The organism is Alistipes montrealensis, from assembly GCF_018362775.1.
Taxonomy (GTDB): Bacteria; Bacteroidota; Bacteroidia; order Bacteroidales; family Rikenellaceae; genus Alistipes; species Alistipes montrealensis.
In genome coordinates, this window is the sequence record NZ_JAGYXY010000006.1 from 115,343 (window position 1) to 158,348 (window position 43,006).

Sequence of the window (43,006 nt, forward strand, 5' to 3'; positions counted from 1 at the left end):
GCACATTCACATAATCGATATCCTCGGGTTTGATGCCCGCGTCCTTGATGGCGTCGCGCATCGCCTTCATAGCGCCCTTGCCCTCGGGGTGGGGAGCCGTGAAGTGGTAAGCGTCGGCCGAAGCGCCGCCGCCGATAACCTCGCAATAGATTTTCGCACCGCGAGCCTTGGCATGCTCGTACTCCTCCAGAATCAGCGCTCCGGCGCCCTCGCCCATCACGAAACCGTCGCGGTCCTTATCGAAAGGACGCGAAGCGTGCTGGGGATCGTCGTTGCGCGTCGAAAGCGCCTGCATGGAGTTGAATCCGCCGACCGAAGGTTCGTTGACCGCAGCCTCCGAACCGCCCGTAACCATAATATCGGCCTTGCCGTAGCGGATAGCCTCCATGGCGGCGGTGATGCCGTGGTTCGACGAAGCGCAGGCCGACACGGTGCAGTAGTTCGGTCCCATGAAGCCATACTTGATGGAGATGAAACCTGCTGCGATGTCGGAAATCATGCGGGGAATAAAAAACGGGCTAAACCGCGGGGTTCCATCCCCTGCGGCCCAGCCCAGACATTCATCGAAGAAAGATTTGATTCCTCCGATGCCCGAACTCCAGATAACGCCTACCTGCTCCTTGTCGATCGTCTCGAGATCGAGAGCCGAATCTTCCACGGCCTGTGTGGCCGCGATCAGAGCGTACTGCGTGAAAAGGTCGTATTTTCGAACCTCCTTACGGTCGAAATACTGGTTCGGGTCGTAATTTTTTACTTCACAAGCGAACTTGGTCTTAAATTTTTCGGCATCGAAATGAGTAATGGGTGCGGCTCCGCTGACTCCCTTCTCCAGATTCGAAAAATACTCCTCTATATTATTACCGAGCGGGTTAATCGTACCGATGCCCGTAACAACTACTCTTCTTCCTGTCATAAATTTAAGGCTTTATTAGCCGTGAAACGTTGTTAAAAGAAAATTATTTCTTGTGTTCCTCGATGTAGGTGATCGCGTCGCCGACGGTAGCGATCTTCTCAGCGTCCTCATCCGGGATCTGGATATCGAAAGCCTTCTCGAACTCCATGATCAGCTCTACAGTGTCGAGCGAGTCTGCGCCCAGGTGGTTGGTGAAGCTTGCTTCGGGGACTACCTCCGACTCCTTAACACCCAGCTTGTCGACGATGATCTCGACAACTTTTGATTGAACTTCTGACATAATTTTAATTTTTTAGTTAAACAATTATTTGGAAATAGTTCTTTTACATTTCCAGAGCAATTTTGCGCAAAAGTAACACTTTTTTTATTACTTTTGACAAAACGGCGTGATTTTTTATTCACAACTTTTTCGACATTTAGCACAAAATTTAAATTAATACATTCAAAACCATAGCCTTATGAAATTGCTTCTGATCTCGAATTCTACCAATGCCGGCGAGGAATACCTGCGTTATCCGCTGCCTGAGATAGGGAATTTCCTCGGCGGGGTGCGGGAAATCGTCTTTGTTCCCTATGCCGCCGTCACGTTCTCCTATGCCGACTACGAGAAGAAGGTACAGGCGCGTTTCGCAGAACTGGGCATCCGCGTGCGTTCGGTACACCGGGCCAAAGACCCTGCTGCCCTGATCCGCGGGGCGGAGGCGATCTGCGTCGGAGGCGGCAATACGTTCGCGCTGGCCAAAAAGATGCAGCAGCAAGGGCTGATGACGGCTATCCTGCGCAAAATCAAGGCCGGAACGCCCTACGTAGGATGGTCGGCAGGCAGCAACGTCTGCTGCCCGACGATCTGCACAACAAATGACATGCCCATCGTGGAACCCGAATCGTTCAAGGCCATCGGAGCGGTCAAATTCCAGATCAATCCCCACTACCTCGACGCCAACCCCGAGGGACACGCCGGGGAGACCCGCGAGCAGCGCATTCTCGAATATATCGAGGCCAATCCGCGCCGTTGGGTGGCCGGCCTGCGCGAGGGGTGCATGCTGCGCTGCGAAAACGGGAAACTGGAGCTGATCGGCCGGCGTCCGATGCGGATGTTCCGCAAAGGTGTCGAAACGTTCGAGGTCGAACCGGGCGGCGACCTGTCGTTTCTGTTGTAACGCTTTTTTATTATATAAATAGGTATGAAAGTATTGATTGCGGGTCTGGGCCTCATCGGAGGCTCATTCGCTTTAGCCCTGCGCGACCACGGCATCGCGGAGGAGATACTCGGGGTCGAAGGCTCTGAAGAACACGCCGCCGAAGCGTTGCAACTGGGCCTTGCGGACCGGATCGTGACGTTCGAAGAGGGCATCGCCGAAGCCGACCTCGTAGTGCTGGCAACCCCTGTCGACACCATTCCGCTGATGGCCGTCAAGGCGCTGAACCGCGTGAAAGACAACCAGGTCGTGATGGACATGGGTTCGATCAAGGGCGAGTTGTGCGAGGTGGTCTCGATGCATGCACGCCGCGGACGCTTCGTCGCCGCACACCCCATGTGGGGAACCGAATACAGCGGACCGAAGGCCGCCCAGCGGGGCGCGTTCACGGGCCGCAGCGTCGTGCTGTGCGATACGGTGCGCAGCGACAAGGACGCCCTGGCCACGGTCGAAGGCATCTTCCGCACGCTGGGCAGTCCGGCCGTCTACATGGACCCCGAGGAACACGACCTGCATGCCGCTTACGTCTCGCACATCTCCCACGTCACCTCGTTCGCACTGGCGCTTACGGTGCTCGAAAAGGAGCGCGAGGAACGCCACATCTTCGACCTGGCGGGCGGCGGTTTCGAAAGCACGGTGCGCCTGGCCAAGAGTTCGGCGGCGACATGGGTTCCGATCCTGCTGCGCAACAAATACAACGTGTTGGACGTACTGCGCGAGCACATCCACCAGTTGCAGATCATGCGCCGGATGCTCGAACGCGACGACGCCGAGGGGCTGAAAAACGCTATGGAGCGCGCCAACACCATCCAACGCATCATCCACTGATGACCGCGGCAGCCGAAACGGGCCGGGCCGGCGAGCGCGCCGCGGCGGAATACCTCCGCCGTGCAGGGTATGAAATCTGCGCCCTCAACTGGCGTCAGGGCCGTTACGAGCTGGACATCGTAGCCCGCAGGGAGGAGGTGCTGCACTTCGTGGAGGTCAAGACCCGGAGCACCGGATCGCTCACGCCGCCCGAAGCGGCAGCCACACAGCGCAAGTTCCGGGCCTTGTCCCGGGCTGCGGCCTGTTACCTGCGCGCAGTGGGCTGGGAAGGCGAAGTGCAGTTTGACCTGGCGGCCGCCGAAGCCGCTCCCGACGGTAGCGTACGCGTGGAGTTGATTGAAAATGCGCTGGAATACAACTGGTAATTTTGCAGTTCCGACAAATTGTACTATCTTTGCCGGACTGAAAAAGAACTGCCTGACGCTGGGTTAGCGGGCGCAGGCGTTAAAACTGAAAAACTCAACACCGTTAAATACCGATGTGGTTCTATAATTTCGGTCTGATTCTTTACGTTTGGGCCATCCGTCTCGTGGCTCCGCGCCATCCGAAGGCCCGCCTCTGGATCGAAGGCCGCAAAGACCTCTTCCGCCGCATGCGCGAGGCTATCGATCCCTCGGACAGGATCATCTGGATACACGTCGCATCGCTCGGGGAGTTCGAACAGGGCCGTCCCATCATCGAACAGCTCCGCAAGACGCACCCCGAATACAAAATCCTCCTGACCTTCTTCTCGCCTTCGGGCTACGAGATCCGCAAGGATTACAAGGGCGTCGACTACATCTTCTACCTTCCGATCGACACGCCGCGCAACGCCCGTCGTTTCCTCGACGCCGCGCATCCCGAAATCGCGATCTTCGTCAAATACGAATACTGGCTCAACCTGCTCCGCGAACTGCGGCGCCGGAAAATCCGCACCTACGTCGTGTCGGCTATCTTCCGCCGCAACTCGGTCTTCTTCCGCCCCTACGGCGGCATGTGGCGGCAGGCGCTGGAGTCGTTCGACGTGATGTTCGTGCAGAACGAGGAGTCGAAGAAACTATTGGCGACACTGGGCTTCGACAACGTGCTGGTAGCCGGAGATACGCGTTTCGACCGCGTGGCGGAAATCGCCCGTGCGGCCAAGCACATCGACATTATCGACCGTTTCAAGGGCGACAGCCGCCTGTTCGTCGCCGGTTCGACCTGGGGACCCGACGAAGACCTGCTGATCCGGCTGATCAACGACAACCCCGACGTAAAATTCGTCGTCGCACCCCACGAAATGGACGAATCCCGCATCGCACGGCTGATGAACGAAACCAAGGGCGGTGCACTTCGTTATACGCAATGCACCCCCCGCACGACATACGGTTCGCGGCAACTGCTGATCCTCGACACGGTCGGCATTCTCGCCTCGGTCTACGGTTATGCGACGTGGAGCTACATCGGCGGCGGATTCGGCGTCGGCATCCACAACACGCTCGAAGCGGCAACGTTCGGGCTTCCGGTGGCCTTCGGCCCCAACTACCAGAAATTCAAGGAGGCCCGCGACCTGGTAACGCTCGGCGCAGCCCGTTCGGTGGCCGACTACGAACAACTGCGCGCATGGTTCGTTCCCCTGCGCGACAACGAGGAGTTCCTCCTGAAAACCAGCCGCATCGCCAAGGACTACACCACCCGCCATCAGGGAGCCACGGGAATCATCGTCAAGACGATCTTTCACTAAACCCGAAAACCATATTCTGAAAAATCCCCTCTTCCGAGGGGATTTTTTCGTTATCGAACAACCGGCAGATTAGGGAACGAAGGATAGTCCCCGCCCTGTTATTCGTACAGCGATTCGCAGTATTGCTCCAGGTCCTTCCACGGATAGTACGGACCTCCGGCGACGGGCAGGCGCGCGTCGCGCTCGTTGAGCAGCACACGGACACGCACATCGCCCGTTTTGGCGTTGCGGAAAAAGACGAACTGGACGTTAGCAGCCATCGGGGAAACCTTCTCGACGCTCCACGCCGAAGCAACGTCATCGAGCGACTCCACCCGGGCCGAAGCACCTTCGACGCCCAGCAAAGCCACCAGCGGAATGACAAAAACATCGTGGCCGAAACGAAGTGACGCCGCGAGGTCGGACCGCCCCTCGACGACCTCCCGGGCCGTTTCGACAATATTGCGCAGCAACGATTTGGCATCGGCGACAATCGGGTCGCCGAAGCGCGCCGAAGGCCCCATCTGGAGGTAACGGCGGACATTCTCACACGCCCACAGGTCGTAGAGTTCCCGGTCGGTAAAGATGTCGTAGAAAGGCTCTATCCCCAGATGATCGGCATCCTGGATGACCGAAGTGAGGATATATAGCTGCCGCATCAGTTTCACCGGATCGCCGATGCCTGCGGGATCGGTAAAGAGCGATTTCATCACCCGCCCGGGATTCATGCGCGCCCCGAAAAGACTGTCGGCCACCTTCAGGGCCGCAGCGCTGGAGGCCGACATCGAAGGCCCGTAAGCCATGTAACTGAAATCGCGGACGCTTGCGTCGCGGGTAATCCGAATCGCCGGGTTCAGTTCCTTGAGGCGTTCGTTGAAAGCCGCCATGCTCAGCATGCAGCGCGGAACCTGCGTCGAACGGCTCTCGATGCGGCACAAACGGCCCTTCCGGGTCGAGAACACCGCAGAATAAGCGGCATACATGCGTCCGGCAATGGCACGGTGTTCCGCAACGCCGCGAGGCGAAAGGTCGCCGTAACGGCCCTCGGCGCCTGCGGCCAGCGATTCGGCTTTGGCCAGCACTTCGCGGCCCTTCGGGGTCAGAATACCTTCCCCGGCGGCTTTGCGAAGTATTTCGAGGGGTTCGGTATAGGTCGATGCAGAAGCGTGGTAGCGGCTCCCGTGACGGCTGTAATGGCTGATATAGAAAGGCGTATAACCGGCCGGGACCGGAGCGGCCGGACCGGGCAGGTACTCGTAGGAGTGGTAAATGCCGGCCGCACGTTCGGAATTTTCAGCGATTTCGGCAGGCGTGGTCTGCGCGGCGGCACAGGCGGCAGTCAGCAGCAGGAGCGCCAGCAAGCGGACTTTCAAGGTAAAGCGGTTCGTCATATGGAATACGGTAGTTGCCGGGACACGGGCGGCCGCGTACCGCAGGCGTGGTTTATCGAAAAAAATGCGCACCGGCCAGGCCAATGCCTGCCCCGATGCACATTTTCAATCCTGAATCCGTCGGATTATCGGTAGCGGGATTCGCAGTATTTTTTCAGTTCCTTCCACGGATAATAAGGGCCTCCGGCAACAGGCAGGTTGGCGTCGCGCTCGTTGTGCATCACACGAACACGCACGTCGCCCGTTTTGGCGTTGCGGAAGAAGATGAACTGAACATTGGTTCCCATCGGCGTCACCGTCTGGGCATTCCACGCCGCGGCAATGTCGTCGAGCGACTCCACCCGGTTTGCGGTCCCTTCGGCACGCAGCAGGGCCAGCAAGGGAACCACATAGGTATCGTGCCCGAAACGCAGCGAGGCCGAAAGGTCGGATTTCCCCTCGACAACCTTGTCGGCCGTCTCAACGATGTTGCGCAGCAAGGGTCCGGCGTCAGCGACGATCGGATCGCCGAAGCGCGCCGACGGGCCCATGATCAGGTAGCGGCGGGCATTCTCGCACTCCCAGAGCTTATAGAGTTCCTCCTCGGTAAAGATTTCATAGAACGGCTCGATGCCCAGATGGCTGACATCCTGCGTAATAGCGGCCAGCATGAAGAGCTCGTTCATCAGTTCGAGCGGCTCGTCGATGCACGAAGGATCGGTAACGAGCGATTTCATCAGCCTGTCGGGATTCACCCGCATCCGGGTAAGGCTGTCGGCGACCTCTCCGGCCGCCTTGCGGCTCGCCTTGAGCGAAGGACCGTTGGCCAGATAACCCATATCGCGGGCACTCGCGTCACGCGTAGCGCTGATCGCCGGATTCAGTTCCTTGAGGCGCTCGTTGAATGCCGCCATACTCAGGATACAGCGCGGAACCTGCGTCGAGCGGCTCTCGATGCGGCACACGCGGCCTTTGGCCGTCGAGAAAACTTCGGGATAAGCCGCATACATACGCTCGGCGATACCCCGGTGTTCCTGCACGCCGCGGGGCGAAAGGTCGCCGTAACGTTTTTCGGCATCCGCGGCCAACGCCTCGACTTTGGCCAGTACCTCGCGGCCCTTAGGGGTCAGCTTACCGGCCTCGGCGGCTTTGCGCAACGCGGCGAGCGGCTCGGCATACGCGGCCTCGGTGGAATGGTAACGGCTGCCGTGACGGCCGTAATGGCTGATGTAAAACGGTTTGTAACCGGCGGGAACCGGAGCGGCCGGACCGGGCAAAAACTCGTAGGAGTGGTAAATACTCGCGGAACGCTCGGGACGAGCCGCAAGTTCGGCAGGGGTGGGCTGCGCAACGGCGCAGGTCGCGGCCAGCAGCAGGAGCGCCAGCAGGCGGGTTTTCAGTGTAAAGTATCTCATAGTCAGCATTTGTTGGTCATTATTCGGAGTACGAGTCGGTCGGTTTCATTCATACCGTCGCGGCCTATGGACGTGAGGTTGCGGATACATTTGTCGACATCCTCCTCGATAATGCCCTCGACAGGGCTAACGCAATGGCCGTCCATGGCCATCATCGCCGACAGGACGGCCGTCGAAACGCCGCTCGTAAGTTTCATCGCACAACTGGGCTTCGCCCCGTCGCAGATCATGCCAGTCAGGTTGGCTATCATGTTCTTCACCGCAGCAGCAGCCTGGTCGTAGCCGCCGCCCATCAGGTAGGTAATACCGCAGCTCGATCCCGTCGCCGCAACCACACAGCCGCACAGCGCCGAAAGGCGGCCGAGGCTCTGCTTGATGTAGATGACCGTAAGGTGGCTCAGAGCGAGCGCCCGGATCGTCTGCTCCTCCGAAGCGTGTGTTTCGTCGGCATAGACCACCACGGGCAGCGTCGCGGCGATACCCTGGTTGCCGCTTCCCGAATTGCTCATCACAGGGATCATCGCCCCGGCCATGCGGGCGTCGCAGGCGGCCGAAGTGTAGGAAAGTATCCGGGTGAAGATGCTGTCGCCCATCACCTGCCGTTCGCGGTCGCAGCACAGCGTGCGGCCCACGCAATGACCGAACTCACCGGCAAAGGAGCGTTCGGCGGCAGCCTTGTTCAGGCGGCGGGTTTCGAGAATGAAACGCAGTTCGTCCAGGGGTGAAGTCGTAGCGAAGTCCCACACGCGGCCGAGGGTCAGGGGCACGTCGCCCTCCTGGCAGTCGCCGGCTGCGGGAGTACGCTTGTCGAGCAGCACTTCGCCGTCGCGGCTGACGAAGACAAACGAAGTGTGTCCTCCCGCGATGACGGCCACGGCCTTGCGGCCGGCAGCTTCCGCCTCCACTTCGATATAGAGCTTGTCGTCGATGTCTTCTTTCAGGCAGATTGCGATCCGCCGCTCGTCGATCATGCGGCGGCCGCGCTCAACAGCCTCCGGCGTCACGTCGCGCAGCACCTCCAACCGGTACTCCGAACGCCCGACCAGCGCCCCGAGGGCTACGGCGATCGGCAGGCCGATCATCCCCGTACCGGGGATTCCGACGCCCATGGCATTCTTGAGGATGTTGGCGCTCAGGCGCACCGTGATTTTCCCGGGCTCCGCGCCCAGCGTCTCCGCCGCACGCGCCGTACAGAGGGCCACGGCTATCGGCTCGGTACATCCGATAGCAGGGACCACCTCCCGGTTGATAAGGTCAATGATTCGTTTGCGTTCCGTTTGGGATATCATGCGGTTCCAGGTTGAGAGGCAAAGATATAAATTTTTTCGCTATTTTTGCAGCATTAAAACAGACTCCCGCCATGGAAAACCCCAAAAACCGCAAGTGGAAAGTCCTCACGAGCGAATACCTGGCCCGCAAACCGTGGTTCACGGTACGCCACGAAAGCCTCGAACTGCCCGACGGGCGCCGTGTTCCGGACTACTACGTGCTCGAATACCCCGACTGGATCAACGTGATCGCCATCACCCGCGACGGGCGGTTCGTCCTGGTCGACCAGTACCGCCACGCACTGGGTGAAACGTCGTACGAGATTCCCGCCGGCGTGACGGAACCGTCCGACGAGTCGATGGTTGCCGCAGCGCAGCGCGAACTGGCCGAGGAGACGGGTTACGGCGGCGGCGAGTGGCGTCTGCTGACGACGCTTTCGCCCAACCCGGCCACACACACCAACCTCACCTACTGCTTCCTTGCAACAGGCGTCGAAAAGCTCGGTGAACAACACCTCGACCCGACGGAAGACCTGCGCGTGCATCTGATGACGCGCGAAGAGGTGTTCGAACTGCTCCGCACCGACCGCATCCGGCAGGCCCTGATGGCCGCACCGCTGTGGCGTTATTTCTCGGAAAAAAACGAATAGAAAGCCCGCGCTACCAACTCCGTATCTGGGCATCGAGCCAGGCCAGGCGCATCGAATAGCTGGCCTTCAGGCGGTCGACGGCCTCGTCGAACGCGAGCAGTTCATCGCCGTTGGGCATCAGGACCTCCTCGCCGGAGATGTCGATCTCGGGCCAGCGGTCCTGGTTGCGCCGGGCCGAATCAGAGATATAGTCGCGCTGCGCCTCAATGTAGTCGGGCACGGTCGCTAAGAACGGGTAGAGCGCTTCCCAGCGTTCGCGCGCCTGCTTGCGGACCGCACGGCTCAGGAACAGCCGCGAATACCACATGCTGGTCTCCCTGACCATCCACCGCTCGGCGTCGGCCAGCGTCAGCGTGCCGTAGTCGAAATCCCAGACGGGACCCGCCGTCAGTTTACCCCCGCGGGGCTTGTGGATATAGAAACTCTTGGGATGCTTGATCTCCTGGTTGCCCATCAGTTCGTTGACGATCCAGTAATCGACGAACGAGGTGATGTCGAACATCGCCGCCGGATCGCGGTAATCCTTGTCGAAGAGCAGGTTGTCCGCTTCGTTGAAATAGTTCCGGATATACTGGAACTGCGCCCCGGTAATCGACTCATCGGGCGACTTGATGTTGACCGGCATGTCGGAATACGACGACCGGAATTTATTCATTTCGTCGAAGTAGGTGTCCATTTCGAGCAGGTAGCCGCCCGTCAGGGCGTCGCCCGCGTTGTCGTCGGTGGTCAGTTCGTCGATGTCGAGGCGGTTTTCATCGATCTTGATCTGCTCGACGACGAGGTAATTGCCCAGGTATTCGCCGTTGAACCAGACCTCCGCATAGCGCGTGCGGGGCGTCCATTGCAGCGAAGTGTGCGAAGCCACGTAATGGGCGATGCGGTTGCGCATCAGCGTCCGGTCCATGTAATTGGCGATCAGACACCAGCGTTTGTGCTTCGGCATACCCAGTATCCCGGTCTTCTTCGAGAGTTTCAGCGCATAGGGCTTCTTCTCCCATTTCCACGTCGAGTTGCCGCGCCCCTTGACTTCGGTCGCCATCGTCGGCAGGTCGTCGAAACCGCCGTTGCCTTCGATGCGGATCGTCCCGGCGACCCACGTATCGGTATCCACGACCGGGGACGACGCCGTAACGTAGACCACGGGCAGGCCCGCAGCCGACGCTGCCGAACTCCTGAGCGTAAACGGCTCGGAGGTCATCCGCTGTCCCCCGACTTCCACCGAGAGGCAAACCTGCTCGTCGTAGGCCCGCCCCGCAGCCGGATCGGTGATATAAATCGAGAACACGCCGTTTACCGGGCCGCTCCAGCCCGTCACCGTGCACCCCGACGAGAACGATCCGCCGGGCGCAGCCGTGAGTTCGGCGCGGGAGAGAGTCCACGCCGGTTTCCAGGGCGAGAGCGAAAAGCGCAAACAGCCCGTCTCGCTGCGCTCCAATTCGAGCGTCTGCGATGCGAGCGTGATTTCGAGCGGCTTGCCGGGACCCTCGTCCGAGTCCGAACAGCCGGCGGCAAACAGCGGCAGCAGAACCGCTAAAATCCGGAATATCCTATTGACGTGCATCTTCATAACTTCCATCGACATAATAACCTTTTTCCGACTCTTTACCGTCGACCAGCTCCTTCACGATGCCGTTCCGAAGGTTGTATTCGCGGAAGAGTTCCTCGTAATCGCGTGTATAGGCCGCATCGGGCACGACATTGACATCGAAGCGGAGTTTCAGCACCCCCGCCGGGAGGATGTTGCCGTAAACCCAGACGGTGTGGTCGACCGCGCCGACGTTCTTATTGCTATTGTAGGTCAGGCGGATGTGCTGCGTACGTCCCGGGGGTACGATGATGCGCGACTTGCGGTCGGCGATGATACATCCGCACGAAGTCTGTATCTCGTGGATCACCAGCGGGTTGTCGCCCGTATTGGTCACCGGGAATACCAGGTCGAGCGTCTGCCCCTGCAAAATCGGGAAATAGTGCCGTACGGGGTCCTTGGCCTCGACGGAGGTCGGCCGCACGCGCTTGCTGCAGGAGGAAAATAACACGGCTGCAACGAGCAGCACGGCGTATGTCAATCCGCTTTTTCGCATAAACTACGGAATTAAGTAAATTTCATCGGCAGCAAGCTGCACGCGGCCGCCTTCGGGACGCAGCGCTTTGACCGTAATCCGTTCCGCTCCCGAAAGGTCCACGGGACCGGAAACCGTAAAAATTCGTCCTTCGGCATCGGACGCCGGTTCGAACGTTTTGTACAACACGCCGTCCTTGTAAATCGCTACGCTCTGCGGCGCACGGAGGCGGTGGCGAGGCAGGTCGAGGAACGACATTTCGAACCGGTGCGCCCGGGAAGCCGCCCCGGCAGGGATTCCGACCTCCAGGTCGGCCGAACTGATGTGCCAGCCGTAGTGGTATCCGGCGGAAAGTCCGCGCACGCCGTCGGTCAGCACCCCGAGGTCCGCATAGCGTTCATCGGGCTTCGACACGGCTTTCAGTCCGGCGTCCAGCAACAGGTCCGAAACCGTTTCGGCCCGGGCAATGCGGCTGCGCCATGCGTCGAGGTACTCCCCGACGGGAAGCCCCGATTCGCTGATGTGTTTCATCGCGGCGAAGGAGGCGGACTCTTCCAATGCCGCGAGCCATTTTTCGGCCTGCGGCTTCACCCGGAGCCGGTCGCCCATCCGCTCCGCAAATCCGAACGGATCGGCGGCATGGCGGCGGGCCACTTCGAGCCGCGTATAGCTCAGGGCCGTCAGCAGTTCGTGCAGGCGCCGGCGTTCGGCATCCTTCGCCGTGGGCAGTACGCGCCCCAATGCGTCGTAGAAGGCGACGAACTCCCCGGCGTCGAGCCACGAGGCCTCTGCATCGCGGATACTGCCGTAGAGGTTCAGCCCCGTTCCGGAAGCTGCGGCCCGCCGTTCGGCCTGCACACAGAAATCGGCCAGCAAATCGCCCGACTTCGGATAATTCGCCGCAAAATAACGTCGTATCAGCCCCTCGACGGGCTGGGCGGGATCGCGCATCAACGACGCCAGCACATAGGTCCGCATGTCGTCGAAAGGCACGTAGTCGTAGCCGCTGCCGTTGAGAAAAACTCCTTCCACTCCCTTGTCACGGTAGAAGCGCAGCCGCTCGCCCATTCGTTCCAACACGGGAAACGGCGTCAGGTAATCGTCGTAATTCTGGATATAGTCCCAGATGTAAACCTTGCCGGTGACGTTCTTCCAGCGGTCGAGCCGCGCGGCGAACTTCTTCCCCCGGGCGGATTTCAGCGCATCGGCCGACAAGGGCAGTTCCATGGCGCTGACGATAACTCCCGCATTGGCAGGCATCTCCACGGCGGGAGGTTCCTGCACCGAGAGGTAACCCAGCGTGAAGAACGTGTGGCGGGGGAAACGCCCGGCGAGCCGCCCGATCATCTGCATCACGGCCGGAGTCGCGCTCTTCGGCGTATTGCCTACGGCCGAACAGGCTTTGCAGGTACAGACGGCATCGTCGTCGGCCGGGGCGATCACGAACCGCTCCGGAATGGAGTCGCCCTCGCCGAAGTTATCCACGACGTATGCTTCGATGCGGCGGAACGTCTCGTCGGACGAAAAACAGAACTGCCCGTCGTAGGCCTCGCCGCCGACCGTAGCGAAGACCTCCTGCGGAGCATCCCCGGCCAGCACACGATCCAGTTGGTGGCCCCAAAGCCCCCACCCTGTTTCGACGTTGTCCGTCGAGAGGATTCCCGCGAGGTCCACATCCTGCGCCGCAGGGGTGTAGAGGCCCCGGTAGCCGAACGCAAAGCGTCCCACCGTATCGCGCAGGCCGACTGCCGCAAGCGGCAGGTCGGCAGCCTCGATGCGCGCATCCTCCCCGGAAAGCGACTTCATCAACTGATATTGCAGCCAGAGCATCGTCCGCCCGTCGCGGGCTGTAATGCGTATGCCCCGGCGGTCGCGTTGCACGCAGAAATCGCCCTTCAGCAGCGAGTCGACGCGTACCGTAAGCCCGAACAGCTTCCGGTCGCCTGCGGCTTCGTCCGGAACTGTCCGGCTGCCGCCGTCAGCGCGCCGGCGCAGGTGGTCGCGCAGGTAATCGGCCCAGCGGACATCTTCCCGCGAACCGTCGTCGGCCGGCGCGACCGCATAACCCGCACAGTCGGCGGGCGACAGGCCCGCAGCGGAGCAGCCCGCCCCGGCAAGAAGCAGGCACAGGGTCGCGCAAAGGAGCGCCGGAATCCGCTTAGAACGAGATATACAACTGGACATAAATATTGTACATATTTCTGTATCGGGTCTGGACCGCATCGTATCCCATGCGTTTCTCCGTATAATAAGTGTACCACGTGCCGAGCAGGCCCATCGTGATATTGGGCGCAAACATATACTGTCCGCCCATGCCCACCATCGTATTGGCATGGTCGAAGGCTCCCGGCAACGCCCGGTCGAGCACCGACAGTTCAGGAGCCGAACCGATGCCCGCCATGCCAACCACGTACGAACGCCCGTCGTCCACCGGATAATAGCGCACCTGGGCCATTGCGTTGTAGTAGAATTTCGAGTCGATGACAAAGAAATCGCATTTGCCGTTCAGCCACACCGGACCGATGAACTTCGCGACACCCGGACCTGCGGACCAGAGGTTGCGGCCTTCGAGCCGGCGATAGCCGACGCGGGCTTCGGCTTCCCAGTCGCGGCGGAAGAACTTGGTCACCGAGGCATTGCCCATCCACCTGGGGAAATACTGGTCGGCCCAGGCGAAATTCACCATCGTCTGCCAGTCGCGCGGGAATTTGTGAATCCATTCGCCCTGCAACTGGACGCCCACGCCGCCGCCGTCGAACGACGTGGCGTTGGCATTGATATCCTCCTCGCGCTCGCCGTTGCGGCCCGCATAGTTGACCCGGCCCGTATAGGTATTCTTCGGCTGTTTGCGCGTATACTGGAGCGTGGCGACGGACTGGATGGCGTAATCGTCGCCGTAGCGCGACTGCAGGTATTCCAGCCCGATTTCGTTTTGGAGCATCCCGTAACGCAGCCCCTTGAGGTGGCGGTTGAAAGAGTAGAACTCGGCAGCCGAAGGCTCGTAGTTCTGCTGGTAGAAATAAGCCAGCCCGTACTCCTTTTTCTTCTCGTAGGCGAGGCCCTTGGCATAGAGCAGCGACTTGTTTTTGGCGTCGTAGTAGAGCGCCGTATCGAGGACCGCCAACGCCTCGTCGGCACGCCCCCGGCGGGTCAGGTCCAGCGCCCGGTACTCGCTGCTCTGCGAGAGCGCCCCCGTCAGCTGGCGGTTGCCGGGATAGTCCCACAGCACGGGCCGGACCAGTTCGATCGAAGCCTCGTACTGCCCTTCGGCATCGAGCGAGGCGGCCTTCTTGGCCAGGTAGAACGGTTCGCGGGGATGGCGCGCCAGTCCCCGATCGGTATATTCGCGGAAAACGTCGTCGCGTCCCATCTGCGAAGCGGCATTGATGGCGTAGCGCAACGCCTGATCGTTAGACGGGTCCAGCGTCAGCAGTTGGTCGGCCTCGGCGAAGGCGTGGGCCATGGCTCCCTCCTCCAGGCACTGCTTGATGTAGGGAATAGCGATGTCGGCATAACCCGCCACATAAAAATCGCGCATCTGGGGATCGGCCCGTTCGATAGCGCCCAGGTAGAGATACATCGCCTCGGACGTGCGGCCCATGCGGTCGAGCACGAGGGCCCGTTTGCCGATCAGGTTTTCCGTATCCGGGAAACGCGTCGCCAAGGTATCGAGCGTAGCCATGGCATCGGCGTAACGCTTCATCCGGATGCGGCACGAGAACACCTTCTCCCAGGCGGCACGGAGCGTCTCCGCGTCGGTCGGCTGCCGGGTGACGAACATCGCGGCAGGCAGCGCTTCGGTGAAGAGTTCCTGTTCCATCAGGCGGTCGGCACGCTGCAACTGCATGCGGCAGAGCGCATCGGTCAGCTCCTCATCGCCGGGATAGCGTTCGCACAACTGCATCAGCCGGTTGAAGGCCTGGCGCTCCTCGCCCATGTTGCGGTAAATCAGGTATTCCTTGTAAAGCACCGATTTATCGTCGCCGTAGTAACGTTTCGTCTCGCGCAGGTAGAAGAGCGCGTCGTCGTTATAACCACGCATCATCGAAGTGTTGAGCAGGTAGTCGAGCACTTCGCGGCTGTGGTCGCCGCGTTCGAAAGCCGTGCCGTAGAGCACATACGGGTCACGCTGGCGCTCGGCGCGCGCGGCATCGAGCACCAAGGTGTTATAAAGCCGCTGCAATTCGGGCGTAGTCCGCCCCCGCATGCGGTCGCGCATGAAGGCCAGCGCCTCGGGGTGGCGGTTCATCTCGCTCAGGATGCCCACCTTTTTATACACCAGCGTCACGCTGCCCGGCAGGGCGGCCAGTCCGCGCGAGGTCCAGGCCAGCGCCTGCTCCTGCTCGCCCTCCTGCAAATGCAGGTTGATGATGTCGAGGTAATACTGTTCGTTGTCGGGAACGCTTTTCAGCAGTTCTTCGAGCGTCAGGATGGCTGTTTTTCGGTCCCCGGCGCGTTTCTGTCGCTGGTAGTTCAGCTCCATCGAGTAGACCATGTCCTTGTGCAATACGGTGTCCTGCGGATAGATCTGGTTGATGCGTTTCAGCAGGCGGTCGGCTTCGACGTGGTTGCCCTGCTTGCGGTAGAGATCGATCTTACGCCGCCACAGCCCCCGCCAGTAGGGATTCACCTCCAGCAGTTCGTTGACGAAACAGATGGCACTGGAGTAGTTCTGCGTGATGTCCTCGACATCGACCAGCAGTTGTTTGGCCTCAACGTTGTCGTAATTGATATCGACGGCCTTGAGCAGGTAGTAGCGCGACTTGTCGTAGTCCTTCGCATTGAACCAGTATTTTCCCAGCAGGAATTGCAGGTTCGAGGCAAACGAATACTTCTCCACGCCTTCGTCGAGCAGCCGCTTGCCCTCTTCCCACTGTTCTTCGGCGAAATAGCCCTGCACCTTCTCGGCATACTCCTCCGGCGTCATGTCCCGCGCGGAAACGTGCAGGGGAGCCAGGACTGAGAAAAGAAGACCGGCCGTAAACAGGAGCCTTGCGAGAATTCGTATCGGATTTTTCATACTGCTTACAGGATTTAATGATCATTACCAGGAGTAGTCCCACCAACCGAGGGGGGGGGAACGTTCGGCCTGTCCACCGCTACGGCCGCATCACGCTGGCTGAAACCCTTGCGCGTCATCTGGCCCCACTTGTAGTCGCGGGACATGAGGTGGTTGAGATACCCCTTCAGCGAAAAAAAGGTGATCAGCGGATGGTAGATAAACGGTTCGAGGATGGATGCTGCAATGATCCATATGTATTCATAGCCCCGCCGGTAGAGCGTGCCCAGGTAATAGTCGTAGGCGACGACGACCAGCGAAAGGAACTGACAGAAAAGGTAAATGGCCAGGAAAATCACCCACATCGTACTCCAGTTGACGGCCCCGGTGATAGCCAGGAAGAGGAACACGAGAAATCCCGTGGCCTCGATGATCGGGGCCAGGAATTCGAAGATGACCATGTAGGGCAGCGTGATGAGGCCCGTCTGGCGGTAGGTCTTGTTGAAAATCATCTTGCGGTGGATCATCAGCGCCTGCATCAGTCCGCGGCCCCAGCGCGTACGCTGGCGGTAGAGCACCACGAGGTTCGGGGGTCCCTCCGTCCAGCAGCAGGTCTCGGGGACCTGCACGACCTTGTAGGGACGCGAGAAGTCGCACATGTAGCCCACCATGCGGGCCAGCAGGTCCATGTCCTCGGCGAAGGACATCGGGTCGTAACCGCCCGCCGCAATGGCCACCTGGCGGTCGAAAAGCCCGAAGCCGCCCGAGACGTTGGGCATGGCGTTGATCGCCGACCAGCCCATCTTGCCCACCAGGTAGGAACGCATGTACTCCAGGTTCTGGAACAGCGGAATCGGCGTATGGGGCGGCCGGACCTCGACCACCTGCCCGTCCTTGATCCGGCAGCCGTTGGCCATGCGCATCGTGCCGCTCACGGCAATCACATGCTTCGACGACGAGAGCACGGGCCAGATGCAGCGGTAGAGGGCGTCGCGGCGCAAGATGCAGTCCACGTCGGTACAGATGAAATAGGGATACGATGCGGCGTTGATGCCCGCATTCGAAGCGTCGGCCTTCGTACCGCCGTTTTCCTTGTCGACGACGATCAGCCGGTGATACTCGGGGTTCGTCGACTTGAGCACGCGCCGGAACGGCTGGGTCTTGATGCGCTCGATATAGGCGAAGGGGACCTCGATCAGTTCATAGTGCTCGATCAGCTTGTCGAGCGTCGAATCCTTGCTGCCGTCGTTCACGATGATCACCTCGAAAAGCGGATAGTCCAGGCCGAGCATCGAGTCGACGTTGTCGATGATGGTCTTCTCCTCGTTGTAGGCCGGCGCGATCACCGACACGCCGGGCGTATAGGGCGATTCGCTCAGCACCTTGCGCACGTAGTTGTCGTCGTAATAGCTCTTGCGGAGTTTCAGCGAGATGAACGACAGGAACATCATGACGATAAAGCTGATCGCCAGGAAACTCGTATAGAAGAATACGAAATAATTGAAAAAATCGAACAAAAACTCTTTCATGCCCGGTTCGTTAAGGGGTTCTTGACGTGGGCGAAAAGTTGCGAGGCATACCCCGTCGTCAGGGCTTCGAGCTGCCCGAAAAGGCTGCGGCCCGACTCTCCGTAATCGTAGAGGCAGGTCAGCGCACAGAGTTTCGTACCCTGGTCGTCGGCACGCTCAAAGGCTTCGTGAAGGAATCCGAGCGCCCGCCCGGTCCGCAAACCGGCCACGGAGGCCAGGATGTTCCGCTTGATGTATTCGGGCTGCACGTCGTAGATTTCGACCATCTTCGGCTCGGACTCGACGTATTGCATGCCGCCGAGCGTGCGGATGATCTCGTTGCGCAGCGTCCAGGTTTTCGTGTTGAGCATGTCGAGCAGCGGCGGGCAGTTGTCGGTCTGTTCGAAGAGCTTGATCTCGCTCACGAAGAATGCCTTCACATTGTCCTCGACCGAACTGTTAACCCACTTGAGGAAACTCGGAACCACGAATCCCATCTTCTGGCGGTGCTGCACGATCATATGGATTTCGGCCATGTCCCACTTGCTGAGTTTCATCGTGGTATCCTCGTCGAAGAAACGGAACGGGTTGCTCTGGCTCAGCCACATGTAGGCGAAACGCGCAGCGTGGCGCAATTCGATGCGGCGGTGGTAGAGGAAACGCACCAGCACGGCCTCGGAGACGTATCCGTTGACCGACTGGATCGACAGCAGGGCCTGAATCTTATGCCGCGGCCGCCCGAACTGGATTTCGCGCTCGAAGAAACTGCCTACCTTGAATACGCCCTGCACGTTCTGCATGTTGTAGTTGTTGAGCGCCTTGTCGCCCAGCTCGCTCTTGATCTTGATGAGCACCTGGACCAAAAAACGCATCTCCTGGCGCTTGAGGCTCTTTTTGATGTCATGATTCACCAGGTCGGCGATCTCGCCGATGGTGCGGTTCTCGCGGTCGGCCAAGACCGATTTCAGGGGATCATAAAACCGCTTGTAGATGCGGGCGAAAAGATTCTTTTCCCGCTGGCGGCGGTAGATGCCATAGGCCAGGTAGAGAGCGAGGAACAGGTAGAAAACCACGCACAACGTAACGACAGCGATACAGATACGCAGCACGACCGGATAGCCGATAAACTTATAGTACAGCAGGTAAAAATAATATGTCAGGTAATCAAACCCGGACAAAACTTCATCCATCGGCTCTCGTTCAAATCGTCCTTTCCGCCGCACAACCGCGGATTAGACCCGTACAGGTCACAAAGTTAGGGATTTTTTGGAAAAACCGAACAACAATGTGCACTTTTTTATTTACCACATCATTCATAATAACACACAACACCCTGAAAACACCCTGCAAAAACCAAACATATCCGCCTAAAAACAAACCAATAACGCCCGAACAGACATTCAGAATCGCCGGCAGCGGCCTGCGGCACGGCGATTCTTTTGCCCGTAATTTGCAATTCCACCTCAAAAACTCCGTCTATGTACCTTTCGATCACCGTCAAACTGCTCGTCGGCATGCTGGGAATCATCTTCTTCCTGCGCGTCTCGGGCAAAACCCAAATGGCGCAACTCACGCCGCTCGATTCGGTCAACGCTTTCGTACTCGGCGCCCTGGTCGGCGGGGTCATCTACAATCCCGACACCTCGGTCTGGCAGTTGGTCTTCACGTTCGTCGTCTGGACCGCCGTGAACGTCGCCCTGCGCTACCTGATGCGCTTCCGCCGCATCCGCAAAGCGATCAAGGGCGACACAGCGATGCTCGTCCGCGACCGCAAGTTGGTGCTGCGCGAGTTCCGCCGCAACGGCCTCGAAATGGAACAGTTCCGGACCCTGCTGCGCGAAAACGGCATTTTTTCGATGTTCGACGTGGACGACGTGCGTTTCGAGACCAACGGCCGCATCACCGTCTCGCGGCGCAACGAACCGCCCGAGTCCTACCTGCTGGTCAACGGCGGCAAAATCCTCGACGACTCGCTCCTGCGCTGCGGCAAAACCCGACACTGGCTCACACGCCGCCTCCGGGAGGAGGGCTGCCCCGATGTGGAAAAACTGTTCTGCGTCGAATGGACGCCCGGCAAGGGGTTCTACATCGCCCCGATGGAGGAACGCGGGCGGGGCTCCCGATCCGGGCAGGACACTCCGTCGGCCGACTGACGGCACAAAAAAGGGCGGCCCACGAATGGGTCGCCCGGATCATCGGCCGATACGGTTATTTGCCGACGGTCTGCGCCAGCGCCACGAAATAACGCGCAGGCTCCAGCCCGAGGGCTGCCAGCAGTTCGGCCTCGGGAGCGCTGCCGCGTGTGATCGAACGCAGGCCGTGACCCGCCGTATAGATATTCACGTTTTCGGCATAACCCGCGGCGTCCTGCCCGCAGAGGTAACGGACATGCTCCGCCGGGATGTTCTTACCTTCGTAAGCCGTCAGGTCGGCCAGGTAAACCAGGTTCAGCGGAGCGGTATAGACAAAGTCCTGCATTCCGGCCAGTTTGCGGCGGTCGCCCTCCAGCACACGCACCAGTTTTTGCCCCTTGGCATCGTAGGAATAGACGCCTTCGGCGAAGAACGCATAGACACGGATCGGATAGAGCGCCAGCGCCGAAGGGGCCGTCAGGCGGTCCGGTCCGGGGCGGTTGATGCCGGCGGCAGCCCACATTACACCCGAAAGCTCTTCGAGCGCCAGCGGCGCAGCCGCATATTCACGCCACGAGCGGCGGTTTGCCAGCGCCTCGTTCACGCTTGTTCCACCCACGGTGTCGGGCATCACGAGGGCGATCTCCGGTCCGTATTTCACTTCGGTTTTCGTCGCCGCGGCCTTCTCGGCCGACGGATTCCCGCAGCACGCCGTCATCAGCAGCGCCGCGCAGGCAATCAGATTCGTTTTCATTTTTTCCATGTAATTAGTTGTGTCGCAGCTAAGATAAAAAAAATTCCGATTCGCGCGCATGTTTATCAACACAAATCCGATTCCGCCCCCTCAATCGAAAACAGGTTCCGAAACGGAATCGAGCACAGTGACGATCTCCTCGCCGTAAAGTTCGGCTTTGCGGGCCCCGAAGCCCGCGATCGTGAGCAGATCGCCGGGCGAGCTGACATCGCCCCGGGCCACATTGAGCAGGTCGCGGTTCGAGGCGATCACAAAGGGTTTGTGCCCCATGTTCGCCGCACGCGCGTCGCGCCACCGGCGGAGCGCCTCGAAACGCTCGCACTCCTGCGGCGTAAGGTCCGATGTTACAGGCAGAAATTCCCGGACGAGCGCCGCCTGCAATGCAGGCGCGTCGGAAGCCTCTTCGTTGTAGAAAATAATAAGCGTCCACGAATTGCGGCTTCGCAGGCATCCGCAGTGCATGCGCGATACGCGGACAGCCGAAAGAAATTCGTTCACCGTCCGCTCGTCATGCTCGCGCAGAGCCGGGTCTACGCGGATTTCAAAAGTTTTGATCCTCATAATCTGTCGTTTAAAGTTGCGGAGCCAAATATAGACGAAAGAGGCGGAATATGCAACATTTGGTCCGGAGCCCGGGATTTTTGATTACCTTTGCAAAAAGCCAACACCGAAATATGAAACCGGAAACCGTCTGTACCGTCGTTTTTTCACCGACGGGGACTTCGAAAAAAATCGCCGCGGCAGTGGCCCGGGGCATCGCCTCCCGAGCCGGGGAAGATCCCGCGGAAGCCGCCGCCCTGAAAACCATCGATCTGACGCATGCAGCGGCACAGTCCGCGACGCTGCCGGCGGACACAGTGGCCGTCATCGCCGCCCCCGTCTACGGAGGACACGTCGCCCCGACGGCCGTAAAACGGCTCGAAACGCTCCGCGGCGCGGGAACGCCCGCCGTCATCATCGCCGTCTACGGCAACCGGGCCTTCGAAAAGGCCGCGGCGGAGTTGGCGGAACTGGCCTCCCGGCAGGGATTCGTCCCCGTGGCCGCCGCCGCATTCGTCGGGGAACACTCGTACAGCACCGACGCCGCACCCATTGCCGCAGGGCGGCCCGATGCGCAGGACCTCGCCCAGGCTGCGGCGTTCGGCGCCGCAGTCCGCCAAAAACTCGCGGCAGAGACGCCGGCGCCAATCGACGCTGCAAAGCTGAAGGACCTGCATACACCCCTGCTGCCGATGCTGCGGTTTATCCGCTTCGTCGTGGGCTACCGTCGCCGCCAGAAGAAAAACCCCGTCGTCTACCTGCCCGCAGGCGATCCCGGCCGCTGCACCCATTGCGGCCGCTGCGCCGCGATCTGCCCGACGCAGGCCATCGCACGCGGCGACGAAGTGCACACGGACCCGGCCCGCTGCATCCGCTGCTGCGCCTGCGTCAAAGGGTGTCCGGTCGGCGCACGCACCTTCGAAACTCCCTTCGCCGCAGCCCTCGCACGCAGTTTCACCCGGCGCAAACCTCCCGTAATGCTCTTATAGACAGTGATCGAACAGCTCCCGTCTCCAGCTCCGCACGAACTCGACGCCCTTACCAGCCTGTGGGAGAGTTCGGTACGCGCCACGCACCGATTCCTTACCCCGAAGGACATCGAATTTTACCGACGCATGGTGCGCGAAGAGGCGCTTCAGGCCGTGGAACTCTATGTAATACGGGATAACGAAAACGACTTCGCGGCCTTTGCAGGCGTCGAAGCCGATATGCTCGAAATGTTATTCGTCACACCCTCCGCACGCGGAAAGGGATTGGGGCGCAAACTCATAGAATACCTCGTCGCCCACCGCGGAATCCGGCGAGTGGATGTCAACGAGCAGAATACGCAGGCCGTGGGATTTTATGCCCGCATGGGCTTTCGCATTGCATCGCGCGATGCGCTGGACCCCTCGGGCAGACCCTACCCCATTCTCCACCTCACACTTTAAGCCCGGATTACCACCGTCACGGACATCGGCCCGTGGGCGCCGAAAACCAACGCCTGCTCGATGTCGGCGGTCTTCGAAGGTCCCGACACGAAACAGCCGTAGCCGAAATCGTCGACTTCGGGCCGCACGACGGCCTCGTGCATCGTGTCGACGACGGCATCTTTCGGAACGACGATCACGAGCGCCGTAGCTCCGAAATAGAGGGCTTTGTGGCGGATGTCCTGCGCGATCCACACCGCACCGTTCTCCGCAACGCCAAATGCTCCCGCCACAACGCCCAGGTCGACATCTACCAGGCAGCGCGGGTCTTCCACCGAATCGGGATCGAGTGTGGCAAGGGTCAGCTCCGGCAGAACCGAAGCGATCGTCCGTGCATCGGGATAACAGCGGCGAACCACCTCGTCGAGGGTTTCGCCGGGCTGCATCCGCACGGCTTTGCCTCCGGCAGCTTCAAGCCGCTCGGCAAACGTCGCCGCGGAATCGTCGAACCGCTGGGGCGTGAAATCCGCCTCGGGACGCGGATATTCAGGCATCCCGTCGGCGGATAATTTTTTCAGTATTTCGTCTTTGCTACTCATCTTTTTTTTGTTTTTTTCCACCAGGCATTGAACGTTTGCGGCGCAAAGGGCGGCATAGCGCGGCCGGGAGCGCTCCACGGATTCAGCCCGTTTTCGAGCACGAAACGCGGCAATTTTTCGGCGACGCGGGCCAAGGCGATACCGCCGTAAAAGCGCCGCCGTCCACCCATGACAAAATCCATTCCCCTGACCGAAAGTTTCTTCACCGGATCGGCCAGGCGCAACCCGTCGAGTTGCTGCCGCCACATGTAGATCTGCTCCCCGAGGTCGATCCGCGCCGGGCAGACATCCGAGCAGGAGTAGCACAGCGAGCAGGCCGAGACGTTGCCGTGGTAGAGCTTCGGCGAACGGAGCATCCCGAGGTTGATGCCCAGCGGCCCGGGAATGAAATACGAATAGGAGTAACCGCCCGAACGGCGATAGACCGGGCAGGTGTTCATGCAAGCCCCGCAGCGCAGGCATTTGAGCATGTTGCGGTGCGCAGCGTCGGCCAACCACTCCGAACGGCCGTTGTCGACCAGGATGACGTGAATCCGCTTGCCCGGCGCAGGCTTGCGGTAGAGCGACGTATAGGTCGTGACGGGCTGCCCCGTGCCCGAGCGGGCCAAAAGGCGCGTGAAAACCGCCAGCGCCTCCATGTCGGGAATCACCTTTTCCAGCCCCATGATGGCGATGTGCAGGTCGGCGAACGAGGTTCCCAGGTCGGCATTGCCCTCGTTGGTGCAGACGGCCAGCGCCCCGGTCGAGGCCACCGCGAAATTGACGCCCGTCATCGAGACATCGGCCCCAAGAAACTTGGGACGCAGGGCCTTTCGTGCGGCATGTGTCAGGTAGGTAGGGTCGCTGTTGCCCGGTTCGGTGTGCATTTCGCGTTCGAACAGCGCGCCGACCTCCTCGCGCCGCACGCCGATCGCCGGCAGGACGATGTGGCTGGGCGGCTCGTGCAGCAGTTGCATGATCCGTTCGCCGAGGTCGCTTTCGACGGCATCGACGCCCCGTTCATGCAGGTAAGGCGTCAGGGCGCACTCCTCGGAAAGCATCGACTTGCTCTTGACGAGGTTCGAACCTCCGTGCTCCCGGATCAGTTGCCAGACCATTTCGTTCATCTCCGCGGCATCCTTCGCCCAATGGACCGTCATGCCGTTGGCCGTGGCGTGGCGTTCGAATTCGCAGAGATAGTGCCCCAGACGGCTCAGGGTGTGGTGTTTGATCCGAGAAGAGAGTTGCCGCAGCCCTTCCCACTCGGGAACGGTCATCATCATCCGGTCGCGTTTTTCACGCACGGCGTACAACGCCTTGTCGTGCCAGGCCATGCGTTCGGCATCGGCGACGAACCGCTTCGCGGCTTTGGAATGCGTGCTCATAACTTCGAATTGAGGATTTCAACGATATGAATGGTCTTCACCGGCAGTTTTTCGCGGTCGATGATCCCCTGCATGTGCATCAGGCACGACGAGTCGGCCCCGGTGACATATTCGGCCCCGGTCGCGATGTGGCGATCCACCTTGGCGCGTCCCATGGCTACCGACACGGCATTCTCCTCGACGGAGAACATGCCGCCGAAGCCGCAGCACTCGTCGCGCCGTTCCGGCTCGGCAACCTCGACGCCTTCGACCAGCGACAGCAGGTCGCGCAGTTTCGAATGGTAGGGAACGTTCATTTCGCTGGGCGACGAGAGGTCCATCTTGCGCACCCCGTGGCAGGAGTTGTGCAGGCTGACCTTGTGCGGAAAACGGGCGTCGAGCCGCGCAGGCTTCACCACGTCGTGGAGGAACTCGCAAATCTCCCAGATGCGCGCATCGATGCACGCTTGCTCTTTATAATTGTCCAGCAACCGCGGATAGCCTTCGCGCACGAAGACCACGCAACTGGCCGACGGGCCGACCACATAATCGTACTTCTCGAAAAGCGCATCCATGCGCTCGGCCAACGCCCGGGCATCTTTCTCGAAGCCCGCATTGGCCATCGGCTGGCCGCAGCAGGTCTGGTCGAGCGGATAGTCCACGTCGCACCCGACCTTGCGGAGCAGTTCATACGACGCCCGCCCCACATCGGGATACACCGCATTGATATAACAGGGAATGAATAATCCGACTTTCATCTGTTTTCCATTTTTGCACCAAACTAAACCACACCAAAGATAGGGATTTTTTCCGAGACTCGTGCATGTCGGGGATCTTTCCGTCTGCTAAATTACAAAAAAAAGAGAGTCCGGTGCTCCGGACCCTCCCGATTCCGGGAATATTTTCCTACTTAACTTCGATCTGGCGGGCTGCAACGGCAGCTTCAGCCTCTTTCTTTTTCGGAATCCCGATGGTCAGCACGCCGTTTTCGACCCGCGCCGCAATTTTCTCGCGCTCGACATTGTCGGGCAACAGCAGGCTCTGCTGAAATTGCGTATAGGAAAACTCGCGCCGCAGGTAGGTCCCCTTGTGCTTTTTGTCCTCCTCCTTCTGCTCGGCCCGCTTTTCCATCGTGATGATCAGTTCATTGTCCTTGTTGACATGCACCTTGAAATCGTCGCGCGTCATACCCGGAGCGGCGACTTCCACTTTATATTCGTTCTCATCCTCGAGGATGTTGACGGCGGGAGCCGTGGAGTTGTGGCGTTCGGTGAGCCATTCGCTGCCCAGGAAATCGTTGAAAATGCCCGGCAGCCAATTCTGATTACGTCTTACAGGTACCATAGTTTTGTCCTCCTTGGTTTTATTTTGGTTTAACGTTTCGTTCCATTCCCGCGCCTCCCGGCGCGTTCATATCCGATACGGTCAAATCCTGTGCCAGTCAGTAAAAACTGATAAAATGTCACAAATTGACACAACAAAAACAAAAAACCAGAAAAAATGTCCGGACGGGAAGATATTTTAAACATTTTTATATATTTGCAACATGGACAACGAATTGACTTTCCGGCAGGCAAAGTCCTGCGAAGCAGACCGCATCATGCAGATCATCCGCCAGGCTCAGGCCCGGATGCATGCGGCAGGCAGCCGCCAATGGCAGGACGGATACCCCGCTCCGGGGCACATTTCGGCGGACATCGGCCGCGGCCGCGGCTATGTGCTCTGTAAATCCGGCATGGAAGGCCCCCATGCGGTAATCGCCTACGGGGCAGTGGTTTTCGGCGGCGAACCGGCATACGATGCCATCGAGGGCCAATGGCTCACCGATGAACCGTACGTACTGGTACACCGCCTGGCCGTCGCAGACGGAGAGCGGGGACGAGGCGTAGCGGCGGAATTCCTCCACCGCACGGAGGCGCTGGCACTCGAACAGGGAGTCCGGGCATTTCGTATCGACACCAACTTCGACAACCATACCATGCTGCGTCTGATCGAACGCGCCGGGTTCACTTACTGCGGAAAAGTCATCTACCGGAGCGGCGAACGACTGGCTTACGAGAAACAACTCTGAACGAAAAAACAGAACCCGGGGCTCCACTCCCCGGGTTCTTTCATTTCACTAACGCGTCACTATCTTTTTGAAGAAATCCTCCAGCGGAACATTGTAATAGTCACACAAATCAGCCAGCGTCGTCAGCGAAATGCTATGTTTTCCGCTTTCGATCCGACCGATATTCAAGTCGGTATCGAACCGGACATTTTCTTGGGTTAAACCTCGTTCACGGCGGACCATCTTCAGTCTCTCCACGACCTGTTCTACCAAAATATCATTACGCCGCTGCCGTTTCATAGTGCAAATTACCGGAATTATGAAATGAATTTTTACTACACGCTTGTAGCTAGGCGCAAAAAACCCTGCCTTCAAACGTGTAGTTGCCGGGAGCACTACGAATACTAAACCGTTTGCATTACTTTTCAAACGTTTTGGAACACACAAAAATAGATAAATTATTGCACGCTGCAACAAAGGTCAATAGTTAAATGACGAAAAATCCGGTTCGGAAGACCAGACGGAACAAAGCATGACGGATGAATCGGGAAGAAAGTGGCCCCCCGGACAGAAAACCGGACAAACAGCGAAAAGCCATCGAAAAAATATCGTAAAACTTAGGAACCGCCCTCACAGCACACAAAAACGTTACGAATCGACGATCCACAACGTTTCCCCGACCGGGCTTCAAACCACCCTGCCGATCCGGCGGAAATGCCGAACTGCCTCCATAAAAAAACGGGGCCGGTATCTGCAAAATACCGGCTCCGACAATTCATCGAACAGTAGTTTAATGGTCAAAGGTCGTGTAACCGAAAGACCGCTGTACCGACACGGCCGCCTCACGATTACAGGTCCCTCTATCACATCTTCGTTTTACCTGTGTTTTACCTCAGACAAAGAAAAAACGTTGTAAGTTATTCACTTACAACGTTCTATTCAATCTTAAAAGTGGTACCACCAGGAATCGAACCGGGGACACAAGGATTTTCAGTCCTTTGCTCTACCAACTGAGCTATGGCACCATCCGCGAAAAACGGGGTATTCCGTATTATCGTGGTGCAAAGATAAGCAAAAAATTTAATACTGCAAATGCTGCATGCAATTTTGTCGGTATTTTTTTCTCGGAGCGGCCAAAATCATCCGGCCGGGAAAACACAGAACAAGGTCCGCTGCCCCGACGGACAGCGGACCCGATAAATGCTATACAGCGGCGTTTATTCAACCTTGTTCTGGTTCGCCTCGCCGATTGCCGGATTGGCGATCACCACCGAACGCGGCAACTGGAAACGCATGCCGGGTTCGTTCTGTTCCCATTTTGCCTTGTAGATGTGGTTGTTCACAAAACCAGCAGCTTCCATCGCGGCATCGTCGCTGCGGTCGATCGGCATATTCAGGCGACGGCGGTCGAGCCACTCCAGAGCGCCCTCCATCCACATCTCAATACGTTTCTGAAGAATAATCTCTTCGACAACGTCATCGAGCGAAGTGGCCGTAATGTCGTAACCCGGATCGCGGTAAGTCGTTACGTAATCCTTGAGCGTCTTCTTGGCGGCGGCGATATTGCTGTGCGCCTCGGCCTCGGCCTTGATGAAGACGGCCTCTTCGGCACGCATGTAGATCAGGTCGGTGTTGTTCCAATCACCGTTGTAACCGCGGAACTTAACCGAAACATATTCCGAACGGGCCTTCACGCCCGAAGCGAGCGTATTGGGCAGTCCAGCGGGAAGCAGACACGCATAACCGCTCGTCGCAGCGTTCGGGTCCGGATTGTCCGTCTTGTTGAGCCACCAGCCGCGGCGCACATCGGTCGGATTCAGACGCGCGTAGAGGTAGGAGTGGATCGGACGTTCAGCCCAGGTTCCCGCATAAATCGACATATAGGGGTCCATCTGCGAACACCAGGTTGCATAGGTCTGGCAATTGTCGGCCGTCATCTTGAAACCGAAAATCAGGCTCGGAACATTCTCGATACGGTTGAAACCATTGTTATAGTTCTCTTTGGAAACAAGCGTATATTTGGCAAGAATATCATCGGCCAGCGAGGCGGCCGTGGTCCAGTCTTCCATTACGAGGGCGACGCGGGCGCGCAGAATGGAGGCTACGCTGGCATCGAAATCGGTCCGGGAACTGGTGTCGTCATACCCAATCTCCTCAAAGATGTCCAACGCTTCGTCCAGGTCGTCAGTAATTCGCTTGTAAACCTGCTCCATCGTGGCGCGCGGCAGGTTCTGGCCCAGGGTCTCCTCGGTAGCGAGGGGTACGCCCAGCAGGTCCTTGTTCGCATCCGAATACCGGAACTGGAAAAAGTTGATCAGGTGGTAGTACCCGAAAGCGCGGGAGGTCAGCGCACGCGCACGGTAGGCTTTCATCGTCTCCGAATCAGCCGAAGCCTCGGTGGTAGCCGTGGAGAGAATCTCATTGGCCGTGGCGATAGGAATGTAGAACATGTTCCACAGGTTCGAGGTCGGCGAGTACTCCTCCTGCCAATAGTCGTTAGCATACATATAGAAGTGCATGCTGTGCTGCATCAGCATGGTCATATCCTGCGCTGCCTGGCCGAACGCGAGTTCGATGCCTTTGAAACCGGTCATCCACTGATTGCCGACATAATAGGTGGCATAATGCACATAGATGGATGCCTCGATTCCCTGGAGCACCTTATCGGGGTCGTCCTTGGCCACCTCATCCCGGGTTTCCGAAGAGACTTTTCCCGACGGGTCCACGTCGAAAATACTGTCGCTGCAAGATACCGCGACAGCCGCGCTCATTAAAAATATCAGTATTTTTTTCATATCGATATCGATCTTAGAAGTTAATATTGAGACCTACCGAGGTCGTGCGAATGGGCGAGTAGTACGTACCCTGAACGTTAACCGCCGTGCTGTTGACGCTTACGCCCTGGCCGCCCATGCTCGTACGGGGATCGTAGCCCTTACGCTTCGAAGCGAAGAAGACGTTGTCGCAGGCGAAGTAAATACGCGCGCTCTTAATGCCGATCTTGCTCATCCAGTTCGACGGGAAGGTGTAGCCCAACGTGATGTTACGCAGGTTGAAATAGGTATTGCTGACCAGGAAACGGTCCGAAGATGCGTTGATGTTGGCATCGGCGGTGTTCCAGATCGGGTCCGAACCTTTGCCCGTTTCGGGGTTCCAGGCGTCGGTATAGCTCTTCAGACGGTTCATCGGAAAGTTCGAGCTGGCGAACATCGAATAGTCGTAATCGTAGCCGTAACCGCCGAACTGGAAGTTGGCCATAATCGTCAGGTCGAGGTTTTTCCAGCGCAGGGAGGTGTTCAGGCCACCCGTAAAATCGGAAAGAGCGCTCTTCTCCAGCAGATACTGCGTCGCCTTGGTGGAATCGTCAGTGGTAACTTTCTCCACGCCGACAACGTTGCCGGCATCATCCAGGATGTCCTGATCCATGTACCAGAGCGACTTACCCACTTCGTTCACGCCTGCATACTGGCGCATCTCCCAGCGGTAAATATCCTTACCCTCGTAAATACGCTGATTGGCGTTGGGCATACCCGACTCCTTGTACTCGTCGGGCAGGTTGAGCATCTTGTTGGCATAGGTGTAACCGTTGACCGACACGTCCCAGTACCAGTCCTTCTTCTGGATGATCTTGAAGTTCACGTCGAATTCGAAGCCCGAGTTGCGCAGTTTGCCGACGTTGTACCAGTCGTACGCGCGGCCGGTCGAAATATCCTTCGTACGCTTGAAGAGCAGGCCGTCCGACACACGGATGAAGTAATCCACCGTCAGGTTGATGCGGTCTTTCAGCAGGCCCACGTCCAGACCCACGTCGAACGTCTTCTGCTTCTCCCACGTCAGGTCGGGATTGCCGTAATAGTAGATCTCCGTACCCAGCTTACCCTCGGAAATAGTTACGTTATACTGGTCGGTGTAGGGATAATAGTTGGACAGGTCCTCGTTGCCCTGCGTACCGTAGGTAGCGCGGAGCTTCAGTTCCGAAAGCCAACTGTGCGTTTTCTCCATGAACTTCTCGGCTCCGATGCGCCACGAACCGCCGATAGACCAGAACGTGCCCCACGGATGGTATTTGAAACGCGAGGTTCCGTCGCGGCGGATACCGCCCGAGAAATAGTAACGGTTGTCGTAGTTGTACTCCAGTTTACCGAAGTAACCCTGGATGCGCAGCACATCCTGATAACCCTCGATTGCCGACATATCCCCGGCATTGTTCAACTGCGGGTTTTTCGGGTCGTAAATCTTGGTCTTCAACACTTCCATGTAATCGCGTACCCAACTGTTGTACTCGTGGCCGACCAAAGCGTTGATGCTGTGGCGTCCGATCGTCTTTTTGTAGTTGAGCATCTGGATCAGGTCGAGGTCGTAAACATCCGTCGACTTTTTGTTGATTTTGCCATCGGTCCCTTCACCGTCGCCGATGTAGGGGTTGTAAAACAGCAGCTCGTCGGAAGCACGGTAGCCCAGCGACGCGCTCGACGTAAAGGTGAAGTCGCGCAGAAAATAGATCTCTCCGTACGCCCGGCCCTGAAGGTTGTTGCGCTTGATGTCGCGCGTATCCATCTTCAGCGTGGCGATGATGTTCTGTCCGGCCGTTCCGGGACGGGCCGTCGTGCCGTCGGTCTGTCCCGTACCGACATCGTAAACCTTGTCGCCGTTTTCATCGTACTTGATTTTACCCTCGGCATCGCGTGCGTAAACCGGAAACACCGGAGCCCACGAACGCGCCGTGGCGAATGCGGAACTGGCCGCCGAACTGCTTTCCAGCACATTGTCCTGGATGGTGTGAGCGTAGGAGAGGTTCGCACCCACCTTGAGCCACTTACGCAGTTTGGTATTGACGTTTATACGGGCACTGTAACGCTCGAAGCCCGACTCGATCACATAGGATTCGTCCTTGAGGTAACCCAGCGAAATGAAGTAGTCCGACTTCTCGTTTCCTCCGCTGACCGAAACGTTCGTCTCGTTGCGGAATCCCGACTTGAACAATTCATCCTGCAAGCGCTCGCTGTACAAACGCTTGGCCGACGGGTCGAGCTTGCCGGTCGCGGGATCGATCAGGTAGGTCGACGAATACTTATAGGGGCTGTAATTACCGTGCGCGCCCAACACCTCCTGCGAAGCATAGAGAGCTGCGGCAGCCAGGTCACCGCCGTTTTCAACCCACTTCGTGTCGCGCATCGAGCGCCACTGTGCCTCCAAATAATCCCCGGGATCGGTGATCAGGTCATACTCGGGGATGGCGCGGGTATTGATACCGAACCGGGTGTCGATGCTGACCGTGGGATTGTTCAGATTGCCGCGCTTGGTCGTGATGAAGACCACGCCGTTGGCGGCGCGCGAACCGTAGAGCGAGTTGGCGGTAGCGTCCTTCGACACAGAGATAGACTCGATGTCCGCCGGGTTGATGTCGGACAGGCTGCCCTGATAGGGCGAACCGTCAAGCACGATCAGCGCACCGTTGCCTGCATTGAGTGAACCGACGCCGCGGACGTAGATCGCAGCATCCGTACCGGGCTGGTTGGTCGCCGTGGTCAACTGCACGCCGGGAACAGCGCCTTCGAGCATTTTCGAAACGGTCGAAACCTGGCGCTTCGAAAGTTCATCACCGCGGATAGTCGCGATTGAACCCGTAAGGTCTTTTTTCGTCGTAGTGCCGAAGGCTGTTACCACGACATTCTCAATAGCCTGGGCGTCCTCGCGCAACACGACGTCGATATGCGTCTTTCCCGCGACAGCCACTTTCTGCGACTCGTAACCAATGAACGAAACCGCCAGCGTAGCGTTGGCGGGAGCGGAGATGGTAAACTTACCGTCCGTGCCCGTGGTCGTACCGGTCGACGTGCCGTCGACCATAACCGTCGCACCTGCAACAGGTTTACCTTCCGCATCGGCGACTTTACCGGAAATCTGCCGGTTCTGGGCATAGCCATAGGCACACAGACCCAAAACGGCAATTAACGATAGTAGAATTTTTCTTACCATAAGCGTTAATCTAATTTGTTTTTTAAAATAAAAAACAAGCAAACTCCAGAGTCGTTTTGCTTGGAACAAACAATTCGTTATAGATCAACGCTTTAAACGAATATTAACCCGATTTCAGGTAACTGACAGGAAAGGGTATGGTTACCAAACCGATACCCGGATACAATGAAAAAAGGCCTTCCGCATAACGATTTACGCGGAAGGCCTTGCGGCGAAAGGTTACTTAACAGTAACCGGAGGCGTTAGAACAACAGCCGGCTTGCCGAGCGGGATGATTTCACCACCTTGGCGCCACTCTTGATCGATTCGGGAATCGCCTTGCGGGTGTAGACGCTCACTTCGCCGACCGAAGGATCGCTCACCATCGTAAGCGTGTTGCCTGCTTCGTCGAACGAGATTTCGTAAGCTCCGCCGGCCAGGGGCGTATTGTCGCTGTACTTACCCGAAAGGGTCGCGTCGTCGAGCTTATAGGAACCCGAATATTTCTGGTAGCCGGGCTGGTCTATCTGCTGGTAGATTTCAAACGAGCCGCCGGATGTAAACGATATGTAGGCATCGAAATCGACGGGGGCGGCCCCGTTCCAGGAAGCCAAGTGCCATTCGCCGGCAAGTTGTTTGGCCAGCGGCGAGTTGTTTTCGTTGTCGTCCGAACAGCCGGCAAACAAGCACAAACCGAGCACGGCGAATAAGGTATAAAGAGTCTTTCTCATATTCTCAGTTTTTCATTTATTATAACCAACCTCCGTTTGCGTTTTCCGTAGCGCGGGCAACGATGGCGAACTCCTTGGTAACTGCCTGGCCGCCCATCGAATTGCCTCCGCCGAGGTTCTCGCCGCCGGCAATGGCCGTAATGGCGATTTTTGCCGCTCCGGGCTTCGTGCAAAGAATCTGCAACTTGCCGAAAACGATCTTAGGCGCTTCCGTGATGCCGAGCTTATCCATGTCTGCCTGCGACATGGTCACGTCAGTATAGGTAAGGTCCGATGCGCCGCCGCCGAAATACGTCGTCAGCGGAATGAGCTGCGAAGCACCGATCTTGGCCCGCATGCACGGCGTGCCTTCGATCTGCATGAGCAATTGGTAGGCATCGATCGCACCGGTTCCCATCTGTCCGTAGTAGAGGCCGAGGTTAATGGTAGCGGCCGACGTTTTCGTACCTTCGAGGTAGTAGTTGATGTCGTTCACCGAGGTCAGCAGCATCGCCTTGAACTCATCCGTTGTGAAGGTCTTGCCCTTCTTCAGTGCATACGAAAGTCCCAGTGCGGCCACACCCGAAACATGCGGACAAGCCATCGAGGTTCCCTGCATGAAGCCGTAGTCGCTACCTGCGAAGTCGGCCAGTTCGGAGGGAACCGTCGAGAGTACCTCGCTCGACTCCTGGTCTGCGGAGATCGCGTAGTCACCGCCCGGAGCGGCGATGTTACAGCCGGGACCGTAGTTGGTGTAGTAGGCCGGCAGGAAGTCGGGCGAGAAGGCCGTTACCGAGATGTAGTCGCGGTAAGCCGCCGGGTAGGCGGACATGCCCGTAGCGTCGTTTCCGGCCGCGAAGATGGCGAGTCCGCCGTCGATCGCGTCGCAGTTCTTCGTGCTGATGAAATAATCGATCGCCTGCTTCTCTGCGCGTGCGCCGTTGGCATAAGCGTTGTCGGAGGTCGCGGCTCCGGCGGGGTATCCGAACGAGCACTGGATGATCGATGCACCGTTGTTGGCCGCATAATAGATCGCCTCGGCCGAAATGGCGGCCGTACCGCCCGAACCGCCCGAGAAAATCTGGCAGGACATGAGTTTCACGCCGTCGTTATTGCCCGTGCCGCCCGCTACGCCGCAGACGCCTTCGCCGTTGTTGTTGACGGCGGCAACCGTACCGGCGACATGGGTTCCGTGGCCGTTGTCGCCATCGTATTTACCATCCTTGTCGTAGTGGGGAATATCCCACGAGATAGCGCCTCCGGTTACGAAATTGTAGCCGTGTACGTCGTCCTTGTAGCCGTTGTTGTCGCTGTCCTCGCCTGCGACTCCGTCGCGCTCGGCCGTGTTGACCCACATGTTGGCGGCCAGGTCGGGATGCGAGTATTTCACGCCCTGGTCGACGATGGCCACGATCACCGAAGGATCGCCTCCCGTGAGTTTCCAGGCCTCCCGGACGTTGATGTCGGCACCGACGCGCGAGGTCTGGGCGATGCCCGTATTACCGTAGTTGACATAGTGCCACTGGCGCCACAGTTCCGGGTCGTTGAACGCGGGGGTAACAACGGGAGTCGTAGCGGCGGTTACAGCCGAACCCGTACGCAGCGGGGCGGGTTTATGACCGTCGGCCAGCATGAGGCGGGTGTTGAACTGCACGTGCTCCACCTCGGAAACGGCGGCCAGTTGCCGGGCAGCCTCGTCGAGGTCGGCTTCGGCGTCGAAACCGATAACATACCATTTGTGGAGGCCGGCAGCGCGTGCGCGCGCCTCGTTTTTGGCGTTGTAAGGGAAGACGCGGCGAAGGCTGGTCACGTCGAGTGCGCTGAGCACTTCGTCGACCTTCACGAGACCCGAACGGGTCACGGCAGCGCGGGTTTTGGCTGCGATTGCCGCCATATTTTCGACTTGCCCGACGGCCTCGTCGTCGAAATAAACCAACAGGGTTCCCTGTTCGGCGCTAACGGACGTATTGACGATCTTATGCGCCGGAGCAATTTCGGGAGCGCCGTTTTCTCCGGGCTGTTCCTCCATGGGATCGGACGTACAAGCCGCCATCAGCAGCGCTGCTATAAGTAAGAATTTTCTATTAGCCATATTTTTCTTGATTTTAAAGAGAGGATCCGGACGTTTCAGACCGGATCCTCCCGATCTTATCTGGTTAACAGTTCCGACTATTTAACCAGGTCAACACCTTTTTTCACCATCACCTGCACCGGGGCCGAAACTTTGGGAGCCACGCCCTGCGATACGGTTACCCGGGCACTGGCTGTCTTCGCTTCGGATTTTACGACCGTCATGACCGGCCGGGCGACATTCGAGGCGTCCCTGTCCGAGTGGATGTATTCGTCGATCAGGGCGCGCATGCGTTCGCGGCCGCGCAGTTCGACGAAATTATCCGGTGCGGAGAAGGCCGACGAAATCTTTTCGAGCTGAGGCCGGGTTACAGTCGCAGCGGGAGCCGACATCGGCACGGCTTTGCCCGGGTCTTCGAGCATCAGGTTGTAAAGCCATACCAGGCCGCCCGTAGCCGTTCCCAGCGATTCGTCGGAGAAGGTCAGGAACCGCATTCCGTCGAACGTCAGGCCATTGCTTGCTATGTAATTGGGGTTGGCGACAAAAGCGAGGTAGCCGTCTACCACCTGACCGCCGATCAGCGCATAATCGACCGAATAGGCTTTGAGCGTAGTGGTAGTCATCCAGTACGATACCGGTTCCCCGCCATAGCTTCCGATGATCTGGTCGGAGATCGAGTAAAGAACGCCGTTGTAGTATTCGATCAGCATGGTGTCGTCGCCGCCGATAAGCCGGCCGATGCCCGACAGACCCGAAATGTTGAGATAATCCGCATCCGCGGTGTCCGCCGTCGTGTTGTCGGTAATGGTAACCGTGCCGACCTTGGCCCGTTTGCCGGACGCAACGCTGTTGCTGATTGTTCCCGCGTAGTAGTTCCACGTCTTGCACATGTCGGCTTTCGAGAGTTGAGTCGACAGGAAGTCGTCCATGGTGTAGTTGCGCTTGAGCGGATGGGGCGTGCCTTCGGTCGTAGCCTGTGCGGTCATCAGCTTCGAAACATAGCCGTTGTAAGCGTATACCAGCAGCGTATAGTTCGTTCCGCCGTTCAGGCCGCCGAGCATCAGTGCGAACGTACCGTCGGCCTTGTTGATGGCCTCGAGATTTTCAGCCGAGAACTTCATGCCCTGCGAAGAGGTAACGAGCGTAATCAGGTTGGCTTCGGTCGCACCTGCAAGCGCTTCGGTCTCATAGAGTCCGTAGTAACCCGACTCGATCTCCTGGCCGTTGGCCCAGAATTCGGCCGAATCCTCGGCGGTGTAGCCCTTGTTTGCATACTTGTCGGTGATGTTCAGGCCTACGCTCATCAGAACCGGCTTCTCGTCGCCGTCCTTGACGTATCCGAAGGCGAGGTACGAGTAGCCCTGCAATTCGCCGGCCGCATTGTAGACGTTACCCAGCACGGAGTACATGCCCGTTTCGTTCATCACGGCGTTGACCGTACCCGTTGCAGCGATCTCCTGGGTCGGGAGTCCGCCTTCCGCCATCTCTTTCGACTTGGCTTCGGCAAGGGCATCGCTGAGCGCACCCTCGAAGAAGGCGTACTGCACCTTCGCCACGTCGGCGCCGAAGGTAAAGCCGAGTTCTACCACGCCGTTCTTCGGTTCGGTCTTCGACAGCGAAAGCGTATAGTCGTAAACTTTGGCTCCCGGGAGGACAATCCGCTGCATGCCGCTGGCATTGGCTCCGTACCAACCGCCGGAAATCGTAAAGTTGACGTAGATACTGCTGGCCGGGAAGGTGATAACACCGTCCTTCAGCGTTCCGTAGAGGCTGGCAGCCTCGGAAACGGAGGGGATGTTCTTGTTGATCTTCGATGCAATCTCGATCTCACCGTCGCCACCCAGCGTAACACCCGTAGTCTGATAGGGAATCCAGACCTTGTCGGGATCCGTTGCGTCGATAATGGTATAAGGTTCGGTGCAGGAACCTACGTTGCGTCCGAAGAGGGCGCTGATAAGGGTCTGCGTGTAGGGAATCATGCGGTAGTAACCCGGCCGGTCGTCGCGCTCATAAATTTCGAGTTCGACTTCGGCGTTGGCATTAGTCACGCCGAACAGCGACGAAATCACGTCGTCACGCCACTTACCCTTGGTCTCGCCGGCCCCGCCCGTAAGCAGGTTCCATTTGACACGGGTTACCGAAAAGGTCATTCCGACGGATTTCTCACCATAGACGGAAGCATACTTCGTGTCGTCGATATTGATTTCACAGGCGTATTTCGTGCCGACCTCCGTCTCCGGGAAGTTCACGTCGAAGCTGGTCTCCTCCTGACCGTCGGCAAATTCGATGGCCGAAATGGCGAAGACGTTGCCCTGGTTCTTTTTCACCGAAACGGGAACGGTGATCGCTCCGTCGCTCTTGAGGCGGCGTACGATGAAACTCAGCTTGGTATCGGCCGCAGGGTCGAGTTCCACATCGGAGGCATTATCCTGCGCGGGGAAATAGACGTTATAGCAATCGGGATTCTCGGGCGCGCCGGCCAGATAGTCGCCGTCATCATCGCAGCCCGCGAAGATGAACACCGCTATAAACGCATATAATATACTCTTGAGTGTTTTCATATTTGTCAATGTTAATCCGGTTCTACACTATTTCACGACCACTCCGTCGGTCAGGCCCGCACCGCTTCCGTGGACGGGGAACGTACCTCCGGTGTTGTTGTCCTTGATGGGGTCGATGGCCGCATTGGCATTGGTTTCACGGGTGGGAATGCGCATCAGCAGGATACCGTCGTCGGCCGCGATGTTGAACGCCCAAGCGTCGGGGAAGTCCGATTTGCCGGCCGTGGTGCAGCGCACAACGTTTTTCTTCAGGCGCATGATGTCGGTGTAGGCGTGTCCTTCGCCCCACAATTCGATGCGGCGCTGCAGCCAGACTTCGTTCTGGAAAGCTTCGGGAGTCGATGCAGCACAGGTATATTCCTCGTTGCGGTAGGTTTTCACCCAGTTTTCCAGCAGGGACTTGCCGCCGTTGAGGTTGCCGCCCATGGCCATGGCCTCGGCCTGGATGAGGAGCATCTCCTCGGCGCGCATGATGCACCAGTCGCCGGCATTGATGTCCGTACCGCACTTATTCTCGAAGGGTGCGAACTTCACATTGGTATAGGGCACGAATGCACGCTTCACATTGGGAATCGAGAGCGAACTGATGGCCGAACCGGTTACGCCGTCCCAATCCATGTGGTCGAGCAGCGGCGACGAGAGGTTGGTGTCGATCCACCATCCCTTGCGCACGTCGGTTTCGGGAATCATGTTGTACAGCAGCGAATTGATGCGCTTGTACAGGCCCTGGCTCGTGGTATAACCCTTGTTGAACGAGCAGAGGTGTCCGCCCCAGGTGATGTTCCGGTAGTTGGCCGGGGTATCGGCGGCCTTGTAGAGTCCGGCCCAAATCCACGACGATGCCGTAGCTTCGTTGAACCCGGGAGCCGACACATCCTCCTTCGTCAGCAGCGAAAAGCCCTCCATGGCCGACGCGGCGTCCGTAGCGGCTTCTCCCCAGTTGTTCATCACGAGATTCACGCGGGCACGCATGCCGTAAGCCACATTCTGGTTGACGGCCGATTTGCCCGAGCGCTGAAAACCTTCGAGGTCGGAGATAGCCTGTGTCAAATCGTCGTAGATCTGCTTGTAGATTTCGGCGTTCGTAGCGCGGGGATTGGCGCCGACGCGCTCGACGGGCATATCCCACGTTACGATGGGAACCGTCGGCTTGTCCTCGTTGCCCTTGTAGGTGAACTGGAAGCGCTGCGCCAGCGTGAAGTGTGCGAATGCACGCGCCACGAGCGCCTGGCCACGGTAGTGGATCAGTTTTTCGTCATCCGTATCTTCGGGAATCGTCGCGAGGATGTCGTTGGCCTGCTTGTTCAGCCGGTAGCAGAAATTCCACGTAAAGAGGGGCACGGCGTAGTTGGCGTTACGGTCCGAATATTCGAACGCCACCGAGAACCACTCGTAGTCGCTGTTATCCGACACCATGTCGGAGCCGTTACCGTCGGTAGCGATGCAGACCGCGGGATAGCTGAAGTCGTTGTGGAATACCTGGTCGTTGCCGCCGGCCCAGTTGGGCAGTAACTGGACGAAGATCGACGACAGCGTATTGATGTCGGCCTGAAGACGGTCGGGATTGTCCTCCACGACCTCTTTCTTCTGATCTTCGGTTACCACGCCGCTTTCGGGAAACGTGTCGAGGTCGGAGCACGATGATGCCATAACCGCCGTTCCCAGGGCAAATATCCATATCTTGTTAATTGCTTTCATAGATGCGTTTTTAGTTGTTTCTACCTGTATTAGAACGTCAAGTTAATACCGCCCGAGAAAGTCCGCAGGGCCGAGTAGGAGGTGTTGTCCGCCGTCCCTGTTCCGCCGAATACGATTCGGGGGTCGAGACCTTCGCGCTTCGAGAAGACAGCGAGGTTGTCGCCCGCAAAGTAGATGCGGATGCTGCCGAGGCGCATCTTGTCGGTCCACTTCTTGGGAAGCGTATAACCTACCGTCAGGTTGTTGACGGAGAGGTAGTTGGAGCTGACGAGGAATCGCGACGAATATTTCTGGTACGAGTCGTCGGACGAGTTGAGGCGCGGAACATCCGTGTTGGTGTGTTCGGGCGTCCAGGCCTTGAGGATATCCTTGTGCCAGTTTGTACCCAGTGCATCGCCGTAGTGCATCAGCTGGTGGTAGGTGTTGTCGTAGAGACGACCTCCGAGCTGGTAAGCGAACTGTACCGAAATATCGACGCCGTAGAAGTTCAGCGAAGTGCCGAAACCGCCCATGACTTTGGGCAGGGTGCTGCCCTGACGGGCCTGGCGAGCGTCATCGAAAACGTCCGTAGTCGAATAATCGCCGTTGTCCGGGTCCATATACCAGAGCGATTTACCCGTTTCGGGGTCGACGCCCGCATAGGTTTTCAGGTAAGAGTCGTACATCGAACCACCTACCTCGCGGATCGACATCGAGCCGACGATTCCATTCGCCGAAATATCCTTGTCGAGCGAAAGGATTTTGTTCTTGTAGTGGGTCATATTGAGGTTCAGGTCCCACGTAAAGTTCTTGTAACGCAGCAGTCCGGCGCTCAGTTCCACCTCGATACCGGCGTTGCGCATCGAACCTACGTTGAGCGGCTGCCGCGAGTAACCCAGCGAAGGCGGTACGGGCTTGTAGTAGAGCATGTCCGAAGTCTTGCGCGAGAAATACTCGATACCTCCGTTCAGGCGTCCGTCCCAGAGTCCGAATTCCACGCCGACGTTGAACGAGTGCGACGACTCCCAGGTAATGTCTTTGTTACCCTTGTAGTTGAGCGTCAGCGAGAAGTCGCCGTCAACACGGCCTACCTGGAACTGGTCCTGATAAGGATAGTAGTTGCTGTAACCGCTCTGGTCCAGCAGGTCGTCGTTACCCTGAATACCGTACGAAACCTTCAGTTTCAACATGTCGAGCCATTTCACGTCGCGGAGGAACGTCTCTTTCGACATCAGCCACGCGGCGCCCACCGAACCGAAGTTACCCCAGCGGTTGTCGGGATGGAAACGCGACGAAGCGTCGCGGCGGTACGAGGCCGAGAAGAAGTATTTGCCGTCGTAGTCGTACTGCAGGCGCGACAGGACGCCCATCGTGAAGTAAGTGTCCGTGTAAGAACTTACCTGCGGCGTTTCGTAGATGGCGTTGTCCAACTCACCGATGTTCGGGTTGTAAAGGTCGGTGTTGCTGCCATAGAGGTACTGCATTTTCAGCGAGTAGTTCTCGAAGCCCACCAGCACGTCGAAATTATGCTTGTTGGCGAAAGTCTTTTTGTAAGTCGCCAGATATTGCTGGTTGACGCCGAATGTGCGCGAATGCGAAACAGAGGTCGAACCTTTGCCGATATAGGAACCGTAGTAGGAGTTGTAGAGACGGTTCAGACGCCGGTTGATGGCGCTGGCGCTGATGTTGGCCGTGAAGTTCAGCCCCTCGATGGGGGTTACGGTCGCGAACCAGTTGCCGTTCACCGCGTCGGTGTAGGAGCGGTGGCGGTCGAGATCGATCGAAATCATGGGGTTGGCGCCGCCCGAGAACGAACGGGTCTGGTTGGTGTTCACGCCCGAGTCGTAAATCTTGTTACCATGGTCGTCGTACTTGATGTTTTTGTAGACATCGCGCACATACATCGGGTAGATCGGGGCGATCATGTTAGCCAGGTAGAACAGGTTGGCCGACGAACCGGTATCGTTCTCGGTCTGCCCCGTGGGTGCATTGGAAATGGCGTGCGAATAGCTGATGTTCGCACCCACCTTAAGCCATTTTTTTGCCTGGTAGTCCGCTTTCAGACGGGCCGAATAACGGGTGAAGCCCGAGTTCTCGATAATACCCGAGTCGTCGAGATAACCGGCCGACATGAAATAGTTGAAGCGGTCCGAAGCACCCGCGATCGAAACGTTGTACTCCTGGCGGAGGTTGCCCTTGCCGAACAGTTCTTCATACCAATCGTCCGGAATGTAGTAGTACTCACCGTCCGAATAACCCAGCGTCGCGTTGGGATTGAGCTTGCCGTTGGAACCGATCAGCGTCTGCTTTGCGGGAATCGTGTAGACGTTGTAACCCGTACCGCCGTTGTTGCTGTCGAACAGTGCCGAGTTGGCGAAGGCGCGGGCTTCGGCGAGCGAGCTGCCGGCCTGGTAGCGGCTGTTGAACAGCGATTGATAGCCCAGTTCGTAATACTGGCCGGGATTGGAGATCACGTCGTAGTTGGGCACACCGCGGGAGTTCGTACCCCATTTGGCGTCGAAGTTGACCTTCGCATCGCCCGATTTACCTTTCTTGGTCGTAATCAGGACGACGCCGTTTGCACCGCGTGCTCCGTAGATGGCCGATGCGGCGGCATCTTTCAGAACCGTAAGCGACTCGATGTCGGCGCTGTTCAGATACGACAGCGATCCGTCGTAGGGTGCGCCGTCCACGATGTAGAGCGGGGCGCTGCTCGCCGAGATGGAGCCGATACCGCGGATGCGGATCTTTGCACTCTCACCCGGCTGGCCGTTCGAAGAGACTGCCTGCACACCGGCTACGGCGCCGGCCAGTGCGTTCGAGATATTGGAAACCTGACGTTTGCCTATATCTTCCGACTTCATCACCGATGCGGAGCCGGTGAAAGCCTCCTTCTTGGCTGTACCATATGCAACGACGATTACATCGTCGATCGCCTGCGCATCCTCTTTCATCGTGATTTTCAGCTGGCTTTTGCCGGCGATTGCAACACGTTGGGCTTCATAGCCGATGAACGTCACCAACAGGGTTCCGTTGGTAGGGGCCGAAATCGTGAATTGGCCGGATGCGTTGGTTGTCGTACCAACGGTCGTACCATCCACCAGGACCGTAGCGCCTGCGACGGGCTTTCCCTCCGCATCGGCAACTGTACCGGAAACCTGCCGGTTTTGGGCGAATCCATACGCACAGAGGCCCAAAATAGCAATTAACGATAGTACAATTTTTCTTACCATAAGCGTTAATTTTAATAAAATTTTAAAATAAAAATCTAGCATCCCAAAATTTGCATATTAAGCCTCTGTATATAT

The 43,006-nt window shown here is 58.2% G+C and carries 34 protein-coding genes and 1 tRNA gene (1 of these 35 only partly in view); 9 read left to right on the plus strand and 26 right to left on the minus strand.

What is annotated here, in order from left to right; translation table 11 throughout:
* Positions 1-913: the 5' portion of a beta-ketoacyl-ACP synthase II gene (gene fabF, locus KG007_RS12315; RefSeq protein WP_213349177.1), read on the minus strand. It extends 335 nt beyond the left edge of the window; 913 of the gene's 1,248 nt are visible here — the first part of the coding sequence; its start codon is at positions 911-913; its stop codon lies off the left edge, out of view.
* A 43-nt stretch (positions 914-956) separates the two neighbouring features.
* Positions 957-1,193 (minus strand): acyl carrier protein, encoded by a 237-nt coding sequence (locus KG007_RS12320; RefSeq protein ID WP_195461447.1) that lies wholly within the window; start codon positions 1,191-1,193, stop codon positions 957-959.
* 178 nt (positions 1,194-1,371) lie between these two features.
* Between KG007_RS12320 and pepE the strand changes: the two genes are divergently transcribed.
* From pepE to KG007_RS12340, 4 genes are all read left to right on the plus strand, one after another.
* Positions 1,372-2,073, plus strand: coding sequence for a dipeptidase PepE (gene pepE, locus KG007_RS12325; RefSeq protein WP_195461448.1), 702 nt, complete (start codon positions 1,372-1,374; stop codon positions 2,071-2,073).
* Between the two features lie 24 nt (positions 2,074-2,097).
* Complete coding sequence (locus KG007_RS12330; RefSeq protein ID WP_213349180.1) at positions 2,098-2,940, plus strand: prephenate dehydrogenase; 843 nt, start codon at positions 2,098-2,100, stop codon at positions 2,938-2,940.
* Positions 2,940-3,305: a YraN family protein gene (locus KG007_RS12335; protein ID WP_195461450.1), complete on the plus strand. Its 366-nt coding sequence runs from the start codon at positions 2,940-2,942 to the stop codon at positions 3,303-3,305. Before KG007_RS12330 ends, KG007_RS12335 begins: the two co-directional genes overlap by 1 nt.
* A 113-nt stretch (positions 3,306-3,418) precedes the next feature.
* Positions 3,419-4,645 (plus strand): 3-deoxy-D-manno-octulosonic acid transferase, encoded by a 1,227-nt coding sequence (locus KG007_RS12340; protein ID WP_195461451.1) that lies wholly within the window; start codon positions 3,419-3,421, stop codon positions 4,643-4,645.
* Positions 4,646-4,743: 98 nt separating this feature from the next.
* Here the strand turns inward: KG007_RS12340 and KG007_RS12345 are convergent, their stop codons facing one another.
* The 3 genes from KG007_RS12345 to KG007_RS12355 all read right to left on the minus strand — a co-directional run bounded on the left by KG007_RS12345 (position 4,744) and on the right by KG007_RS12355 (position 8,698).
* The gene (locus KG007_RS12345) at positions 4,744-6,015 is read right to left on the minus strand and encodes a histidine phosphatase family protein (RefSeq protein ID WP_213349183.1); all 1,272 of its coding nucleotides are present in this window, start codon (positions 6,013-6,015) and stop codon (positions 4,744-4,746) included.
* Positions 6,016-6,140: 125 nt separating this feature from the next.
* Positions 6,141-7,418 (minus strand): histidine-type phosphatase, encoded by a 1,278-nt coding sequence (locus KG007_RS12350; RefSeq protein ID WP_213349186.1) that lies wholly within the window; start codon positions 7,416-7,418, stop codon positions 6,141-6,143.
* Complete coding sequence (locus KG007_RS12355; RefSeq protein ID WP_213349188.1) at positions 7,412-8,698, minus strand: L-cysteine desulfidase family protein; 1,287 nt, start codon at positions 8,696-8,698, stop codon at positions 7,412-7,414. The genes KG007_RS12350 and KG007_RS12355 overlap by 7 nt, the downstream gene beginning before the upstream one ends.
* A 71-nt stretch (positions 8,699-8,769) precedes the next feature.
* Here KG007_RS12355 and KG007_RS12360 point away from each other — a divergent pair, with 71 nt between their 5' ends.
* Entirely contained in the window at positions 8,770-9,327 is a 558-nt protein-coding gene (locus KG007_RS12360) for an NUDIX hydrolase (RefSeq protein WP_213349190.1), read from the plus strand.
* Between the two features lie 10 nt (positions 9,328-9,337).
* Here KG007_RS12360 and KG007_RS12365 read toward each other — a convergent pair whose 3' ends face one another.
* Genes KG007_RS12365 through KG007_RS12390 form a run of 6 tightly spaced genes read right to left on the minus strand, consistent with a single transcriptional unit; the run spans position 9,338 to position 19,084 of the window.
* A complete protein-coding gene (locus KG007_RS12365; protein WP_213349192.1) occupies positions 9,338-10,909 on the minus strand; it encodes a CotH kinase family protein in 1,572 nt (523 codons plus the stop codon).
* Entirely contained in the window at positions 10,875-11,408 is a 534-nt protein-coding gene (locus tag KG007_RS12370; protein ID WP_195461457.1) for a DUF1573 domain-containing protein, read from the minus strand. The genes KG007_RS12365 and KG007_RS12370 overlap by 35 nt, the downstream gene beginning before the upstream one ends.
* 3 nt (positions 11,409-11,411) lie before the next feature.
* Positions 11,412-13,571, minus strand: coding sequence for a DUF4838 domain-containing protein (locus KG007_RS12375; protein WP_213349194.1), 2,160 nt, complete (start codon positions 13,569-13,571; stop codon positions 11,412-11,414).
* Entirely contained in the window at positions 13,546-16,407 is a 2,862-nt protein-coding gene (locus KG007_RS12380; RefSeq protein WP_249413343.1) for a tetratricopeptide repeat protein, read from the minus strand. Before KG007_RS12380 ends, KG007_RS12375 begins: the two co-directional genes overlap by 26 nt.
* A gap of 14 nt (positions 16,408-16,421) precedes the next feature.
* Positions 16,422-17,915, minus strand: coding sequence for a glycosyltransferase family 2 protein (locus tag KG007_RS12385; RefSeq protein ID WP_213349196.1), 1,494 nt, complete (start codon positions 17,913-17,915; stop codon positions 16,422-16,424).
* The gene (locus tag KG007_RS12390) at positions 17,912-19,084 is read right to left on the minus strand and encodes a HEAT repeat domain-containing protein (RefSeq protein WP_213349199.1); all 1,173 of its coding nucleotides are present in this window, start codon (positions 19,082-19,084) and stop codon (positions 17,912-17,914) included. Before KG007_RS12390 ends, KG007_RS12385 begins: the two co-directional genes overlap by 4 nt.
* 288 nt (positions 19,085-19,372) lie before the next feature.
* On the opposite strand from KG007_RS12390, the gene KG007_RS12395 reads away from it, so the two are divergent.
* The gene (locus KG007_RS12395) at positions 19,373-20,047 is read left to right on the plus strand and encodes a DUF421 domain-containing protein (RefSeq protein ID WP_213349202.1); all 675 of its coding nucleotides are present in this window, start codon (positions 19,373-19,375) and stop codon (positions 20,045-20,047) included.
* Positions 20,048-20,102: 55 nt separating this feature from the next.
* Here KG007_RS12395 and KG007_RS12400 read toward each other — a convergent pair whose 3' ends face one another.
* Positions 20,103-20,780 (minus strand): nitroreductase family protein, encoded by a 678-nt coding sequence (locus KG007_RS12400; RefSeq protein ID WP_213349204.1) that lies wholly within the window; start codon positions 20,778-20,780, stop codon positions 20,103-20,105.
* Between the two features lie 90 nt (positions 20,781-20,870).
* On the minus strand, positions 20,871-21,341 hold the full coding sequence (locus tag KG007_RS12405; protein ID WP_213349206.1) for an HRDC domain-containing protein: 471 nt from the start codon (positions 21,339-21,341) through the stop codon (positions 20,871-20,873).
* A 113-nt stretch (positions 21,342-21,454) separates the two neighbouring features.
* Between KG007_RS12405 and KG007_RS12410 the strand changes: the two genes are divergently transcribed.
* Positions 21,455-22,309: a 4Fe-4S binding protein gene (locus KG007_RS12410; protein WP_213349208.1), complete on the plus strand. Its 855-nt coding sequence runs from the start codon at positions 21,455-21,457 to the stop codon at positions 22,307-22,309.
* Positions 22,310-22,312: 3 nt separating this feature from the next.
* A complete protein-coding gene (locus KG007_RS12415; protein WP_213349210.1) occupies positions 22,313-22,750 on the plus strand; it encodes a GNAT family N-acetyltransferase in 438 nt (145 codons plus the stop codon).
* On the opposite strand, the gene KG007_RS12420 is transcribed toward KG007_RS12415, so the two are convergent.
* The 4 genes from KG007_RS12420 to KG007_RS12435 form a co-directional block, all read right to left on the minus strand.
* Entirely contained in the window at positions 22,747-23,328 is a 582-nt protein-coding gene (locus KG007_RS12420; RefSeq protein ID WP_213349213.1) for a LutC/YkgG family protein, read from the minus strand. The genes KG007_RS12415 and KG007_RS12420 overlap by 4 nt on opposite strands.
* Positions 23,325-24,692: a lactate utilization protein B gene (locus KG007_RS12425; RefSeq protein WP_213349215.1), complete on the minus strand. Its 1,368-nt coding sequence runs from the start codon at positions 24,690-24,692 to the stop codon at positions 23,325-23,327. Before KG007_RS12425 ends, KG007_RS12420 begins: the two co-directional genes overlap by 4 nt.
* Positions 24,689-25,429: a (Fe-S)-binding protein gene (locus KG007_RS12430; protein WP_213349218.1), complete on the minus strand. Its 741-nt coding sequence runs from the start codon at positions 25,427-25,429 to the stop codon at positions 24,689-24,691. Before KG007_RS12430 ends, KG007_RS12425 begins: the two co-directional genes overlap by 4 nt.
* Before the next feature lie 148 nt (positions 25,430-25,577).
* On the minus strand, positions 25,578-26,015 hold the full coding sequence (locus KG007_RS12435) for an Hsp20/alpha crystallin family protein (protein ID WP_195461469.1): 438 nt from the start codon (positions 26,013-26,015) through the stop codon (positions 25,578-25,580).
* A gap of 202 nt (positions 26,016-26,217) precedes the next feature.
* Here KG007_RS12435 and KG007_RS12440 point away from each other — a divergent pair, with 202 nt between their 5' ends.
* Entirely contained in the window at positions 26,218-26,742 is a 525-nt protein-coding gene (locus tag KG007_RS12440; protein WP_195461470.1) for a GNAT family N-acetyltransferase, read from the plus strand.
* 48 nt (positions 26,743-26,790) lie between these two features.
* Here KG007_RS12440 and KG007_RS12445 read toward each other — a convergent pair whose 3' ends face one another.
* From KG007_RS12445 to KG007_RS12485, 9 genes are all read right to left on the minus strand, one after another.
* Positions 26,791-27,021, minus strand: coding sequence for a helix-turn-helix transcriptional regulator (locus tag KG007_RS12445; protein WP_195461471.1), 231 nt, complete (start codon positions 27,019-27,021; stop codon positions 26,791-26,793).
* A gap of 652 nt (positions 27,022-27,673) precedes the next feature.
* A tRNA-Phe gene (locus KG007_RS12450) sits at positions 27,674-27,746 on the minus strand.
* Positions 27,747-27,938: 192 nt separating this feature from the next.
* Positions 27,939-29,516 carry a RagB/SusD family nutrient uptake outer membrane protein gene (locus KG007_RS12455; RefSeq protein ID WP_195461472.1) on the minus strand — a complete coding sequence of 526 codons (1,578 nt, stop codon included), beginning with the start codon at positions 29,514-29,516 and terminating at the stop codon, positions 27,939-27,941.
* Positions 29,517-29,529: 13 nt separating this feature from the next.
* On the minus strand, positions 29,530-32,700 hold the full coding sequence (locus tag KG007_RS12460; protein WP_213349221.1) for a SusC/RagA family TonB-linked outer membrane protein: 3,171 nt from the start codon (positions 32,698-32,700) through the stop codon (positions 29,530-29,532).
* A gap of 242 nt (positions 32,701-32,942) precedes the next feature.
* Positions 32,943-33,410 carry a lipocalin-like domain-containing protein gene (locus KG007_RS12465; protein WP_213349223.1) on the minus strand — a complete coding sequence of 156 codons (468 nt, stop codon included), beginning with the start codon at positions 33,408-33,410 and terminating at the stop codon, positions 32,943-32,945.
* Between the two features lie 19 nt (positions 33,411-33,429).
* Positions 33,430-35,481, minus strand: a complete 2,052-nt coding sequence (locus tag KG007_RS12470) for a S8 family serine peptidase (protein WP_195462018.1) — start codon at positions 35,479-35,481, stop codon at positions 33,430-33,432.
* A 77-nt stretch (positions 35,482-35,558) separates the two neighbouring features.
* Complete coding sequence (locus tag KG007_RS12475; RefSeq protein WP_213349226.1) at positions 35,559-38,021, minus strand: hypothetical protein; 2,463 nt, start codon at positions 38,019-38,021, stop codon at positions 35,559-35,561.
* 27 nt (positions 38,022-38,048) lie between these two features.
* A complete protein-coding gene (locus KG007_RS12480) occupies positions 38,049-39,719 on the minus strand; it encodes a RagB/SusD family nutrient uptake outer membrane protein (RefSeq protein ID WP_195462020.1) in 1,671 nt (556 codons plus the stop codon).
* A 29-nt stretch (positions 39,720-39,748) separates the two neighbouring features.
* The gene (locus KG007_RS12485) at positions 39,749-42,931 is read right to left on the minus strand and encodes a SusC/RagA family TonB-linked outer membrane protein (RefSeq protein ID WP_213349228.1); all 3,183 of its coding nucleotides are present in this window, start codon (positions 42,929-42,931) and stop codon (positions 39,749-39,751) included.
* Positions 42,932-43,006 lie beyond the last annotated feature (75 nt).

Excerpts from the sequence above, each read along its gene's own strand:
- KG007_RS12335 (WP_195461450.1), top strand. The coding sequence starts at position 2,940 with ATGACCGCGGCAGCCGAAACGGGCCGGGCCGGCGAGCGCGCCGCGGCG.
- KG007_RS12330 (WP_213349180.1), top strand. The coding sequence starts at position 2,098 with ATGAAAGTATTGATTGCGGGTCTGGGCCTCATCGGAGGCTCATTCGCT.
- KG007_RS12320 (WP_195461447.1), bottom strand. The coding sequence starts at position 1,193 with ATGTCAGAAGTTCAATCAAAAGTTGTCGAGATCATCGTCGACAAGCTG.
- KG007_RS12480 (WP_195462020.1), bottom strand. The coding sequence starts at position 39,719 with ATGAAAGCAATTAACAAGATATGGATATTTGCCCTGGGAACGGCGGTT.
- KG007_RS12375 (WP_213349194.1), bottom strand. The coding sequence starts at position 13,571 with ATGTCCAGTTGTATATCTCGTTCTAAGCGGATTCCGGCGCTCCTTTGC.
- KG007_RS12400 (WP_213349204.1), bottom strand. The coding sequence starts at position 20,780 with ATGAAAACGAATCTGATTGCCTGCGCGGCGCTGCTGATGACGGCGTGC.
- KG007_RS12380 (WP_249413343.1), bottom strand. The coding sequence starts at position 16,407 with ATGAAAAATCCGATACGAATTCTCGCAAGGCTCCTGTTTACGGCCGGT.
- KG007_RS12385 (WP_213349196.1), bottom strand. The coding sequence starts at position 17,915 with ATGAAAGAGTTTTTGTTCGATTTTTTCAATTATTTCGTATTCTTCTAT.
- KG007_RS12475 (WP_213349226.1), bottom strand. The coding sequence starts at position 38,021 with ATGAAAACACTCAAGAGTATATTATATGCGTTTATAGCGGTGTTCATC.
- KG007_RS12435 (WP_195461469.1), bottom strand. The coding sequence starts at position 26,015 with ATGGTACCTGTAAGACGTAATCAGAATTGGCTGCCGGGCATTTTCAAC.
- KG007_RS12425 (WP_213349215.1), bottom strand. The coding sequence starts at position 24,692 with ATGAGCACGCATTCCAAAGCCGCGAAGCGGTTCGTCGCCGATGCCGAA.
- KG007_RS12440 (WP_195461470.1), top strand. The coding sequence starts at position 26,218 with ATGGACAACGAATTGACTTTCCGGCAGGCAAAGTCCTGCGAAGCAGAC.
- KG007_RS12365 (WP_213349192.1), bottom strand. The coding sequence starts at position 10,909 with ATGTCGATGGAAGTTATGAAGATGCACGTCAATAGGATATTCCGGATT.
- KG007_RS12465 (WP_213349223.1), bottom strand. The coding sequence starts at position 33,410 with ATGAGAAAGACTCTTTATACCTTATTCGCCGTGCTCGGTTTGTGCTTG.
- KG007_RS12395 (WP_213349202.1), top strand. The coding sequence starts at position 19,373 with ATGTACCTTTCGATCACCGTCAAACTGCTCGTCGGCATGCTGGGAATC.
- KG007_RS12405 (WP_213349206.1), bottom strand. The coding sequence starts at position 21,341 with ATGAGGATCAAAACTTTTGAAATCCGCGTAGACCCGGCTCTGCGCGAG.
- pepE (WP_195461448.1), top strand. The coding sequence starts at position 1,372 with ATGAAATTGCTTCTGATCTCGAATTCTACCAATGCCGGCGAGGAATAC.
- KG007_RS12455 (WP_195461472.1), bottom strand. The coding sequence starts at position 29,516 with ATGAAAAAAATACTGATATTTTTAATGAGCGCGGCTGTCGCGGTATCT.
- KG007_RS12485 (WP_213349228.1), bottom strand. The coding sequence starts at position 42,931 with ATGGTAAGAAAAATTGTACTATCGTTAATTGCTATTTTGGGCCTCTGT.
- KG007_RS12350 (WP_213349186.1), bottom strand. The coding sequence starts at position 7,418 with ATGCTGACTATGAGATACTTTACACTGAAAACCCGCCTGCTGGCGCTC.
- KG007_RS12430 (WP_213349218.1), bottom strand. The coding sequence starts at position 25,429 with ATGAAAGTCGGATTATTCATTCCCTGTTATATCAATGCGGTGTATCCC.
- KG007_RS12445 (WP_195461471.1), bottom strand. The coding sequence starts at position 27,021 with ATGAAACGGCAGCGGCGTAATGATATTTTGGTAGAACAGGTCGTGGAG.
- KG007_RS12360 (WP_213349190.1), top strand. The coding sequence starts at position 8,770 with ATGGAAAACCCCAAAAACCGCAAGTGGAAAGTCCTCACGAGCGAATAC.
- KG007_RS12345 (WP_213349183.1), bottom strand. The coding sequence starts at position 6,015 with ATGACGAACCGCTTTACCTTGAAAGTCCGCTTGCTGGCGCTCCTGCTG.
- KG007_RS12355 (WP_213349188.1), bottom strand. The coding sequence starts at position 8,698 with ATGATATCCCAAACGGAACGCAAACGAATCATTGACCTTATCAACCGG.
- KG007_RS12470 (WP_195462018.1), bottom strand. The coding sequence starts at position 35,481 with ATGGCTAATAGAAAATTCTTACTTATAGCAGCGCTGCTGATGGCGGCT.
- KG007_RS12340 (WP_195461451.1), top strand. The coding sequence starts at position 3,419 with ATGTGGTTCTATAATTTCGGTCTGATTCTTTACGTTTGGGCCATCCGT.
- KG007_RS12370 (WP_195461457.1), bottom strand. The coding sequence starts at position 11,408 with ATGCGAAAAAGCGGATTGACATACGCCGTGCTGCTCGTTGCAGCCGTG.
- KG007_RS12390 (WP_213349199.1), bottom strand. The coding sequence starts at position 19,084 with ATGGATGAAGTTTTGTCCGGGTTTGATTACCTGACATATTATTTTTAC.
- KG007_RS12460 (WP_213349221.1), bottom strand. The coding sequence starts at position 32,700 with ATGGTAAGAAAAATTCTACTATCGTTAATTGCCGTTTTGGGTCTGTGT.
- KG007_RS12410 (WP_213349208.1), top strand. The coding sequence starts at position 21,455 with ATGAAACCGGAAACCGTCTGTACCGTCGTTTTTTCACCGACGGGGACT.
- KG007_RS12420 (WP_213349213.1), bottom strand. The coding sequence starts at position 23,328 with ATGAGTAGCAAAGACGAAATACTGAAAAAATTATCCGCCGACGGGATG.